Source organism: Leptospira yasudae (assembly GCF_003545925.1).
GTDB lineage: Bacteria > Spirochaetota > Leptospiria > Leptospirales > Leptospiraceae > Leptospira > Leptospira yasudae.
The window spans coordinates 647,843-705,513 of sequence record NZ_QHCU01000002.1; the positions used below are offsets into that span (position 1 = coordinate 647,843).

Genomic DNA, 57,671 nt, shown 5'->3' on the forward strand with positions numbered 1-57,671 from the left:
AATTGAAATCCCCCCGTTTTACGAACTTCAATTCCGCCGCTTTCGGATATTTTTTCTTGAAGATTGCCGCCGCGGAGGAATCGAGTAATGCGCCGATTTTTTCAGAGGGCTCGTAACGATCCGATCGTACTTTGTCGCCGATCTTGGAACCGAACATCGCATAAACGGAATTTTCATACGTATTCAGTTTTTTGAATGCAGCTAAGTTCCCGCGAACGACTCGGATTTCCTGACAACCGGTGGTTTCTTTTTTTTCGGGCGAGAATTCTCCCGCTATGCTTGCACGTTCGTATGCGTTCGCCTTTTCTTTTTCCTGTATCGCTTTCTTCTCCAAATAGTACGCTTCCGCGGAGAAGTCGCTCGCGGAAAACCATTGATTTTTAATGCGAATCGCTAACGATCGAAACCAAGATCCTTCCGTGCTTGTATAAACGGAACCGAAGAGCTTTGCACTGGAAAGATCTTCCGGAGATTTTTTACTTAAAAACTCGGATGAGGCATATCCTTTTGCTCCCGACTTTGTAGAGATCTCCTGCCATTCTTCATATTGGGAATCTTCTTTGACGAAAACGACTTCTCCTTTTTCCAGTTGAAACAACACTTTTCCGTCTTTCGGTTTTTCCCTTACGTTCAATTTTCCTTCCGAAGTCAAAACGTATCTCTGAAATTTTTTATCCTGAGCGTGGTTGGATTCTGCAAGAACGGCGATCCACAAAAGAGATATGATCGCGAAAAGTTTCGTTAAGGATTGGATGGAGATTTTTTTCATGTGCTACTTCTTCGGATTGGGGTTGGTGAGAGGGAATTGTTTACGATTTCTCTTTCCTTTCAATAAAAATTCAGAAAATAAAATTTTAGTATTTTATGGTAATCTTATAGTAGTGTTAAAATGAAAAACCCAAGCTTGATTAGCTTGGGTTTTCGAAACTTAAGTCTAAACTAACTTCTTAGTTCGTCAGCTGAAACGTAGATCCAGATGCGCTGTTGGAAGTTAAAATGATCGTATAAGCTCCAGCAACATTGAATCGAATCGATCCAGAAGCGGTAATGTTTGAAGTTCCTGTAAGTACTGTATAGTCAGTTCCGGCAACTGCCAATGTGGAAGAAGTTGAAAGTGGGCAATTCCCTTTGTATATAACGTAAGAGTAAGAGCCGGAAGAATTTCCAAAAGATCCAATTGAATTCGCAGGTGCGGACGCAATTTGGATCGCTCCTATGCCAATTGCGCCACTTGTAGTAAAGCTAATAGATTGAACTCCACCGTTTTGGGTTGCAGAGATGGAAGCGATGGGAAGTGTAATCCCCGCCGCAGTGTAAGTGCAAGTATTCGCTCCGCTCAATGCGAGAAGAAGAGCGAGGTTGGTTGTATCGTCGTCCTTTTCGTCTTTTTTACACGCAGAAAGAAGGCTGATCAGAACGAGACAGACTCCAATTTTTTTAACTAATTTCATTTTGAAAATCTCCAAGAATTTTGAAATATTACATCGATTTGGCGAAGGCCGGTCAAGTTTTTTTGATTTTGGATGTTTACCTTTTTATAAATCGAAAAACAGAATGTTTTAAATTCGGCGCTGAGTGAATCAAATAGCATGGAAGAGCTTTTAGTGTAAACGCAAGTATAGGAAATAAATTTCATTTAGAAATTTTTGTCGGCGTTTCAGATTATTTTTATTTAAAAAAATCAAATTTTTTGTCCGTGTAAAAAACGAAACGAATATAACTAGCTCTGAAAATTTTAACCTTTTCATTCCGCATTCTATATAAGAAAAGAAACGTTCACAATTTTCATCCGATCCTTGTGGTTATTTATTCAGGGCCAGCGTCATGTCGGATTACAGAGGAAAATCGAAATGTAGAATGGTTTTTGTGAGGATTTTGTTTTTACAGAATCAAACTCTACGATCAAAGCTTTCTTGCTGGAAAGTGCGAATACTGTATATTCTTATCTCTTTATAAGAACCGCTCAAAAGCAATCGAATCAACGGAGTTTGCCTAATTAGAATATTGCGGAAACTGAATCTGTTTTCATAAAAGTAAACAAAGGACTAAAGCCACATTAAAAAAACAGCATGCTCGCACAAGTTCCCTTATGCTTCTCGCTCTTAAGTAGCAATTCAGTCCCTGCCAGTTTCGCAAAATCTCTGCAAAGTTTGATTCCTAATCCCGCACCATTTTCGTTGAGAGTTCCGGGGCAAGTGTACGATTCTTTCGAGAAAACGCGTTCCAATTCTTCCGAAGTCATTCCGATCCCTTCGTCTTCGACGCAGATGAGTTGTTTTTGATCGGAGATTTTTTTGGCCTTCAGATAAATCTTTCCACCGGGTTTGGAGAATTTGAGAGCGTTAACGAATAAGTTTCGCACGATCACTTTGAAGATATCTTTGTCGCTGAAGAGTGCGATCTCTTGGTCGAATTGCATCTCGACTTGAATGCATTTCAGTTGAACGTAGTCGTTGTAAAGCGCCGAAAGTTCTTCCAAAATCGGAATCGGCGAGAACGAAGTCTTATTGACCACGATGCTTCTCGAGTTCGCCTTCACCCAGTTCAGAGTGTTGTCGATTAGATCGATCGTGAGATACGTTTGAATATTCAATTTCGAAAGATATGGATACAATTCCGAAGCGGAAATTCCTTCGTTTTTGAAAAGAGAAATCAGAGATATGATCTGAATCAAAGGCGTTCTCAAATCATGCGCGAGAATGGATAAGAGCTGCGTTTTCGTGGAGTTGTTGTGACTCAGTTCGAGGTTTAAGGTTTCGAGATCGTGTATGTCCTGAAACGCGACCGCGTTGAGTTCTCCGAACTCGGTGCTTCGAACGTGAAACCACCGTTCTCCGTTGTTCTTGGTTCGGATTTTTGCCTTCATCGAGGCGTTGTGTTTGCCGCTTTTTCTTCCGAAATCGACTTCGGACCACCATTCATCCTCGATTTGTTTTCGATAGATATCGTCCGGATAGGCCTGTTGAAACCAGTCTTGAAGCGTGGGGATTTCCTGGATTTTATAGCCGATATGTTCGCGAAAACTCTTGTTGAGGTAGAGCGTTTGGAATTGGTCCCCTTTGACATGCGAAAGAAGCACCGGGCATGGTACGAATTCCACAAAACGTATTTTATCCCCGATGTGATCTAAGGCTTCCTGAATCAATTCCATTTTATTCGGTTCCGCATCGTATTCGAAATATGCTTCGAATCTTTCTAATATAAAGAATGCCTAATAGTATACTCCACGAGCCTGATTCTCAAATAAAAAAATAATTTACCGCCGAAAAACGGAATTTTGTTTGTGTCAAAATTCTGTCTTAAATATTCAGAATCCATAATTTACCTTTCGATTTGAAGCATTTTGAATCTTCGGTAATCCGAGTAGAAGCTCGCATTTTTCGCGATTTTTTATAGAACATATTCGGAAAGTATAATATACGGAAAGCGACCGTCTCTGATCTTTCGTTTTTTCCGTTTTCCCTTCCAAAAAAGAATTCTTTGTAAGCGGAATATAAGTGGGTTTTGGAGCAATTCGGCTAATATGCTCGTTCAGTGAAAATTTCCCGTTCGGGAAAAGCAAAATATACAAAAGGTGAAACATATGAAGAGAATTCTATCGATTCTCGCCATTTCTCTCGTTTTGGGAGCGATGGGGAATCTTTACGCAAGCCGCGGAGCGGTGGTGGAAAATCCGATCGACGTTTTTGAAAAATCTTTCGAAAACAAGGTTCTTTCCATTCAGAGAAAAACCCAAGTCAACGCGAACCTTCCGGTTCATCGGGCTCTTTTTTACGGAACCCATAACTCTTATAACAGCAAATCGTATGCGGGACCGTTCTTCTCATACGCGTTTCCGAATCAAAAATATTCGATCGGCGAACAACTTCGATTAGGCGCACGCTTTATCGAATTGGACATTCATTGGACCTTGGGTCTGCGCGCGCGCAAAGAACTTCTTCTTTGTCACGGGCAAGATAGTCACGTCGGCTGCAACGTTTTCGATCGTCCTTTTTACAAAGGTCTCGAAGAAGTTCGTGCTTGGGTTTCCAATCCCGCGAACCGTAACGAAGTTCTTCTTCTTTATATCGAAGATAAATTCGACGGTCATTCTTCCGAAGCTCTTCAAACGCTGAAGGATTATCTCGATCCTTGGTTGTATCGTTATTCGGGAAGTTGTTCGGACGTTCCTGCCCCGGAGAATATGCCGAAACTCGGCGATATGGTTTCTTCCAATCGAAGAATTCTTCTGATGAGCAACGGCTGCTACGATTCTCAATGGAGCGTTTATTTCAAAAGAATCTTTTTCGGTTCCACAACGGGAAGTCCGAAAAATTTCCGCGGTTATCCGGACTGCAATTATTCCAGAGCGACTTACAATTCCACGATGGTGCGTTTCTTCAACGATACTACGAATTACTTCGGCTTTTACGACGGCGTGAAAGAAAGCGGTTCATTCACAAACGCTAATATTTCCTCCATGCTTTCCTGCGAAGTGAACGTTTTCGGAATCGATCAGTTCGATCCCGATTTTGCGAAACAAGCGATCTGGTCCTGGAATGCTTCCGAACCGAACAACTGGGCGGGCAACGAAAACTGCGCCGTTATGTGGAGCAACGGAAGATGGAACGATCTCAACTGTTCCGCTGCAAACCGTTTCTCTTGTAAGGATTCTACCGGTAACTGGTATGTGACCTCAGGCGGCGGTTCTTGGTCTTCCGGTAATTCCCAGTGTTCTGCGGAAACCGCTGGTCGTTTTAAATTCTCCGCTCCTTTGACTCCGTATGAAAACAAAAAACTTCTGGAAGCGAAGAGCGCGGCGGGCGCGGGCGATCTTTGGCTGAACCTTACAGATCAAGGCTCCGAAGGAAACTGGACTCCTGGCAACTAACGTTTTCAAGCCACTCTTTTAAAGAATCTTCGCGGGACGGATGCAGATCCGTCCCCTTTTTTTGTCCTAATTATTTGAAACGGAGGAACAAAAATAGATGGAAATTTCTTATTTTTGTGACAGTCTTATGACCTAAATTTCAGGATATTAAGCGAAACCGCTCTCATTCAATCAAGATGGCCCCCGAAACGATCGAAACCAAGGAGGAGACCCTCCGTCGCTTTAATAAGGAACTGATGTCCTTGGCGAAAAATCCGGTCATCGACAGCGGCGATTTGAACGCTGCGTTGCACGTTCTTACGGAATCGATCGCAAGAGCTTTGCATTGCGAACGCTGCAGCATTTGGTTCTATAAGGAACTGAAGGTTTCCATTCAGTGTTTGGATCTCTTTATTCTTTCAGAGAATTCCCACAACTCCGGAATGGAACTCTTTCAACAAGATTTTCCGAAATATTTCGAAGTTCTTCAACACCAAAGATTGATCATCGCGGACGACGCTGTGACCGACGAAAGCACGAAGGAATTCGCGCAGAACTATCTTATTCCTCTGAACATCGCTTCCATGCTCGACGCTCCGATCCTGATGGACGGAAAACTTCTCGGTATCATCTGCAACGAACAAGTCGGCAAACCCCGCGCTTGGACTTTGGAAGAGCAGACCTTTGTCGGCTCGCTGGCCGATATGATTCCCCGCATCTTTCAAGCCGTGGAAAGAAAGAAGGCTCAAGACGAATTAAAAAAAGCGAATGAACGTCTCGAACATACCGTCAAAGCGAGAACGAGAATCATCCTGAGTCAAAAGGAAGAATTGGAACATCAGATCAAGATGGCCAAAAAAATCCAAGGCGCGCTTCTTCCTTCCGTTTTGCCAAAATCGAAATATCTCGATCTTCAATATCTTTACACTCCGATGATGGATCTCGGCGGGGACTTCGTGGATTTTATCTACGACGAGGAGAACGACGTTCTCGGATTTTTCATCTGCGACGTTTCCGGCCACGGGGTTTCGGCGGCGCTTCTCGCTTCGATGGTCAAGATGTCCTATCCGAACTGGAGATCGTTCATTCAAGATCCTGAATATGGAATCACGCAGATCTACGAATCCCTTTGCGGAAAATTCGCCGGTCATTTTATCACCGCCGTTCTCGGCTCGCTGAACGTCAAAACCGGAGAAGGTAAAATGACGAACGCGGGTCATTGTCCTCCGGTCCTTCTTCAAAAAGGGAAGAAGCCTACCGTATTCAACCGGACCGGGGCGTTGTTGACCGATTTGATTCCGCTGAAGCTCGAAACGGTTTTGTTTCATCTTGACGCGGGAGACCGACTTGTTCTTTATACCGATGGAATCATAGAAGCTTTTAACGAGGATCGGGAAATGTTCTCCGAAGAAAGACTTCTCGCGGTTTTGGATTCTCATGAAAACGAAACCTTGGACGGTCTTTGTCAAAAAGTCTTTTCCGAGCTGAATCGTTTTATGGGAGTCGCACACGAGGGTTTTACGGACGACTTGACGATCCTTGCGCTTGAAAGAAGAATTCCTTAGGAGATTTCTGCTCTTATGAAGGTTGCCCCGACTTATTCCATCCTGTTGGCGGAAGACGATGAAAGCAACGCCGAACTTTTAATACGTCATCTCGAACGATACAACTTCGACGTGGATCACGTCGTGGACGGAATCGCCGCCGAAATCAAACTCAGGAAGACGCGTTATGACCTCATTCTAACGGACAATAGGATGCCGAAGATGAGCGGCTTGAGTCTTTTGGAAAGAATTCCGGAAACGAACCGTACGACTCCGATCATTTTTCTTACGGTGAGCAACGAAAAAGAAACGATCATGCAAGCGGCGCATAATAAAAAACTCGTGGCCTATCTTCTGAAGCCGATCGATACGCAGGTGTTGATCGATAAGATTTGCCAGGCTCTGGGAATCAAAGGCGATTCTCTTGTGGATAAGAAGGAATTTCCGTTCGAGATTCTTCCGTTCACGAATACGGATCAAGGCATCGGAGTCGGAATCGAACTTAAGGGATGTCCGTACGGAAAAGGGATCGAAAAACTCGTTCAAGAAGTTTCCTTCTTCTTAAAGGAGCTTCCGACGTTGAGAAGCATTTTGATCAAGGTCAATCCGGAATTCTTTTATTCTAAAAACGCGGGACAACTTCTTTCCGGCCTCAGAGACCGTCTCGCCATCAAATACGAAATCCAAAAAGAAGACATCGTAGTTCAAACGGAACATTGAAAAAAATGGAACCTGCCCTTCGGCTCTTGGTCAGAGCTTTAGAAAATGGGAGGAATCCAATGAAAGGATTTTTAAAAGTTTCCGGTCTGATTCTTGTGGCTGCGGCTTTGTTTGCGGGAGGATGTAGATATTACAAGTCTCCTGAAAAAAGGGCGGAGTTCGTCGTTAAGAAGATCACTTCGGAATTGGATCTGAACGATTCTCAAAAAGAGAAATTGTATAAAATCAAAGACGAAATTCTGTCTAAAAGAAAAGAACTGAAACTTCAAGGGCCTCGAATTCCTGCGGAAGCTCTGGCGGAGTTCCGTCAGCCGACTTTGGACGAGAAAAAAATCAACAAGTCCTTCGAACTCGAGATGAACAAAATGACGGAGATGAGAACTTTTATGACCAAGAAAGCGATCGAGTTTCATGCGGTCTTAACTCCGGAACAAAGAAATAAACTAGTGGATTTGATTACAGAGTTTCAACAGAAACACCGTCATCATGATGACTGAATCTGAATTTACAGAAATCGTTAGTTCCACTCGGGACATTGTCCTCTCTGCGATCGAAAAGAACCTCGCAGAGAGGTTTTCTTATGCCATCGACGACGTGGCTCAGGAAACCTATTTTCGCGCGTACAAAGCCCTTAAAAAGGATCAGTTTCGCAAAGAATCAAAGCTGAGTACTTGGTTGTACGCGATCGCCAGAAACGAATCCCTGAGAATGAACGATAAGTTAAGAAGGGAAGAAGAGCGGACCGAGAAGCTCGCCAAATCCAAAAAAGAAGAAGACTTCCTCACCGTTCATCCCAACGTGAACGGAAATTCGAGATATTCGGAACAGAATTCGCAGGAAGTCATCGGAATGCTTCAATCTCTGATGGCTAAAATTCCAGATAAGTACAGAAGGGTTCTCGAGTTTTATCTTGCGGGTTATTCCGAAAAACAGATCGCCGAAACGATGGGAGTAAAACCCGGTACCGTAAAGTCGAGAGCCGCCAGAGGAAAAGAAATGATGAAACGAGTCGGAGCTAAGGAGAAATTTTATGAAGAATAACAACGCTTCTCCGATGAAAGGAGAAATCCTAAAAAGAAAAAAAGATCAGGATTGGGTGAAGAATATTTCCTCGAACGTGATCCGCAGAGATAAACGGGAAACGAGAAACAAACGCATGGTAGGCGCTTCTCTCGTTCTGTTTTTAGGACTGAGCGTATATGCGGGTTTTTGGTTTCAGGATGCCGATCTGGATCCGAGAGATCACGATCTTTTGAGCATCGGAGTTTTTGAGGAGTTGGAAAACGCCCTCGATAAATAAGAACCGGCCTTAAAAGCGGAGGGCGTCTGAATCGGAAAATACGCATTCCGTTTTTTGAATGCGTATTTTAATGGAGGAGGTTCCCGTTTGTGTCGCTTAACAAAAAGCGGTCTTTTGTGGACCGCTTTTTTATTTATGGAACGACTTCGGCTTCTTATCGGATTTTGGAACCTTCCTGAATTCCTTCTCCCGGAAATAAAATCACCTCGTCTCCTTCTTTCAATCCTTCGACGATCAACGCGCTATCTCCGCTTCTCGCTTCCATCTTGACCTTGGTCTTCTTCGCTTTATTTTTTAAAACTTGGAATACGTACCAATCCTCACCTTCGCGGAATAAGGCGGCGGTCGGTGCGATGATTTGGTTCTCCTTTTTCCCGCTTACGATTTTACAGCGGACTTGAAAACCTTCTCCCATTTCCGGCGGAGGTGCGAAGTCTACGATCGCGCGGACTCTTTGTTCTTCCACTCCCAATGAAGAAACTTTTGTGAACGCCGCGGGCTCCACCAGTTTCAACTTGCCTTCGAGTTTTTCCCCGCCCCATCCCTCGATTTCCACGGGGTTGCCAGGATGAAGATGAACCGCTTCCTGAGTTAATACTTCGACCGCGATTTCAAGCTGATTGGTGTTGCCCACTTCCAAGATCGGAGTTCCCATTTCGATCGGGCCTTCGCTTTCCCGAAGAATATTCAGCACCTTACCGTTGATAGGCGATACGACCGAACGATCCATATCCCATTTCACGACCGCGAGAAGTTCCCCTTTTTTTACGGATTCCCCCGCGTGTTTGTGAATTCGTTTTAATACGCCGCTTACGGGAGAATAGATCGTGAATTTTTCCCGAACTCTCGTGATTCCTTCTTCCTCCACGATCTGTTGATAGGTTCCTTTGACGATTTTTGCGGTTTCAGAAACCACAGGTTTGGGTCGGAGTAAAAACCAAACGAACGCGAGTACGATCAACACGACTGCGCCGATCCGAAACTTTTTATCGGAGAGAATCTGTTTGAATATTTCTTTTCGATCCATTATCATTCCCGAATCTTCAATACGGAAAGAAGATCCATGTTTTTGATTTTTCTGTATAGAATAAAATAACTCAAGGTCGCGGTTCCAAGCGTCGTGAAAATCGATATTACGTATGTTCGATACGATATGATCAACGGAATCTTGAATCCTTCCGTTTCGACCGTGTTCATCAAAAGATACGCGCAGAAATAACCGAGCAGACATCCCACTGGAAGGGAAGCTATGATTTCGAAGCCCAATTCCCCCGCAAGGATTTGGAAAACTTCCTCTTTCGTAAATCCGAGAATGCGCAGACTTCCCAATTCAAAGACGCGTTCGGATAAGGAGATCATCGCGGTGTTGTAAACGACTCCGATCGAAATCACGGCCGCGAAGATGAATAAGATCGTGGTCGTCGCAAGAGTACTTCGGGACATCGTATCGGAAAAGACCTTGAGCGTTCCCTCCCTTGTGGAAACTCCCGAAATTTTCGGCATGTCTTTTAACTCCGCTAAAAATCTGGATTCTTCCTTTGTGTCCGTTCGGAGCGCGATGAGATTCACGTTATCCCCTTCGCCTAACAATCGATTGACGGAAACGAGTTCCATATAAGCTCCTTGTCCGAGGAGTTCCTCCACGAGTCCGTCCACTCGTACTGAGATTTTTTTGCGGTTCCCTTCCAGAACTTCCATTTCGATCTTAGAACCGGTTTTGATTCCTAATTTGTCGGCCACGTTCGAATTGAGAAATATTCCGGATGTGGGCGGGGTCAGTACGTTTCTTTTTTTACCGACTAATCTTCTGAGTTTTGCGTCGTTGGGAATTCCCTGCAAGGCGAGTTCTTTGGAAAGATGTCCGATGCGGATTCGAATCGGGATCATTCTATATCCTTCCGCAGTCAGCACGGCTTTGTCTTTTCTCAGATCGTCCACGGCGGTCTGCGACACCGGTCCTAAAAAGGAAACCGTGATCGATTCTCTTTGTAAAAGATCGAATTGGATTTCGATCATCGCGTTGACCGCGTCGCGGGCGAACATTCCCAAAACCATGATCATGACCGAGGTCGAAACTCCGAGAATGGCGACTAACGTTCGAGTCGGTCTTCTCGTAAGATTTCTGAGAATCATCCTGGATTGAGCCGAAAGGGAGCCGATATACGTTTCGATCCAATTCTTTTTAAAATTCATCGGCACAGGGGGACGCATCGCCTGAGCCGGATCCAAACGTAAAACCCGCAGGATCGAATACGAGGTTCCGGCGGCCCCCGCGAGAATGCCGATTAAAATTCCGATCAAACCGAGAGACGGGTTGAGACGAAAGTCCAAATGAGGAAATCGATAATACTCCGAATAAAGATCGGTCATCGCTCCTCCGAGCCAAACTCCGATGAGAACCCCGAGAACCGAGCCCATTCCGCTGATGACCGTGATGATCTTCAGATAGTGAAGCGCGATTTCTATATCAGAATATCCTAATGCTTTGAGAGTGGCGATTTGTTCTCTTTCCTTGGAAATGATTCTCGTGGAAACGATATGAAGAAGAAATGCGGCGACTCCCAAAAAGATCGCGGGAAGAAAATACGCCATCGTCTTGAGTTGTTTGAACTCGTCCCGCAAAAAGGAATGAGAAGGAAGTTTGTCCCTGTCATACGAGCCGTATCCCCCGTAGACTTCCAAGATTCGGTCGATTCTTTTTAATACGGAGGTTCGTTGCGCACCGGGTGCGAACGTAAAGATCGCATCGTTGAAAGCGCCGACCATTCCGAAGGCGTTCTCCATTCCTTTGCGATCCATCCAAAGAATTCCGAAATGTTTGTCATCGGGTAGGGGATTGGTGCCTCGAAAGATATAAACGTATTCCGGGGAGAGCGCGATTCCCACCACGGTCAGAATTCTTCGTTCTCCTTGGAGTATTCCAACGATCCGATTTCCGAGCGTAAGTTTGTTCGCGATCGAGAACGCTTCGCTTAACAAAACTTCGTTGTCCCCTTTCGGCAATCTACCCGATCGGAGATACGGAAGATTGATTCCTTCGGTGAGGGATACGAATCTTCCCGCGGTGGGAAGCGTTTCTCCGGGAATGTCGAGGACGGCGTCTTGAACGATCCGAGTCCGTACGACTCCGATTCCGGGAACGTTGGACAATTCTTCCAACGTCGATTCGGGTGCGCGTTTGAGAGAAACGAATCCCTGCGCAAAATACGAGGATACGTAAAATTTTGCGCGAGCTTCGTATAACGAATCGTAGGCGCTGCGGGAGGAGATGAAAATTCCCACGCCCGCCGCGACGACCAAGGCGATCGTGATTCCTTGCGCCTTCAGCGTTTTCATTTCCCGAAAGACTTTTCGATCGAGCATTTTCACCAGTGCAATTCTCCCGATGTTTTCTTCCGGGAATTTTTGCGGTTGGATGTTACGGAACCGTCCCTCATCTCGATGACTCGATCCGCCATTTCCGCGATGATCGCGTTATGCGTAATTACCACCGTCGTCGTCCCGAGTTCGGCGTTGACTTTCGAAATCGCGTCCAATACGATTCTTCCGGTTTTGAAATCGAGCGCACCCGTAGGTTCGTCGCAAAGGAGAACGTCCGGTCGTTTTGCGATCGCTCTTGCGATCGCCACTCTTTGTTGTTCCCCTCCCGATAACTGTGCCGGAAAGTGATCCTTGCGTTCGAGCAAGCCGACCAAGTCCAACGCTTCTTCCGAGCTCATCGGATCGGAACTGAGTTCGGTCACGAGAGAAACGTTTTCCAGAGCGGTTAAACTCGGAATTAGATTATAAAATTGGAATACGAATCCGATATGATTTCTGCGATAAAGTGTGAGACTTTCGTCGTCCGAAGAAAATAGGTCCTTGTTTCGAAAGCGGACCGAGCCGTAAGTCGGAGTATCCAATCCCCCGAGAATGTTGAGCAACGTGGATTTTCCGGAACCGGAAGGTCCGAGTAGAACGACGAATTCTCCGGATCTGAGTTCCAAGTCTACGGAGTGGAGCGCGGGGACTTCGACTTCTCCCATTTTGTAGATCTTTCCGATCCCCTGCGCTTCGAATACGATTTCGGATTTTTTCCCGGTTTTCCGCGTCATTTCAGGAAGCCATTCTGCGGATTTTTTGAAAGAGGGAAAACAAAAATTATCCGATTCAGACTTGATTTACGTCATTGGAATCGTATTCTTTACCGGACGTACCGCGAACTTCGCGTACTTTTTTTACGGAAGGAAATATCTTTTTACCATGCCTCCTCACGGTCCGCCCCATCCGCCGCCCGGTTTGCCGATTCCGGAAATTTCTTTCACGATCACGATTTTTTCCGTTCTCGTTCTTTGGTTTAAACGTCATCGTTTTTCGTTCGATCGATGGTTCGTGTTTTTTCTGATCGCTTTAAGCTGTCTTCACGTCGCTCATATTCTCAAGAGAAGTTTCGGGAGAATCTATTTCGATTTCTTTCATATACCGCAGCTTTTGTTCGGCCCGTTGTTCTTTTTGTATTTGAAGGATATCTTGGGGTTCGGAGTTCGTAAGAACGATCGGATTCATTTCGTTCCGTATTTGACGTTCGTCGTTCTATTCTGCGCTTTGAGAATCTTACCGGCTGCGGAACCGTTTTACGATTGGTTTTTCGGAAGGGAAGGATGGGCCCTTCGAATCGCGACCTTTCTTTCCCTGCTTTCGTATTGCGCATTCGGTTTTTATTATATTCTAAAAGCGGAAAGGGAGAAGGGTAATCCTTTGTTCGAATCCCTGCAATTCGGTTGGTTGAAGGTCATGATCGGCCTTGTAGTCGGGATCGTTTTGTATCACGGCGCGGGTTTTGTGCTGAATCAGGTTTCCCATTCTCCCGAACGTCCGCCGTTACTGCCTCCGATCCGAGGTTTCGACATTCTTGCGTTTACGATTCTTTTTTCCTTGTTCGGGGTTCGGCAGAGCATTCTTCATTCCGCTTGGCTTTTAGGTCAGGGGAGCGCGTTCGACGGAATTAAAAAAAGAAAGTATGAGCGTTCCGGTTTGGAAACGGATCGACTGCAGAATTACGTTCAAGCGGTCAAACAGCACATGGATTCCGAAAAGCCGTATTTGGACAGCGAATTCTCCCTGGACCAACTCGCGGGTCGTTTACAATTTCCGAGGGCTCATATCACGCAGGCACTCAACGAGGTATTGGAAACGAATTTCTATAATTTCGTGAACGAATATCGTGTGAAAGAATTCATTCGTTTAGTGGATTCCGCTCCGGAAGAAAAGATCGCGGTTCTGAGTTTGGCCTTTGATGCGGGTTTCAATTCCAAGTCCACGTTCAATCAATCCTTTAAAAGAATTACGGGAACGACTCCTTCTTTGTATCTTTCCGAAAAAAAACAAAAAAAAGAGTCTTAGCCGATTTGTTCGGTCGACGATTTTCGTCCACTTGCTTATACTTGAGTGCCATTGCAAAAGGGTGCCTGCCTCGACACGGGCGCTCGATTTAAAGGAGAAAATATGATTCAAAAATCGATTCTAATTTTACTAATCTTACTGTCTTTTGTAGTCTGTAAAAAAGATTCCAATAGTGACGACGATCTTACGATCGCAACCCTGGGTGTGATCGCGGCAACCGGTTTCTGTAACGGAAGTCTTGCAACTACCGGAACCACCGTCTCAAAAAGTACGGCTACTGTGGATTCTTCCTCCGGTTGTGTAACGGGGGTCGTCACTTGTATGGATACGGCCCTTCCTTCTTGGATAAAGGACAACTTTAAATGTTCTACGGCGTATGTTTCGGGTTCGAGCTACATTTTTAAATCGCAGAACGTCCCGAATACGAAAAGTTATTATTATGGAAGCACTTCTCCTTTATACGAAGCCCTTCCCGGTGGAAACAGCCCTGCGGGGAACAACTCGATTTCCAGCCAACGACTGGTTTATGCGATTCCTTCCACTCCTACGAAAGGAACGGGAACGGTGAGCACGCAAGGCGGACTCGTTTCCATCGGAATCACGGTGAACGGTCTTGCGATCTTCAACAATGCTGCGGCTCCTCCCGATACGCTCGCGGTCGAAGCGATGACGTTCGACAACTTCGGTGGTCACCCGCAGAACCAAGGGGTCTATCACCATCACGCGGCCGTTACGAAAGTCAGCAACAACGACGCGAATTTGATCGGAATTATCTTGGACGGTTACGCGGTCTACGGTGAAAAATGCGATAACGCAACCGCCGCAACGGGAGACGATTTTGTTCCTGGCGATTTAGATTCTTTACACGGCCACACTAGAGCAACGGTTCACTTTCCCACTGCTACCTATCATTATCACTACGTAATGGACGCAACCGCAACGATCAAGACTCTCATGGGATCGTATTTTTACGGTGTCATCGGAAGTGTTTCCAACTAAACCGATTTCGCTTATTCTCGTTTTCTTGACGGCCCTTCTGTCGATCGGCTGTCGAGGAGGCGATACGGTGGAACACACCGATCCGAATCTTGTCTTCTTTAAGGACAAACTCTATTACAAACGAATGCTCTTTACCGGAGTCCTGAAAACGGAAGTTTTCGCGTTAGGCGAAACACAAACTGCCCGTTATAGGGGCGGATTGGAGGACGGAGAATTTCTTTCCGTCAACAAGGAAGGCCGCGTGATGGAACGGAGATTCTTTCGGGAAGGATTGAAAGAAGGAGTTCACAGGGCCTGGTTTCCGAACGGAAACAACCGATTTTACTCGGAGTTTCGTTCCGGAAAATACGTAAACGACCGTTGGGAATGGCATGAGAACGGAAAACCTTCCCTTTACGAAAAATTCGACGAGAACGGAAAACTGATCGCGGTGAAAAAGTGGAATCGAAACGGACAGATTTATATGAATACCGTGATCGCCGTCGACGGAAGTTCCGTGGGTCTTCCGGGAAGCAAAATTTGCGAGCCCATTAAAAAAGCCGATTGAATATTCGGGTTCCCGAAAAGTTCAAAAACAAGAATCTTGAAATAAAAATCAAAAACGTTATGATAAAAGTATTATATTCCATTTTTATTATTTTTTTGTTTGTTTTCTGCGACGAGCAAAAGGAGAAGTTTAATCCCGAACTGACGTATTCTTCCTCGCCGAAAGCGGGAATTCTTCCGTATTTTAAAGGAGCCGTGATGGATCCTTTTTGGCCGGAAGCGGACGGGAAACTTCCGGAGGATCTTAAAAGAATACCTGAAATTTCTCTCGTTTCGCACGAGAACAAGGAATTCAACAACCGCGATTTGAGGGACAAATACACGTTGGTCGTTTTCTTTTACGCGAAGTGCAAGGGAATTTGTCCGATGATCACGCGCAACATGATGAACTTTGTTCCTAAGATCGCGGATCAAAAAGACGTTCAGATCGTTTCGATTTCGATCAATCCCGAGATCGATAACGTCGAGATTCTCAAGAAGTTTAGAAACCAATATAAGATCACTCAAAACAATTGGACCTTCTTGACGGGTTCTCAAAAAACGATCTACAATCTTGCGAGAAACGAATTCGGCGCGGACGTCAAAGTCATTCAGGGGAAGGACGATCTCAACGATTTCGTTCATACCGAGAACGTCTTTCTTCTCGACCGGAAACAATATTTAAGAGGAATTTACCGGGCGAAAGGATACGGGGATTTGGAACGGCTCAAGATCGAACTGGAAACCTTAAAACAAGAGGATCGAAAGAGCGCGGCGGTTTCCTTCCATCGAAATTTTCCTTAAAAAAATTCGAATTTCCGCGCTCGACTTTGCACGCGTGGAACCGCTTCGAGCGAGGGAGAATTCTTCCTCGCATACAGGAGTATCGTATGAAAAATTTAGCGCATATCATTCTGGACGGAAATCTCACGGCCGATCCGGAACTCAAAACCTTAAACAGCGGCAAGAACGTCGCGACGTTCACACTCGCGGTCAATCACGATTACAAGTCCACTCCCGAAGAGCCGGGCGAGGTCTCGTATGTGGAAATCGAGTTGTGGGAGAGACAAGCGGTCAATGCGAACGAATATCTCAAAAAGGGAAAGAAAGCTACCGTAATCGGAGAATTGCGTCAAGACCGTTGGAAGGCCCAAGACGGAAGCAATCGGAGCAAGTTGAAAGTGATCGGTCATACGGTTCGTTTTGACGGTTTGCCGGGAAGGAAAGAAAGGGAAGCGGCGTAAATCTACGTAAGGAGAATCATCGACGGGCGTCTCCAAGGCGCTCGTCGGAGTTTTGATTTCGGAAGAATCGAACGCTTCTGCTAAGATCTTTGCGATCCGAGGGCAAAATCGAATTGAATTCTTTATAAAATCAGAGCGTAACGTTTTTCCATCTTCTCCAGAAAAGAGAAGCGGGAAATGCGACCAAATACATTATAAATCCGTAAAGTAAAATCGTGATCAAAACCTTGGGATCGCCGGATTGTTCCTGCGCGAGCAGCAACGCGAGAGAAAGATTGCGGATTCCGCTTACGATTCCGATGCTTCTTCGATCGTCCGTTTTTTCTCGGAAAAGATAAATCCCGCTCGTAAACGAAACGCCGATCAAAAGAAACAGAACGACCCAGATCAAAATTCCGAATTCTAAAATTTCTTTTCCGTATTTGATTCCTAAATAAAGAATCGAGAATGCAAGCGAGACGTTGCTGATTCTTACCAAAATGGGAAGAATGCGCAACGACAAAGGCTCGTTGGTTCTTCGAGTCCATATCCCCAATCCCAAAGGAAGTCCGAAAAATACGAGTCCGATCGAAAGAAGTTTCGGAAGAACCGAAAAGGTTTGTCCGATTTCCGAAAGCGAATTTCCGCCATACAAGGTGATGAGAATCGGTGCGGAAAATAGGCTCGTGAAATTCAAAAGACTCAACAGAACCGCTCCGGTTGCGGGCGCACCCTTCGCTTTTAAGATAAAAAGTCCGGCCGAGGCTCCTCCGCCCGAACAAGCGCAGAGAAAAATTCCCAAGCTGATCGCGGGAGAAAGTTCGAACATTCTGCAAAGTAGAAACGCGAGAATCGGAAGGGTAATGAGATTCAACAAACAAACCCCGAGTCCGGTCAGAGCGGTTTTACGGATCGAATCGAGTTGGGCCGGAATCAATTCCAAACCGAGGGAACTCATCGAAGATAAGGCCAATACGATCAAAGCGGCTTCCAACATAATTCTTTGCAATTTTTCCCGATTTCCTAAAATTGCAATCAAAGATAAGGCTCCCGTTTTTGAACCGGAGAGTCCAAGAAAGTAGGAGATCCTACACGGGACGGAAATGGGATTTCACCGAAGGATTTGGAAAATGAAGGAGTTCCAACACAAGTTGTTCCGACAAATCATCGGTACTGCTTTCCAATGGACTCAATTCGAATTTCAAAAATCTTGGTTGTAAGAGTTCCCACACTTTCCAAAAAATTAGCTTCTTACCGAAACGAAGGAGTTCCCACAGTTCAAGTTACGTTATGAGTTCCCGCAAAATCACAATCCTGCAAGTCCAAGAACCGACCCGTTCCATTTCCTCTCTGACCCGAATCCCCGAGGAAGAATTACCGCATTATCGAAATTCCCTCCCGCAAGGATTTCGAGAAGAAGTCGATTGCGACGAGGACACGGTTTTATTTCTTCATACAAACTTCTCACCGTTGTCGTTTGAAACGGTGCGGGAACCTTTGCTTCTCCCTAAAAACGAAATGATTCCCGTGGTCGCGATCGATCCGCAAGGCAAGATTCTCATGCAGGCGTTCGGAAACGAAAAAAGTCAAACGCTTACGATCGAAACCGGTTACGCACATTACTTCAGCCGTTCCAGAAACCAACTCTGGAAAAAAGGCGATACTTCGGGACATACGCAGAAAATTCTTCGGATTCTAACGCCGTCCGACCGTTCCTTTTTGGTCTATCAAGTGGAGCAGGAAGTGGCGGCTTGCCACGAAGGATATTACAGTTGTTTTTTTCGGGAAAGAACGCCGAACGGAGAATGGAAACCGCTTCCGGTCCCTCGAAATTTTCTTCCAGAAAAGAGCTGAAATTGCATTCTGACCCTGAACCGATTCGAAAATTCGCCGAAGGATAAAGAGAAAGAAGGAGTTCCAACATTTTCAGGAAATACGTGCGCTTATGAATCTAAAGAAATTTTTGATATACTCCGGACTTACGATCGGAGTCTTTTTGCTGATCGCGATCACCGCCTTCTTCATCGTAGACGAACTCAAAGGAGGAGCGGTCGGCGCGGGTCAAACCAAGATCGATCTTTTGATCGAATCGGGCGACACCCCGAGCAAGATCGTGGAAACGTTGTCCACGCACGGGATGATCAAGTCTTCCAAATACTTTCTCTACTTGGTTCGTTTTACGAGAAGCGCGGGAAAGATCAAACAGGGACTTTACGAGATCAACGACGGAATGGATTCGAGAAAGATTCTTCAGGTCATCACGGAAGGAAAGGTCAAACTCGTTCACTTTACGATTCCGGAAGGTTACAACAACCGTCAAATCGGAGATCTTCTAACCTCCAAAAAGATCATTTCCAAACGTCAGGATTTTTTACTTGCGGCGAGCGAACCCGAACTGTTGCGGGAGTTCAAAATTCCGGCGACTTCCGCGGAAGGATATTTATTTCCCGAAACATACAGCATTCCGATCAATTATCCTGTGGATAAGATCGTGCGGATGATGTTGAAACGTTTTTACGTTCGGATCACGAAGATCGAAAAAGCGAAGGATCTTTCTCCGGCGGAACTTCATAAATTCGTAATATTAGCTTCGGTTGTCGAACGTGAAGCGAAACGAAACGAGGAACGTCCTTTGATGGCGGGCGTTTTCAACAACCGTCTCAAACGAGATATGCCTTTGGAATCCTGCGCGACGATTCAATATCTTTTTGATAAGCCGCACAGCCGGATTTTCGAAAAGGATCTGAAGATCGTTTCTCCGTATAACACGTATTTGAACAAGGGATTTCCGCCGGGACCGATTTCCAATCCTGGATATCCGGCTCTCGAAGCGGCCTTTTATCCGAAAGAATCGGAATATCTATTCTTCCTTTTGAAAGGGGACGGATATCACTACTTCGCAAAAACACTCAAGGAACACTTGGAAGCGAAGAAGAAATACATCGACGTTCTTTACGACTAAAAAGCGGACGCGAAGGTTTGTTAAACCGACATCGCTTTTAGAAAGCGGGCGGCGTTCGGATCGATTCGGGCGCTCCTGCTCGATCCGAACGATCAACGCGGATCGTATTAAAAAAATCGCAGGCCGAGCTTGTTCCGCGCTCCGGCTTCGCCTTCGGTCGGCTTCCGCCGACTGCGTTGCACGCTCCACATCTCTAGCGCAAAAAGGCCCGGTCCGTTTAAAAATTCTTCTGTACAGAAAAGGAAAGATATTGTCGAATTAAGAAAAGAAGGTCCAAGCCGATTCGGAAACGAAGTTCCTTGGGACCGTTCTTGGATCGGAAGCTATCGTATGAAAACTCGCGACCTGGAAATCAAAAACGTAACGCAAGAGCTGATCGAAGTTCAGAAAGCCCTGAACGTCTTTCGTGAAAAACAGAAAAACCGCGAATCCCTGGACGAAGCGGCGATCGAGTTCGTGACCAAAGCCGACCTGGTCATTCAAAGAGCGGAACGAAAAGAAATCTTCCTGACCGAGGATCAAAAAAGAAGGATCAAGAACAACCTCTTACGAATCCGCTCCTCTTTGGTCCGCAATCAAGCTTCCTAAGTAAAACTATTTTCCTGCAGCAGCGATTTTTACGATTCTCCCTTTAAACCGGACCTGATTTCGCGGAAGTCTTGTCTCCAAATCCTTTTTGACACCCCAGGGCGGTAAAAATAGCTTATCTCCAGTGGAAAAGATTGAAGTCGGTGTAATCGCTGCGGCGGGCAAGGGGACCCGAGCCTATCCTCGAACAACGTACATTCCTAAACCCTTGTTCGAGTTTCAGGGGAAAACCATCCTCGAACGAAACGTAGAGCTGATGCAGAACACGTTCAAGGTCAAAAAAATCTACGTCCTGGTCGGTCACCTGAAAGAGATGGTGATCGCCGAAATCCAAAAGATCCAAAACAAATACCGCAACATCGAAATCATTCCTTCTCCTTGGACTACGAAAGGGCTTGCGAGCGATATCGCAAGTTTGGAACCGCAGATCCATTCTCCGTTTATCACGATCCTCGGAGACGAGTTTTACTTTCATCCCGACCACAAGAAGTTTACGGATACGTTTCGGAAATATCCGAAACTCATCGCTTCCATCGGAGTTCAGAAAACTTCTCTTCTCTCTAGAATCCGGAAGAATTATTCCGTGGAACTCAAAGGGGATCGGATTCTTGAACTCGTGGAAAAACCTTCCGACCCTCCGAACGATCTTCTCGGTTTGGGAAGTTATCTTTTTACTCCCGCATTTTTCGAATATTTTAAAACGACCCCTCCTTCCGCAAAGAGCGGCGTGATCGAGATCACGGACGTAATCGATCGGATGGCAAAGGACAGCGGAAAAGTTTACGCTACGACCCTCGATGTGGAATACTTCAACATCAATTCGATGCAGGATTATCACCACGCGGTTTACGAAATCCGAAACGAGGAATTCGCCCGTTTTAAAACGACATTGATCGTTCCCACGAAAAACAACGAACGTTCCATCGCGGACGTGATTGTGGATTTTAAAGGCAAGGTCGACGAGATTCTCGTGGTCGACGCCGGCTCCACGGATAAAACATTAGAGATTTCTAAAAAAGAAAAAGCGAAAGTGATCGCGTGTCCTTCCGAAGGGGAAGAGGATATTTTCGGAAAGCAGGTTCAACAGGGAATCAACGCTGCAGCCGGGGACATCGCGATCGTAGTGACGCCGGACGGATCGTACAGGTCCAAGGATTATCCGAAACTTTTGGAATACCTCAAGGATTCGGATATGGTTATCGGAACAAGAACGACCCGCCAGATGATCGAACAAGGCTCCAATCTTCTTCCGGGCGTTCGCGTAATCAATCTGATTCTCGGCAAACTCATCGAGGTTTTCTGGTGGGGAATGGAACCGCGTTTTACGGACGCGATGTGTTCTTACTTCGCGATTTGGAAGGATTCGTACGCAAAGATCGAACCGGATCTCGAAATGAAGGATCAACGAATCATTCCCGAACTCATGATGGAAACGGTGCGTTCGTATATGCGCTGCATCGAAATTCCGATTTCGTATTATCGTCCGATCGAATCCGTGAAAAAGAACATGGCCCGGGAATTCTTTTCCATCGTTCGATTGATGTTGAAGAAGAAATGGTTCGGAAATTAAACGCGAATCGATTTAGAATTTCGTAATTTTAGAATATAGAAAAGGGATATTTATGGCAAAGAAAGTTTTAGTAACCGGCGGATGCGGATTTTTAGGATCTCACGTCTGCGAATTGTTCCGCAAACAAGGTTGGGACGTGATCAGCTACGATAGCATGACCAAATACGAACTGAAAAGAACCGGTTACGGCACCGAAGCCACGAGAGAATATAACTGGAATTATCTGCAGGGAATCGGAGTCACCATGGTTAAGGGCGATATCCGCAATCTCGAACACCTTTTGGACCGCACGACGGGCTGCGATTTTATCGTTCATACCGCCGCTCAACCCGCGATGACGATTTCTTGGGAAGATCCCGAGCTGGATATGACGACTAACGTTGTCGGGACTTTTAACGTTCTCGAAGTCGCCCGCAAAAGAAACATTCCCGTCGTAAACACGAGTTCCATTCACGTTTACGGAAACTCGATCAACGATACTCTCAAAGAAGGGGCGACTTCGTACGAAAGAACTCCGGTTGCGATCGGAGAGGATCAGCCCGTGATGGTGGGGGAAATCTCTCCGTTACACGCTTCTAAGATGAGCGCGGAACACTACGTGAGAACGTATGTCGACATGTATAAGATCAAGGCCGCTTCTTTCCGTTTTACCGGAATTTACGGCGAACGTCAGTTCGGCGGAGAAGATCACGGTTGGGTCGCGAACTTCGCGATTCGTTCGGTGTTCGGTTGGCCTCTTCGAATTTTCGGAACCGGAAAACAAGCCCGCGACATTCTTTACGCGGCGGACGGAGCGGAAAGTTATCTCCGTTGGTTCGAAAATCCTACTCCCGGAGTTTTCAACATCGGAGGCGGTCCGGATCACAAGATTTCTTTATTAGAATGTATTCATATGATCGGAGAAATTCTCGGCAAGAAGCAGGAGATTCAATTCGACGTGGAAAGACCGGGGGATATGCGTTATTTTATCTGCGACATTACCAAAGCGAAGAAGTTCGGATTCAATCCGAAGTTCAAGCCGAAGGAAGGCGTGGAAAGATTGATCCGCTGGATCGAAGCGGACAAATCCGTATTCGAAGTCAAGAAATGAAAAACTTAGTCGTAATCCCCGCTTACAACGAGGAAGAAACGATTCGGGAAGTCGTCGAACGGGCCTTGAAATATTCGGACGTGGTCGTCGTCGACGACGCGTCCAAGGACAAAACTCCCGATATATTAAAGGCTCTGATCAAAAAACATCCGAAGAAGTTGTTTACGATCCGTCACGAAAAGAACACTCACATCCCCGGCGGAATTCAGGACGGAATGAAGTTCGCCGTCGAAAAAAAATACGATTCCGTCGTGACGATGGATGCGGGACTTTCGCACGATCCGGATAAGCTTCCCGAGTTTATCAACACGGATGCGGATCTTGTGATCGGAAGTCGGGTGACTTCGGATGGGGTTCCGTTTTACAGAAAGGTAATATCCTTTCTCGCTGCGAAAGTGATGAATTACTGCATTTCTCCCGGCTTATTCGATATTTTCGGTTATCGATTGAAAGACTGCACTTCCGGTTATCGGAAGTATTCCAAACGTGCCTTCACTTGGATCGCACAGTCCAAGCTCGAATCGGTCGCGTTCGACTTTCACATGGAAGCCTTATCCATCGTCGCAAAGAATCAAGGCACGATTCGGGAAGTCGGAATTCATTACGTATTTTCCAATTCTTCCTTCAATCGCAGGGTCTTAAAACAGGCGATTTCGTTCGCGCTCAAACTTCTCCGCAGAAAACTAAATCCGATCGGTTAAGAATATGCAAAAACTTGAATCTTTGTTCCGCAAGCTCGATTCTCCCGTTAAGGGATTGATCGTACTCGTTTCGTTATACGGCTTTGTGACGCTGGCGCTTTGGTCCCGTTACGAATGGAATCCTTCCTCCATGGTCAACTTCGGAGAAGAATTCATCAAAAAGAACGAAGCGGAATCTCCGCGCGGAGTCATTGCGTTCAAGGGAAAGGAAGGGGATCTCGGCGCGGGTTACGACGGTCAGATCTTTTATTATTATTCCAGATCGATTTCCAATTTCAGCTTTCAGTGGCCGGAAGGTTTTGATCCGACTTACAGAGCGCCCCGCATCGGTTATCCTTTGCTCATTTCGGTTTGGGGAATTTTCGGGAAATGGGGAAACATCGCGGGGATGTATATTCTCAGCCTTTCCTTATTGTATCTTTCCTATCTCGCGCTACGAATTCTTCTGAAGGATAAATCGCATTGGGCGATCTTGTATCTGATTTCTCCGTTTACGCTGGCGAGTTATTCGGTTCTCGTGAGCGACACGATCATGGTTTCCTTGATCGTTCTCGCGATATACTTTTACGAAAAGGAAAACTACGTTCCGTTTTATCTTCTTTCCGGTTTGGCTTTGGTCACGAAAGAACCGGCGTTGTTTTATCTTTTCGCTTTGGGGCTCGCGGCCTTATCCAGAAAAGACGTAAAGAAGATGTTGATTGTGGGTTCTACGCTGCTGGTCCCGTTTCTGTGGCAGACCTATCTCAAATACACGTTGCCGAATTGGACGCCTACGAGGCTCGCGGTCTTCATGATTCCTTTCGAAGGAATTTATAAATATCTAATGGAGTTGGTCGCGAGTTTTTCAAGCGGAGAAGGAATTAAACCCATCATTCGTTCCTTTTCCAAGTTTCCTCTCGTCCTTCAGTTCTTGACGATGTTTTTGATTCCGTTTACAGGCAGTTGGAAGAAGGGAACGTTTTACAAGGTCGGTTTTTCTCTGGTGGTTTTGATGATCGCGATCGCGAATCACTACCATTTCTGGTCCGAGTATATCAATACGATCCGTCTTTTTACGTTCGCGATTCCTCTGTATCTTTTTATCAAAGCCGAAGACGACGACATCATCGATCGTCCGTTCGTCTTCCTGTTTCTGATCAATTTGGTTCTGATTCTGGCGAGACTTACCGTTTTGTATAAGGTTCAGGATTACGTCGTTCGTTAAGACCGATCCGAACACACGTTAAAATGTCCGATAAAGATTTGACATCGGGTGAGATCGGTTCATATTTTTGTTGTGAACCATCCATTGCTCAGTCGTATCACTTTGAATCCCGATGTTTGCCACGGTAAACCTACGATTCGAAATCAAAGATACACTGTAGAATTAATTTTGGATCTGCTTTCCTCAGGGATGAGCGAAGGCGAAATTAGAGAAGATTATCCGACTTTGGAAAGAGAAGACATTCTCGCCTGTCTGGAATATGCTTCCAACTTGGTGAAGATAAAATCGATTTATAAAGCTTCTGCATGAAGTTCTTCGTCGATGCTCAGCTTCCACCGAGTCTCGTTCAATATCTCAAGGACCGCGATATAGAAGCATGGCATACGGGAGATCTTCCGAAAAAGGAAAGAACCCAGGATTCCGAAATTTCCGCTTTTTGCAATGAACGAAATTTAATTCTGATAACGAAGGACTCCGATTTTTTAGATTCTTATCTTTTAAGAAACGAACCGAGAAAGCTTCTCTCCGTTACGACCGGAAACATTCGGAACAAGGACTTGATTCTCCTTTTCGACCAATTGATGAATACGATTCTAATCGAGTTTGAAAACAATCACTGGCTGGAACTTTCCAACGAAGGGTTGATCGTTCATTAACGGAATCGCTTCACCTTCTTTTATCGCGGATTTCCCGACATAATCCTCCGATTTCGCTTGCCCTGAGGCGGTCCCTTCTTCCCTCAGAATGCCGCTCAAAAAGCAAATGACAGGGGGAGAAGTCGTGATTTTGTAGTAACCAGATTCGAATTTTTTACATCAGGATTAAAAACCCATGAGCGCAACTAAGACCGCCGTTGATCAAGCAACCGCGAAAAAAGCACTTTCCGTTTCTGCGGGAGTGATTGAAGAAGTTACAAAAGCCCTTGCAAAACGCTGCAGCGTAAACGGAAAAGTTTCCGTGGACAAGATGGACGAAAACCAACTCGTTCAGTATCAAATCGCTTGGCTTACTTCCGAACAAAAAATCGCAGAGAAATTTATTGAATACGCATGGGACGCTTCCCGCGGAACCGGCGACCTAGAACAGGAAATGGCGGTCGTGTTTGCGGCTGAAACCGTGAACCACGTTCGTTCCGAAATCAGTTCCCGTCCTTCCGAATACGGAATCAAAGCTTCCGATCTCGTTTCCAAAATCTACAACGACGAAATCAATCAATTCTTAGAAAACGCGATGGCGATCCAAAACTACAACGAGATCGCCGATAAGATCGTAGCAAAAGGCCACTTCGGCGCTTACGGTCTGGACGACGATCACGAGATGTTCCGTGAGACTTTTAAAAAGTTTGCGGAAGACGTGGTTATGCCTCACGCGGAACACGTTCATAGACACGACGATATCATTCCCGAAGACATCATCGGCGGACTCAAAGACATGGGCTGTTTCGGTCTTTGTATTCCCGAGTCTTACGGTGGAATTCAACCGAACGACAAACCGGATAATCTTTCCATGCTCGTCGTTACCGAAGAACTTTCCAGAGGCGGTTTGGGAATCGCGGGTTCTTTGATTACAAGACCGGAGATCATGTCTAAGGCTCTTCTCAAAGGCGGAACGCAGGCACAGAAGGACAAGTGGCTTCCTCTTCTCGCATCCGGAGAAAGAATGGCGGGTATCATGGTGACCGAACCGAATTACGGTTCCGATGTTGCCGGAGTTTCCGTCACCGCAAAACCCGTGAACGGCGGTTGGGTCATCAACGGCGTAAAAACTTGGTGTACATTCGCCGGTTACGCGAACCTTCTTTTGATTCTTTGCAGAACGGAATCCGATCCTTCCTTAAAACACAAAGGACTTTCCATTCTTCTCGCCGAGAAACCTAGCTTTACCGGTCACGAGTTTACTTACACACAACCCGAAGGCGGAAAGATCGAAGGAAAAGCGATCGGAACCATCGGCTACCGCGGTATGCACTCTTTCGAAGTTTCCTTCGACAACTACTTCGTTCCCGCAGAGAACCTGTTAGGCGGAGAAGAAGGCAGAGGAAAAGGTTTCTACTTCCAGATGGAAGGGTTTGCGGGAGGAAGAATCCAGACCGCAGCGCGCGCTCACGGTGTGATGCAGGCGGCTCTCGAAGCGGCTCTTCGTTACGCTCAAGAAAGAGCGGTGTTCCAAAAACCGATCTACGAATACAACTTAACCAAGTATAAGATCGCGAGAATGGCGGTGATTCTCCAGGCATCTCGTCAGTTCGCGAACCACGTTGCGAATCTTTTGGACGACCATAAAGGACAGATGGAAGCGACTCTGATTAAGTTCTACGCTTCTAAAGTTGCAGAGTGGGTAACTCGCGAAGCGATGCAGATTCACGGTGGTATGGGATACGCGGAAGAATATGCGGTTTCCCGTTATTTCGTGGACGCTCGCGTATTCTCGATCTTTGAAGGAGCGGAAGAAGTAATGGCTCTGAGAGTGATTGCGAAATCCCTCATGGATCAATACGCGGCAGGCTGATCTTCAAGATCAAACTAAGAAGTGCGTTCGCGTTTCGGATCGCACTTCGTTGAATAAAAAAGGCGGGCTTGATACCGTCTTTTTTTATTGGAACCGATCTTTCGAGAAAAGACTTTCTAATATTATAATATACTCGGAGAGGGGAAAACCTTCCCCTCGCTGCAACCGCTTGGCGGCTTACGCTACTCCTACAAAGCGACCCATAGGGAGCTTGCGCTGAGTTTTCCGGGAAAACAGAACGTAAAAAAGGCCCGGACCCGACCGGAAGAGATTGAATGGAAGAAAAGATATCGGATAAACTCACCGTAAAACAAAAGAAAGGAAGAATCATATGTTCTTACGATCGATTTCGATTTTCTTCCCTTTTGGGAATCATTCTATCTCTTTTAATGATAGGATCGCTTTCGATCGATTTTCTGAAATACGATCTATCCGTTTTCACGCTTATCAAAATGTTATCCTTGTTCATTCCGGGTTATATATTGTATTATCTGACTTTAGATTCGTTCAATTCTACGAACATTCGGATCGACGTCTGGCACATTGCGGTTTACGATCTTCCGATTCCGATCTACGGACGAAAGTTGATTCGGAAAGGCGACGTCAAATTCATAAAAACGGAAACGGAAGATGATTCCTACGGACGCGACTCCAAAGAGTTACATTCCGTTATCGTGATATTGAACGACAATAAGCGGATTAAGGTGATCCAGCACGTCGACGCTTTCTCGGATGCGAAAATGGTGGAAAGAATTATCCGAGACTCTTTAAAAACTCCGGAGACTTCGGTTTAAATTCCATTCTTGATTTAGAGCGGGAATCAATTCATGAAGAGGTTGTCGGAACTCCGACGTCTTCCGTAAAACGAGCGCCCCACCCTAATTTTGGGTGGAGGGGAGAGGCGGTGGGAGAACTCGGACGATTTTTCTCTATCGGAAAATTCTGTTTTTGTAAAGTAAAATCCCGATTATAGATTCTGTGGGAACTCCGACACTTTTGCGATTTCATTCTTCTTTTTAAAATTCTTCCGTCCTTTCAGTTCCGAGGAGAATAGATATTCCGTTCTCCGGTGATACCTTTTAAGTTTCTCGCGCCGACAAACTCGAAATTTTCCTTACCCGCTTTGTTTGCGAATTCTTCCGTAGTAAGAATGCTCTTTCCGAAATCCTTGCAAAGAGATTCAACCCGAAACGCTTGATTGACCGCGTTTCCGATTACGGTAAAGTCGAGTCTGTCCTTAGCGCCTACGTTTCCGTAAACGACGTCGCCTACGTTCAGGGCCATTCCCAGATGAATCTGAGTTTCGGGGTGTTCCGCGTTCCACTGTGTTACAGAGTTCTGGATTTTTCGAGCCGCGTTCAAGGCCGCCAAACACGCCTTATGCGGATCATTCTCTTCGGCGGGAAAAACGGCGAGAATCGCGTCTCCGATAAATTTTAGAATTTCACCTTTCTCTTCCTGGATCGGTTGCGCGGTAAGTTCGAAATAATGATCGAGGACTTCCACGATTCGTTTCGGAGAATTGTTTTCACTCAAGGAGGAAAAGTCTCTCAGGTCGGCGCAAAGAATCGCCGCGTAAATCGTTTCTCCCGTTCCTCTCATGAATTCTCCCGAAAGGACGCGTTTGGATGCGTTCGGTCCGAGATAGACTTCGAGCAATTCGTTGACCGCAAACTTTCTGGATTCCAAATCTAAGCGCAGTGAAAGAACGCTTCGAATCGAATTCAGCGATTCGATCTGTTCGTCCGTAAATCCTCCGGGCGCATCCGTCGTCCAAGAAATGGCGCTTCGAATATTGGTGCCGAATACGGAAACGAAGATGCAGTAATCGGTTCCGCCTTTTTCCCGTAAGTCGACGCAGATCGGATAGGAAAGGTCGGCGTCCGGCCCGACCAACTTGCAGCGGATAAAATCACGCGCGCCTTCACGAATCAGAAAGATCGGGCTATCTTTGTATTGTTGCTGTTGAAGACCGTCGTGAGGGATCAACACGACTTGTGTTTCTTCCCCTCTGGTCCAGATCAAAGAACGAACCATTACTTCCGGATGCATCGTGGGAATGCTCGTGAAAAATCTCCAGACCGGAATTCCAGCTTCTATAATTTTTTGATTTAAAGTCTCTATAAGTTCTTTGGATTCCAATTCCCTCGACGACGGACTGGACAACCAATTCAGAATATCTTTCATTCCAATCTCTTCTTGTATTTCCATGCGCAATATAGACCGATGTTTCGATTTGATGGTTCGAAAATCATTCGAACATGGAATGAAAAACGACTTCAATCTCAAGCACAATTTTAGGGAATCTTAGTGAGGTTTCGGTTCGAAGAGAAAGGGCTTTAGGGGGAATTTCGCTTTGATCGTATCTTTTGAATTTCGACTTACAAAAAAGATTTCTTGTAAATCGAATTTCAGTTTTCCAAACGATCGGTTTAATTTTCTCCCGGAAAGCTTGTCACGTATTGGATTTTAATATCCGGAAAGCTGGTTACGAACTGAACCTTCGTATCGGGAAAGGAATTTACGATCTCCCATTTACCGCAAGAGTCGGGAAAGGACGTTACCTTCTGCACCTTTAGGTCCGGAAAGGAAGTCACTTCCTGCACTTTTACGTCCGGGAAACTCGTTACGATCTGAATCTTTCCGTACAGTTTCTTGCCGTTGAACGTACAACCGGATTGAACGTTGCCGGCATACGCAGTTCCCGCCGCTATCACCAGGCAGATTGAAAAAATCATTAACAACACTTTTCTTGTCATTCGATTCTCCTCTTGCTACGAATATAAGCCCGGAAATTTATTTTTGGAAACTAATTTTTAACCAACGGCGATAAAATGGTAATGAACGACCTGTTATCGGGATTGTTCGTATTAACGGAAAAAGGATCTATTTTAGCCCCGGAAAAGAAGTCACATATTTGATCTTTATATCCGGGAAACTTTCTACGAATTGTATCTTCGTGTCAGGAAACGATTCGACCATTTTCCATTCTCCGCAGGAATCGGGAAAAGAATCCACGATCTTAACTTTTAAATCCGGAAAGGATTCAACGACTTTAACTTTGATATCGGGGAAGCTCGTTACGATTTTTATTCTTCCGTATAACTTCTTTCCTTTAAACAGACAAGCGCTGTCGCCGTTCTTAGCGTAGGTCGCATTTCCGCTTAAAAAAAGAAATAAGCAAAGGATGAGAATTTTCGTTTTCATAAGCGATCGGCTCCCGCGTATATTTTCAAAACGTCCATTGGAACGATTCGATTCTTTAAGGTTCCAAAAGAAGCGATTTTGTAAGGGAAATTGAGTTGCTCAATCGACTCTTTTTTTCGGTATAGTGGAATGAAGGGAAGAAACGCTTTCGCGATTCTTCCTAATGATGCGGGCAACGGTCCATGAACGATTCCAAACAAAACGGCAAAGACAAACCATCCATCGATGAGATACAGGAATGCATTCGCTTTCTCGAATCATTGACCGAAAAACCGGAATTGTTGACGTCGATTCCCGAAAAAGAACGCATCGCGTTGATGATCGTCGCCGGTAAAATTTCCCGTCCGGATCGGAACGAAATCCGAATTCGCAATAAAACGATCAAACACAGCAGAAGAAAAGAAGTCGTCGCTTCTGAAAAGAAAGCGCGTGCATTGACCGGAATCCGTTTGGCGCGGACCGCGACCGTATTCAAAGCACCTCTGCAAATCGCGGATCAAACCGATATCTGGAAAAGCGAAAACGCGCCCGAGTTAGCTTCACCACGAAATTGTTATATTTGTAAAAAGGAATATACGCGTCTTCATTTCTTTTACGATGCGATGTGCGTCGAATGCGGGGATTTGAACTATAAAAAAAGATATCAGACCGCTTCCTTATACGGACAAGTCGCCTTGATTACGGGCGCAAGATTAAAAATCGGCTATCAAGCGACGTTGATGCTGCTTCGCGCGGGGGCGACCGTGATCGCTACGACTCGTTTCCCCGTGGATGCGGCACTGCGTTTTTCCAAAGAGGAGGATTTTTCCCATTGGTCCGATCGTCTTCAAATTTTCGGATTGGATCTGAGGCATACTCCGAGCGTGGAATTGTTCGCAAGTTACATCGAACAAACCGTGGATCGTCTGGATATTTTAATCAATAACGCAGCGCAGACGGTTCGCAGACCTCCCGGCTTTTATTCCCACATGATTCAATCCGAATTATTAGAATATAAGGATATACCGAAAGAAGCCGCTCAGCTTTTGAAGTTGCATCGGGATTGCAAGGAACGTTTGACTTCTTTCGGCGGAGGGAATCTCGCAAACGAAGCGGCTCTTCCCGTCAGCTGGAACGGAAAAATTCCCGGGGTCGGCATTCGTTCTTCGGCGCAGCTTTCTCAGATTCCGTACTCTCACGATAATTCTTTCGAATTGGAGACGGTTTTTCCGGAAGGACAACTCGACGCCGATTTACAGCAGGTCGATCTGAGAAAAACGAACAGTTGGAGACTGAAACTCGGAGAAATTCAAACCTCCGAGATGCTCGAAGTTCAACTCGTCAACGCGGTCGCTCCCTTCGTTCTTTGCAATCGCCTCGTTGGCATTATGCGAAGAGAAAACACGGGACAAAAACATATCGTGAACGTCTCCGCGATGGAAGGAAAGTTTCATCGGTTTAAAAAAGAAGACAGACATCCTCATACCAACATGGCAAAGGCCGCGTTGAATATGCTCACGCACACGTCTGCGAGCGATTTTGCAAAAGACGGAATTTATATGAATGCCGTGGATACGGGTTGGGTGACCGACGAGGACCCGATCGAATTGTCCCAAAGAAAACAGGATCTGCACGATTTTCAACCGCCTCTGGATATCGTAGACGGGGCGGCGCGTGTTTGTGATCCGTTCTTTGACGGAATCTTAACCGGCAAACATTGGTGCGGTAAGTTCTTAAAGGATTACTTTCCGATCGATTGGTGATCGGTCCGTGCATTGACCGAAGCTTTTAAAAGCCGTCGCCGTCGAAAACCGATCTAATTTCTATTGGATCATCCGTCTCGTTATCGATCCAATCACAAATCCTCCGGCTCGATCGTTTTCAGTTTCTTAAAGGTTTCGAAGAATTCGCTTTCGATCGTTTCCCTTCTCGTTTTTTTCGCGGGACCCAAAATCAACAGACGATTCTTCGCTCGCGATAAACCGACATACAAAATTCTTCTTTCCTCTTCGAGCAGCTCCAAAGGAGAATCCGGTTTTGCGTTCCATCCGTCGGCCACGTCCACAAAAACGGTGTGGAATTCCAAACCCTTGCTCGCGTGTATCGTCATCAGGAAATCTTCGGGAACACCGGCTCGAACATATTCAGCAATTCTAAAGTTCGAACGACATAGAATTTTAACGTCGTTCTCGGCCGGTTCGAGCGATCGAATCAAAAAGGGAATCAAGTCCGAAACTTCTTCGATCGGAATTCTTCCCGCGAGTCCCTTTCCTGCGCGCGCCGGAAGAACTTCCTTTTCGATTTTTTCACGGTTTTTTCCGATGGGGATCGCGGAAGCACGAATGATTTCGGGAAGAGATCGATAGTTTACGTTCAAGAAATGAATCCTACAAGGTTGAAATAACTTTTGAAAATTCAAAAAAGCGAATGGAGAACAACCTCGAAATCCGTATATACTTTGAGAATCGTCTCCGACGACCGTAATCGAAGCGCTTTGAGAAAGGAGTTTTAAGAACTCGAGTTGTTCCGAGTCCGTATCTTGAAACTCGTCCACGATGATTTTTCGAAGCGTTCGTTTCGGTTCGAACGTCCACGCTTCTTCGTTTTCCAGACCTTCCAAAAACATTCTCACCAAATCCTCAAAGTCCAAAAAACCGTTTTCCTTTTTGTAATTTTGATAAGCGAACTCGAGATTCTTTTTCAATTCCGGAAAATATTCCCGAATATAAGGAACATTCTCCGCCCAAAAAAGCTCGTAAGGAATTCCGCCGACTTCGTCCCGTTTCGATTTCAGATATTCCCGATAAAATAGAATCTTATCCTCCGGCGGAAGGATCTTCGGTTTTTGAACTTTAAACTTCGGATGCCAACGGCTGAGCGCATACAAACAATAGGCGTGAAACGTCTGAACTCGGATCGAATCCTTTCCGGTGGCTCGTAAGATTCGTTCCGAAATTTCTCCTGCGGCTTTTCTGGAAAACGTCAAGACCAGAACGGATTCTTCCGGAAATAAGTTTTCGACTAAAATTCGTTCGATGATTCCGACCATCGTGCTCGTTTTACCCGAACCGGCCGCGGCTACGACTTGAACGAATCTCGTATTTTCTTCGATGACCGCTTTTTGGGCCTCGCTGTATAAAACCTTCTTTTCCACTCGTTTGCTCCGTTGTTGAACCCGGTTCTTGAAAGCGGAAAAAAGGAGAGAATATTCGGATTTTTTGATATGTTCCGGGAAAAAGGCTGTACTTTTTCGAAAAGAAACCGGAGGATTGAATAGGTCCTTCCGATTTCGATCGGGATGGGATTTCTCTCAGGTGTGAAGATCGAATGATGACGCAAAGCCCCGTTCACGTTTTACCGCGAAAAAGAACCCGATTCCGCGCTACGGTCGGGTCGGTGCTTCCTCATAAAAATCCGGAACTGTCGAGAATTCTTCTGCAGGACATTTGTCTGTTGATTTCCGGAAAGCCGGTGATTCAGGCTCAACTCTTTTATCTTTCCCGAAAATTCCGATCCATGGATCTGAAACCGGGAAACGAAGTCGAGTTCGACGCAAGGATCAAACCCGATCGAAAAGGTCTTTCTTCCGATTCGATCCGATTGAATTATCCCACGAAAATTTTCCGTTATAATCCGGGAAAAGAGCGCTTCCTTTTTTAGCGTTTTACGCGTTTGACTTACCCGATCCTCGGTAAATTCTATCCTAAATTGAATTTACGATAGAACCTCGCTCTTTCGAGCAGGGGAGGTACCTTGGAAACCCTTAAGTTTTTTCTCGATTTCTTTTTAAACCTGGAAGCGCACTTGGATACGATCATTCAAACGTATCAAAACGGCACTTACGTCATTCTATTCTTGATTATCTTTGCGGAAACCGGTTTGGTCGTTACGCCTTTCCTTCCCGGAGATTCCCTTCTTTTTGCGGTCGGCGCGTTTATCGCGAGAGGCTCCCTCGATTTGGGGAGTACGCTCGTCCTTCTCATCATCGCCGCGATTTTGGGCGATACGGTCAATTATTCTGTGGGGAACTTTACCGGAGAAAAGATATTAGAAAAAGAGAAAATACCTTTGATCAAAAAGGAACATCTCCAAAAAGCCCATCGATTTTACGAAATTTACGGCGGTAAAACGATCATCATCGCTCGATTTATTCCGATAATCCGCACGTTCGCCCCTTTCGTCGCGGGAATCGGAACCATGACATATGTTAAGTTTATCGCATATAATGTGATCGGCGCAATCGTTTGGATCTCGATTTTTATCCTCGGCGGGTATTATTTTGGGAACTTAGAATTCATAAAAAGAAATTTTAAAATTGTAATATTCGCAATTATTATTATTTCTGTCATGCCTGCGGTAATCGAATACTGGAAGGAAAGAAGAAAGGGTAGGGTTTAATCTTTTTCAAACAAAAAAGCTCGCCCGGGTTGTTGCTAAACGATGAACTTAAGAGAAAGTTTTATTTCGAAATTTTCGGCGAGCTTTGTAAAACCCAGATTCGAGATCTGGTTCGCGGCCATTTTGATTCCCGAGACTCATCAGGCGTTTTGGGTCCGATATTCCACTCTCAATCCCAGAAGCAATCGGGACTTATTCCCATCCGGGGCCCTTTGGGCCTCTTTGTTCGATCGAAAAAATCCTAAAAATCATCGAACCACGGTCCAATCCTTTCCGTATGAAACCGTAACGATTTCCGACGATTCGATCGATTTTCCGGACGCGTCGGTCGGTCCCGATCACATGCGCGGTAAAATTCAAACGCAGCAAGGGGAGAATTTATCCTGGGATCTGGAGTTTCGTCATAAACAAGAACCCGCTTGTCATCTTCCACCTTGGCTCGAAAAAACCCCGATTCCGAAAACGAGAAGCATCGTATCTTCTCCGTTTACCGAAGTCGCGGGGTGGATTCAGCTCGCGAATCAAAAATTCACATTCCAAAATGCGAATGGACATTTCAATCATATCTGGGGAACCAATCGGGTCGCTCAGTTGTATTGGACTTTTGTTCCGAAATTCGACAATGATCCGGACAATTGGTCCTTGGAAATCGTAACGGTCCGCCCGCAACCCTTCGCGCCGACCTTGACCTTCGTTACGCTCTTAAAAGCGGGAGTTCCGATCCATCAACATTCCATTTTCCGTTCTTTAAGAAGCGCCACAAAAGTGGAATATCCTAAAGTGACTTTCAAAACCCGTCTCGACGACTATGAGATTTTTGTGGAAGGGGAAATGGACCGCGAACAAATCGCGGGCTACATCTACCGCGATCCGGACGGAAGTCCGAGATACATCGAACAAAGCGATATCGGAACCGTAAAGTGCGTTATCCGCCATCGCGGGAAAGAAATCACTTTAAAGGCGGAACAAGCCGCGGGTGTTGAGTTTCACGGAATGCGCCCTTGGAGAAACGATCACGCTTACTTGGATCCATATCAGGTTCGGTTTTAGGATCTGATTTATGAAGCCGACTTCTTCGTAAGAGGTTCGGATTCGATTCTCATTTATTTTTCTTTTGTTTCGGAGCGTTCGGAAAGCGAAGGAAAAAGATGTTTCGTTGAATTTCCGCCTTCGATTTCAAGGGCGTTTTACGCAAGAAACGAAAGCGGAAGAAGGATCGGAAGATTCCTCCGAGTTTCAAATCCGCAGGGAAAAGCCGGCTGCACTTAATGAATCAGCATTTAAAATTGCGGGCCGACTACGCGATTTGGAAGGAGAAGTTGCCTCCAAAAACGGAAGCCATCAATTGCGTGTGCAAATGCAGATTTATCTTTGATCGGATATGCCCGATTCTTAAAATCGCAGTTAGATTTGACTCTTGCTCAAAAGATTGATATTGGATTCGTAACGAGCGCGTTCTCCGGGAAGATCTGATTTTCCGCTTAATTCGATTCCGAGAATGAGATGATTGTTTGCATCCTTGGTAAACCAACGGATCAAACCCTGAACGGTAAACGGAGCCTGCATCTTAAAGAAGATATCGAACACGAAGGCGTCTTGTTTCGGGAGAGTTTCGATCAGATGCGGATGATCGATTTTTACTTTGATCCCGTCTTTGGAAGCCTCTAAAATCTGAAACCGTTCCGTGGTTTTCATCGTGTTGGATTCTTTGATTCGTTCCACCATATCCTTGGCTTGGACTTGAATTTCCTTTGCATAAGCTTCGGTAAGATTCCGATCCTTGCTCTGAATGAGAAAGTATCCGATGGGAATCTGTTCGTCCTGATGATTCGTATAGATGATCGGCACGATCAGTTCGGAAATAATTTTCTGATCCTTGTATTTTTTGAAACAAGACGTTAAATCGTCGTCTACTTCCCGTTCGTAGTTGATTCTTCCCTGCGTATCGCTTTTGTACGAGTTCGCGTCCTGCGTGTTTTCGATCAGAAGATATTTGAATGTCTTTTTAACGATTTCGAATTTTCGATCGAGACCCGGTCGAAACGTATCGATGTTCACGACATCCTTCGTTCTTTGTTTGAGACGATTTTTATAATCCTCAAAGCTCACTTTCACCAGGGTCGGAATGTTGAACATGTTCGCTTCGATCACGGTTTTGGAAGAGACTACGTTCGTGATATAGACGGAACCGGGTTTAACCGGAAATCTCTGCGCGTTTCGATTCTTTCTTGCGATCGCGAGTTTATCCACCTTCAAAGCGAAAATCGATTTTTCCAATTTTTGAAGAAGGATACATTCGATTTGAATGTATTTCGCGAGAATCATATAAAGAATGAAGTAGTTGTCTTCGGGAGAATCCTCTACGTTCGATAACTGTACGAGAATCTTTTCTCCGCCTTCCAGAATTTTTTTAATTACCGCTTTGCGGTCAAAGGGATCGATTTTGAACGTGAGTTCTTTTTCTAAAAGATACTTTGTGATGACGTGATTCTTTTGCTCGATGGACGTTATGATATCCATTTCTCGTTTGGTTTTCTGTAAATATTCCATAACGCGCCGTGCTGTTTTTTAAGAATTGTAATGTGAGAATTTGCCCGCGATGAAGATTCGTAAACGAAAAATTGACCGGTCTAATTATAAAAAGATAATGCTTATTATAATGCTAAAAGAGGCTAAAGAATGTCATAGAATAATTTATTGAACGATTGGCCTTGCTGAACTGCGGGAATCGGTTTTCAAAAAGGGGAATTCTTGCTCAAAAAAAGGGCAGATTTGTCCTGAAAAACCGTCTAAGAAAAAAGATTAAAAATAATTTTAGCGAGAATTGGTTTGCGCCCTGAGAGGAAAATCATTTCACTTCCAATCGGATGATTCGAGTTCGGCAATTCTTTTTACGAACTCTTCGATTCGGCGTTCTAAATGAAAAATCATGAACCTTCTACTCAACCTGAATCATAGAATTCTCGCGCTCCTGAGCTCCGTTTTGATTCTTTATACCGTAATTGCGTTGATTCGACCGATGGATTCCGGTAGAAACGCCTCACCGGCTGCGGCCGCGACTGAATCCTCGGAAGCCTCCGAAGCGGAGGCGGAAAAGGAAAAAGCGGCCGAACTGAAACTGGAGGATCTCGCTTCGCAAGAGAATTCTTTCGCGCTTCATTATGATTTGGAATCGGCTCGTTACAACGATCCGGCAAATCTCATCCCGGTTCAACACTTCACCGAAATAGAAAACCCACCCCCGGAAAAACTCCTACTTTCGATCTGATCATTTTCGAAATTTTCGGGCCTTTGCCCGAGCAGGAGTTTTTATGAATATTCTACAATCACTACCCCGTGTTTCCTGGGACGACTTGAAACACGATATATCTTCGGGCTTGGTCGTCTTTTTAATCGCGCTTCCTCTTTGTATCGGAATCGCCTTCGCATCGGGCGCTCCGATCATCTCCGGTTTGATCGGAGGTATCGTCGGAGGTATCGTCGTTTCCATGATCAGCAAGTCGCCTTTATCGGTCAGCGGTCCGGCGGCCGGATTGACGGTAGTCGTTTACGATTCGATCCAGACGCTCGGAAATTTTAACGATTTTCTTTTAGCGCTCTGCATCGCGGGAGTCTTTCAAATCATATTAGGTTTTTTGAAAGCTGGAATTCTCAGTAATTTTTTCCCCTCTTCGGTCGTGAAAGGGATGTTGGCGGCGATCGGTGCTGTTCTGATACTGAAGCAGATTCCCCACGCGGTCGGTTACGATATGGACTACGAAGGGGATATGGACTTTTTTCAGAGGGATCGGGAAAATACGTTTTCCGAAATCTGGACCGCTTTTGCACGGTTTACTCCCGGCGCTGTTTTATTGTTCACGGTTTCGATTTCTGTAATCCTGTTTTGGGAAAAGCTGAAGCTTCATAAGAAATTTCTAATTCACGGTTCTTTGGTCGCGATTTTAGCGGGCGTTTTGTTAAACGAAGTCTTACGTTCGTTCGGTTTTGCGATTGCGGTAGGTCCGGACCATTTGATTCAACCGATTCGTTTGGAAAGCGTCGCCGATCTTGTCCGGGACGATTATTTTCCGAATCTTTCTCAATGGAAGAATCAGGCGATTTACATAGTCGCGGTCAAGATCTGCGTCGTGGCGAGCTTGGAAACCCTGCTGAATTTGGATGCGATCGAAAAGAGCGATCCTCAAAGGAGAATTGTTTCCAAAAACCGGGAGTTGGTCGCGCAGGGAACCGGAAACCTATTCTCCGCGATCCTTGGAGGACTTCCGATCACATCCGTGGTTATTCGAAGTTCGGCGAATTTACAAGCGGGTGCAAGAACGAGATTTTCCTCGTTTCTGCACGGTTTATTGATTCTCGTTTCTCTCATTCTGATTCCGACTTGGATCGCAAAAATTCCGTTGGCTTCTTTGGCAGCGGTTTTGTTGGTCGTCGGTTATAAACTTACGGATTACAAAACTCTCAAGGCCCAGTATAAAAAAGGAACGGATCAATTTCTTCCTTTTATGGCGACTTTGATCGGAATCGTTTTTTCGGACATTCTAATCGGTATCGGAATCGGGGCTCTGTTTTCCATCTTCTTTATTATGAGAAGAAACATTCTCAATCCGTACGAGTTCAACAAAAAGGATATGGCTTTCGGAGTCGAAGTGAAGATCGACCTTTCCGAGGACGTTTCCTTTCTGAACAAGTCGAGCATGTTGTATAAACTCGAAAAAGTTCCGAATAACGCGCATTTGATTATCGACGGTTCCAAGTCCAAATACATCGACCCGGACGTTTTGGAGATCATCGAAGACTTCAAGATCGTCGCCGAGTCGCGCAACATCAAACTGGAAATCATCGACGTGACTTCTTCGTATGAGAAGATCAAAAACAAACCGCTGGACGTCGTCGCTCAACAGGATTATCAAAGGCTCTTTGATAACAATCGGATCTGGGTCGAAGAAAAGCTTGCGAAAGATCCCGATTACTTTAAGAATCTTGCGTTGGGCCAAGCGCCTCAATATCTTTTGATTTCCTGTTCGGATAGTAGAATTTCCGTTAACGAAATGACCGGCACGAGCGCGGGAGAACTTTTCGTTCACAGAAACATCGCCAATCTCGTGATCGATACGGATATGAACTTGATGTCCGTTCTTCAATACTCTGTCGAAGTTCTTAAAGTGAAACATATCGTCGTTTGCGGACATTACGGATGCGGCGGAGTGAAGGCCGCTATCGACGGAAAGTATCACGGTCTGATCGACGCTTGGCTCCGAAACATCAAACAAGTGTATCGCATCAATCGGAAGGAGCTTTCGGCGATTTTAGACGAGAACGAAAAACACGAACGCCTCGTAGAACTCAACGTGCGGGAGCAAGTTTACAATCTTTGTATGACAACGATCGTCCAAAACGCATGGGCGCAAGGAAACGATCTGCAGCTTCACGGTTGGGTCTATGATATCAAGGAAGGGAAGATTCTCGATCTGCACATAAACATCGATAAGGATTTTCGGGATTACGATATTTTCCGTTATCAATTCGAAACGAAATAACAACGATTCGAAGATGGATTTCCGAATCGATATGGATTTGGGAATCGTAAATTGTCGATTTCAGGAACCGGAGAGTAGCTCCGGCTTCCTGATTCGAAGCCGTAATTCCTGCGTCATTCTTCCCAGACCTATTTCCATCAGTTCGTTTAACGTTTTTAAGACCGGACCTCGAATGTCTTAAGGGATGAGAATATTCAAAAATATGAATGTTTTTTCGAATAATACCTCTCGTTTGAAAGCGATCCTGCGAAACGTTCTCAGTTTAGGCTGGGTTTTTGAAAATCGAAATCCGTTCCTGATTGGAATTCTCTTTTTCCGTTGACAAGCCAATCCTAGCTTTAAGCTGGAGGTATGAGAGGCGGGATCTACAAAGCGGGAATTTTGCTTACGATGTTGTCCGTTGTTGTCCTGCTTCTGGATTGCGGACCGACTTGCGGATTTTACGGTTTAGAAGATGCATCCGTTTATTCCGAATCCGTTTCTCCTTGTCATCAGGATAAGAATTCGGATTCCGAAGAGGAAAGAAACTGCGAATGGGATATCGGTTCCGTCGCGGTTTCGGAATCGGATTCTCAATTCTCCAAACTCATCCGATTTTATTTACCGATTCACTTGTATTCCGCGAACGTTTTCTTTTCGTTCGTATATTCTTCTTTGCAGCTCGAGATCGTTCCAAGCGAAATTCTTTCGGCTGGTCTGCAGCCGATTCGTTTGATTCGATCCGTTCGCATTCTAATTTGATTCAATCCTCCTAACTTATTTTCGGGCCTGTGATAGAGGGCGGCGCGCTGCGTTTCTTTATTCACGGTCCGAGACCGTTCCGATTTTTTAGGAGGTGTTTATGCGATACGATTCAAGTTCCGTTTTCGGGAGAATTCCTTTCTCTTCCGCGGATCAAATTCGATCAAAACAAAATATTCGAAAAATAATATATTCTGTATTTCTAATTTTATTTTTGCCGTTCGTGTCCGCGTATGCGGAATCGAACGAAACCCTGGACGTTCCCAGGATCGTCGGCTTGGCGGAAAAAAATTCTCCGTTGCTTTTGTCTTTGAACGCGGATTTGGAATCCCTGTTTTATCAGCGCAAACAACAGGGAAAAACGCAGAATCCGGCCGTGACGGTCGACTACGGACAAAGAAGCGCGGCCAACGAAAGCGGGGCGGAATATGCGCTTCAATTCGAACAGCCGATCTATTTTCCGGGAAGAAAAGAATTGCGTCAGCTTTTGGTGGATAACGATTCTCGAATCAAGGAAATCCAACTCGCGGAAGCTTCCAATTCCATCCGTTTTAACGCGGTAAAATTCGCGTATCGATATTTGGTTTCGGCGGGAAAACGGAATCACGTCAAGGAACGACTGAGAAGACTTTCGATTCTTGAAAGTTATATTCGCGCGAGACCGTTCATCACTCCTCAAGCCAAGACGGATCTGTTCATCATTCAAAGAAGAATTCTGGCGTTGAGAAAACATTTCAACGATCTCGAGCTGGATGCGAACAAACAATACGAGGCGATGAACTTGTATCTGATGTTGGAATCTTCTCCTTCGTTGCGGATTCCGTTTTTTTCCGAAGGTGTAAAGTTCGATTTCAACCGGCTGCAGACCAAAGCCGTTTCGCAAAATCTCAGTTTGATGGCCGCCAAGGGAGAAATCGAAAAGGCAAAGACCGAACTCAATCTTGCGACTTTGGAAAAATATCCCGATTACTCGATCATCAGTCAGGTGGGCGAGGACCGATCGGGAGTCGCGAACCGCTTTTACGATTTCGGTTTAAAATTTCGAATTCCGGTTTGGGATCAGTTTCAAAATAAGATTTCCGCAGCGGAAACGAACGTAAAGTCGAAACAAGGAATTCTTCAACATCAGGAGAATCTCGTAAAGACGTCTTTCAAGCAGGCGTTTCTCGATTACGAACAATCCAAGATCAATCTGAGGCTTTACGATCTTTCCAAGTTAGACGAAATTGAGCGCGATCTGAATTACGCGGACGTCGAGTTTAAAAAAGGAAGAATTTTGATGATGAGTTATTTGGAATTGGAAAATCAGCTTCATGAAACCCATCACGCGATTTTAGACGCGCAGATTTCCCATCTCGAAGCCTTGCTCAATCTTCTCCATATCACGAATGAAAAAGATATTATAGGAACCTTTAAACATGCTGTCCAGACTTTTGAATATCAGCTTAAGTAATCCGATCCTTTCGGTCGGAATCGTATTTTTCTTATTCGTTTATTCCTTTTTCACTCTGAAAGAGGTTCCGATCGACGCGGTTCCGGACATCACGAACGTACAGGTAATCGTCACCGTAAAAACGGGTTCTCTCGATCCGGAACAAGTCGAAAAGGTCGTCACGTTTCCTCTCGAAACGGAACTGATGGGAATGCCGAATCTGATCGACGTCCGTTCCGTATCTAAATTCGGACTTTCTAATATATCTCTGATCTTTAAAGAAGGAACGGATATTTATCAGGCTCGCAGCATGGTTCTGGAGCGATTGGCGAGCGCCAAGGAGAAACTTCCCAACGGAATTTCTCCCACGATCGTTCCGAACACGACGGGTCTCGGAGAAATTTTCTTTTATACGGTCGAGGCAAAACCGGGAAGCAAACTCGCGTTTCTTCCGGAAAAGGATCTTCTGCTTTATTTAAGAACGGTTCAGGATTATACGGTTCGTCCTCAGTTGAAGGCGCTCGTTCCGGGGATCGTCGAAGTCGATTCCAACGGAGGATACGAAAAGGAAATTCATATCGATTTGAATCCTTTCAAGATGAAATCCTGGGGAATTACGATCGATCAGTTGATCGGAGAATTATCCACGATCGGTGAAAGTTTCGGAGGCGGTTTTATCGAAAACGACGGAAAGGTTTCGATCGTGCGCGCTTACGGGATCAAAAAGAATTTGGCTTCTTTGTCCGAGGTGACGGTTAAGAGAACTCTGACAGGATCTTCGATTTGTGTAGGCGACATCGCGGAGGTGAAGGAGCACGGTAAACAGCGATTAGGCGGAGCGAGCTCCGAAGGAAAGGAAATCGTTCTCGGAACTGCGATGATGCTCCGCGGTGAGAATAGCTATCGGGTGAACGCGGATTTGAATCAGGCGGTTTCGCGTCTGAATCTTCCCGAAGACGTTCAGGTTCGGGTTCTTTTGGAAAGATCCTTTTTGATCCACTCGACGATCAGAACCGTGATCAAGAATCTCGCCGAAGGAGCGATTCTTGTCGTTCTGACTTTGTTCTTTATTCTGTTCAACATCAAAGCCTCCGTAATCGTCGCGATGATCATCCCCGGTTCCATGTTGTTAACCGCCATCTTTATGAAGGTTTTCGGAATTTCCGCGAACCTCATGAGTTTGGGTGCGATCGATTTCGGTCTTCTCGTGGACGCTTCGATCGTGATCACCGAAAACGTTTTGACCCGTTTCGAAAAGACTTCGTTTATCAATCGGGAGGAAAAGATCAAAACGATTCTGAACGCTTCTCTGGAGGTTTTAAAACCGGTTTCGTTCGGAGTCGTCGTGATTATGCTTGTGTACGTTCCGATTTTAACGTTAGACGGAATACCGGGAAAGATGTTTCGTCCTATGGCCGAGACGGTCCTTCTCGCCTTGGGTTTCAGTTTGATTTTGGCGGTTTTCTTTTTGCCTCCGATGCTTTTCTTTTTCATTTCTCCGTCCGCTCAAGGGCAGGGCGCGCATCGAGAGAAGAAAAAAAGCAGGATCGTCACGCTATATGAAACCTATCTTCCGATTCTTTTGAACAAGCCGAAACCCATCGTGATCGGCTCGGTAGTATTCTTTCTTCTAACCTTACTGATCTACTTCAGGATGGGAACGGTCTTTCTTCCGAAGTTGATGGAGGGAGATTTGATGCTCGTCGTCGTTCGGGAAGGGGATATAAGCATCGAAGAAAGTCTGAAAGAACAAAAGGAAGTCGAAAAACTTCTCATGGAAATGCCCGAGGTGCAAAGCGTGTTTTCTAGAATCGGAACGAGTTCCGTTGCGAACGATCCGATGGGAACCTTCAACGCGGATACGTTCATCCTTCTTAAAAAGAAATCCTTGGACGATCTGCTTCAGGCAAAGAATTGGGAACCCTTTTTGGATCGGATTCATAAAAAGGTTCAGGATCGTTTTCCGAGTTCTGAATTGACGCTCAGTCAACCTTTGGAAGCGAGATTCAACGAACTTCTGGAAGGGAGCCGGGCCGACATCAGCGTTCGAATTTTAGGAAAGGATTTAAACGTTCTTTTAGGGCTGCAGGAAACCTTGAAGGAAACGCTTCATAAGATTCCCGGAGCTGCGGAGGTGGAACTCGATCCGATCATGGCCCTTCGGAAATCAAGAGTGATCGACATCACTCCGGACCCTTCTAAATTAAAATATTATAATATATCTCTTCCCTCGTTCAACAACGTGGTCGAATCTTCGATGAGCGGATTCGAGCTCGGAGGTTATTACGAGGAGGAAGTTCGGTTTCCGATTAAAATCTGGCTTTCGGAAGAATTCAGAAACAGGGAATCGGAAATCTCCGATATCGGAGTCGGCACGTTGGACGGAGGGATGATTCCGATTAAGCTTCTCGCTTCCATCGATAAAAAGGAAAAGGTCATGACGATTTCCAGGAACCGATCCAGAAGATTCGTCGCCGTATCGGTGAATCTTCGCGGAAGGGACTTGGAAGGATTTTATTCCGAAGCAAAGGATAAGATTTCCGCAATGAACATACCGCAGGGGTATTCGGTTTTTTGGGGAGGTCAGATCGAGAATCTTGCGAAAGCGAAGGAAAAGTTATCGGTCATTCTTCCTTCCACATTGTTGATGATCTTTGTAGTGTTGTATCTCGGATTGAGATCGGTTCGACAGGCGCTTCTTGTTTTCTTTTGTGTTCCGTTCGCTCTTACGGGAGGAATTTGGTTTTTATTTTTGCGAGGAATGGATCTAAGCGTTTCCGCTTTCGTGGGATGTATCGCGTTGTCCGGAATCGCCGTGTTAAACGGACTCGTTAAGTTGGATACGATTCATCGAATCCGAGAGGAAAAAAATCTTTCCGTGCGGGATGCGGTTTTGGAAGGTGCGACGAGCAGAATCCGTCCCGTAATCATGACGGCTCTTGTCGCTTCGTTCGGGTTTATTCCGATGGCGTTCGGCGGCGGCTTGGGTTCAGAGGTTCAGAAACCGTTGGCAACGGTCGTGATCGGAGGAATCGTTTCTTCCACTCTGCTTACGCTTGTCATTCTTCCCGTGTTCTATTATTGGATGGAAAAGAATTCAGAAAATTAGAATATTCAAAAAATAGAAATTATTCTCCGGAGTTTTCGGGACCGCATTTTTACGATCCCGAAAACTTCGAAACGGTTACTGATTGGATTTGGCGTTGTTAGCCATTTTCAAGAAGTAAGCGTTCGTGTCATACCAGAGTTGTCCCAAGTAGAGAGCGTTGGTCGCTTCCAGGTGATCGATTCCGGTCGTTAAAAGTGGGATAGAAGGTCCTCCCTTCCAAGTTCCCCATCTTTGAGAGGAATCGGGAACGACGCCGTCGTTTGCGATGCTCATCCCGTAAAAAGGAGCGCCGATCGCACAGATTGGATGGAGCAATCCCATAGCAGGATGTTGAATCAGATCCGCCACGCTGATCGTCGAACCGTAAGAAAAATACTTCACTCCGGAAGCGTTCGGCGCGGAGGCGTTGAACGTTTTCGCTCCGTCCGTTGTGAGCAATTTTAACGCAGCGGTCGCGTTTTGGCTGGAATCTCCGTAAACCACACCCGCAAGTGTTTCGATAATCGTGGAAACGTAAGGAAGAGCCCAGCTCGGGATCACCGCCAAAACGATGTTTGCGATCGGACTTCCTTGGTGAGGAGTATTCAGAGTTGTTACGCTTGCAACCTTGCTGCTCATGGAAAGATTCGAAACCATGTAACGCGCATCCAATCCGCCTTGCGAGTGGCCGATGATATGCACTTTACCGGTGTAATTGTTTGCGGCCATTGCCGCGAGGATTGCCGTCTTCAATTGAGAAGCTCTGCTTGCGCTGGAATTCAACGCAGTAACGGAAGGAGTTAGAACGGTTGCTCCTTGATTGCGAAGATACGCCGCGTTTCCTCCCCAATAGTCGACTACCGTAGAACCGTTTCCCCAACCGAACAAACCGTGAGCTAAAACGATCGGATAACTTCCGGAGAGCGGTTTTCCCGTTCCTCCACCGGAGGCTGACAACACGCTCGTCATAAAGAAGACAAGCACAACACTTAATATTCTCATCACACTTTTCATTTGTATTTACCTCGTGCGATCCATCCGGAATCGCAGAACGAAGGGTAGCAGAGAACGAACGTCGTTCAAGAAAAAAACGTTAAGCGACATTCAAAATGCGTAATTTTATCGCATAACGTACGTCCGTAATTTAAAACGCTAATTGAATATTCTTAAAATAGTATATTCTTTAAATATAATTCTTTTTAGGAAGGCGCGGGTGCCGGTTGGGGCGGAAACGTTGGTTTTGGCGCGGGGAAGAGGAACTAAGGCCGGTTTTTTTAGACGCAAAAGAGTCGCCCCGCAGTTATAAAAACCGCGGGAGCGGGGAAAAGTCAGAGGAATTGATCTACGGTTCTCAAAAAGAACGTAAATTCTTCTTACCCGAAAGAATCCAACGCTCTCTTTGAATGCGGATGTTTACTGATTACTTTTTGCGTTAGACGCCATCTTCAAGAAGTAAGCGTTGGAATTGTACCAGAGTTGACCGAGATACAAAGTATTCGGAGCTTGCAGGTGATCGATCCCGGTTGTTAAAAGAGGAATCGAAGGTCCGCCTTTCCAAGTTCCCCATCTTTGAGAAGAATCGGGAACGACTCCGTCGTTTGCGATGCTGAGTCCGTAGAAAGGTCCGCCGATCGCACAGATAGGTTGTAACAATCCCATCAGAGGGTGTTGAATCAGATCGGGAATCGTAATTGTCGAACCGTAAGAGAAGTATTTCACTGCGGAACTGTTTGGAGTATTCGCATTGAAAGTCGTCAGATTTGCGGTTGTGAACATCTTCAAAGCATTCGAAGCGTTTTGGTTGGATTGGCCTAAAACGACCTGAACTACGGTTCCCACGATTGTGGAAACGTAAGGTAACGCCCAGCTTGGAATTACGGAATACATGATATTCGCGATCGGACTTCCGCGGTGAGGAGTATTCAACGTAGTAAGCGAAGCGATTTTGCTCGCCATTCCGAGGTTTGCGATCATGTAACGGGAATCCAATCCGCCTTGAGAATGGCCGATGATATGAATTTTGCCGGTGTAATTGTTGGCCGCGAGTCCTGCTAAGATCTGCGTTTTCAGTTGAGTCGCGCGAGCGGAACTGGATTCAAGAGAGGTTACGGTAGGAGTAAAAACGGTCGCGCCTTGATTTCTCAAATAAGCGGCATTTCCGCCCCAATAGTCAGTGATGGTTGATCCGTTTCCCCAGCCCAGGGTTCCGTGAGCAAGGACGATTGGGTAAGTTCCGGAAAGAGGCTTGCTCGAAGATCCGCCGCCGGATGCATATATAACGTTCGTTATTAAAAACGCTAACGTTAACAAAATTCTAAGTTTCACTTTTCTCATTTTCTTCACCTTATTTATTTTCAAATCGAAACGCAGTGGAACGTAGCGCGGGTAGTAAATGAATCAAGTAAAAAACGGAAATATAAGCAGGATCTAAGTAAATTATTTTAGAAAAACATTATATATTCCGAACGTTCGTAATTTTAAAAATGAGCCGGGCGCATCCTTGGAAGAATTTATTTCGTGCTGCAGTCACGAATTTGATTCGTGTTTCGGATTTTTGGAGAATCCGAAAAGGAAGAAGCTTCGTTTTTCTCCACGGATGTCGCGTTCTCCGAAGAAGGGCTGACTCCTACGGGACCGAACGATGTGGGAGGGGCAAAGCAAATCGGGAATTCCACTGCCTTTTGGAGATTCTTCTTCCCCGAATGCACCGTAAAAACAGATTCAGAAATTTGAATGTAGATTTTATCGGATCTTTCGGACCAGCGAATTCTATGGCCGGGCGTTTCTCTCCATTCGGGAAGATCGATTCTTGCATTCGCGCTCAGGGAAGAATCCTCGTTTCGATCCAGCCAGATCAATTCGGGCTTTAAGAATTCCAAATCGTTGTCCAAAACCGCGACGATCAACGCCAAAGAATTTCCGTTCGGAGAAGGGACGAGTTGGATCGGGATTTGTCCAGGCTGTAAATATAAGGAAAATGGAATGTTCTGTTTATCGGCTAAACGGATTCCCGCGGGAATTCTGGAAAAGCTTCCGTATTCGTCGTCCTTGCCGCCGATCCAGTAAACCGACTTCGATCCCGAATGATAGTAAACGCTTCCCGGAAGAATCCAGGACGAAAACGGAATTTGTTCCAAGGGTTGCGACGCAACGTTCGGATCGAAGATGCGGATTAGGGAACGGTAATTTCTTTTGAGAGTGGTCCCCATCAACGGATTCCAAGAATCCTTTTCTTCATAGAGGGTTTCCATCTGCACGATTTCTTTCCCCGAGGAAGACCATCCTCGTTCCAGAGACAGGGAAGAATTCTTCCAAACCAAAAAGGAACACGAACAGGAAAGTAATGCGGAAGATAAAACGAGACTTTGTAAAGCGAAAGCGATTGAGGATTTCATCGTATAGAGTTTGGAATTTTTAATCCGAAGTGGGTGTTGGAAAGTAAGACTCCAACGAGGACGTTTTCGTTTCGATCGGGCAACCCCGCTCCCAACGAGCGGAATTGCGCATTCGATCGAGAGTTGTTTATCTCCAGCCCTCGTTTTTTAACTCACTGTGGTTGAGATACAATCCTGAAGTCCCAACGGAAGGGGCTCTTGTATGTCCCTGAAACTGAGTGTAAGTTACATTCGAGTTAAAGGGCCAGATACCTTCGCTCTGTGTCAGGGAAGATTGGCATTTGCTCACGCCGCCCGCCTTGTTGTAAGCGCAGGAAGAATGAAACGCAACCGCGTAGTCGTCCTCTCCAGGAAGAATCGCAGAAGCACCGATCATTCCCTTATAACCGGGAACTTGATATACGGTAACGCCCGCAGTGTTGTTGTGGTTGTATGCTCCTCTCGCGGTGGAAACGATGAGGGATTTATCCATCGCGTTTCCGCCGAACCCGAAAGTGATTCCGTTCAGAGCCGAAGCAAGTTCGGATCCGCCGGAAGCCGCAGCCAGAGCGGTAACTTTTGTAATGTTATATCCGCGGCTGGAAGCGCTCGCTCCCAAGTTTGCAAGCCAATACTCTGTTACGTAGCAACCCGCACTGTGGCAAACGATTTTGCAGGAATTGCTTCCTTTGCAATAAGTGTTTACCACGGTGGTGAAGTTGGTTTGAGCACGAGCCGTTCCGTATGTTCTCGGATCGGAAGTACCGTCGTAACCCACAAACACCTTCGCACCTGAAACAGAATTTACGCTGCTTCCCCAGTAATTATTCACATCCACAGTTCCGGTTCCGTTGTGGTTCTTATCCGACTTTCCGTGAACGAACACGGTGTAAGTCTGAGCGGAAAGAGCTCCCGCAAAAAGAAACACACAGAGTGCCAGTCCCATCATTCGCTTTGTTTTCCAATTTCTCATCATTTTTCACTATTCTCCATTTCTTAGGGGAGAAGAAATTCCTCTCCCGCTCTAAAGGTTTGACTCTTTCCAATTTAAGTCAAGTGATAGTATGCTGATTTATAAATAACGAGGAAAATAAATTAAAAATCTAAAAAGAACGCTAATTATAAATAAAAACAAATGTGATTGCTCTACTTAAGAGAGAATTTACACTGTTCTCCGAAAAAAACGACCTGGACCGCGTTAGGCGCTCTTTTCTGAAGATAAAATAAAGAGGAATTCATGAAATCCGGCAATAAATATGTGATCTATGGATCGATTGTGGCAGCGATCTTGATTTTAACGGTGTTAGCTTTCTGGCCCGATGAAAGAGGGGAATCCTGGTTCGAATCGGAAGCCGAAAAGAAGGAAAGAGCGGAAAGAATGGCGAAAACTTCTCCTCCCGGCGGCGGAGGGTCCACTTTTGAATCCGATTCGAGCGGCACCTTACAGGACATAGACGATTCCGTTCCGATCGAAAGAATATTAGAAGATTATAAAGAATGGTCCCAATATCCGCCGAACTCAAGACCTCTTACGAAATACAACGAGGATCTGATCAAACCGTTTTTTATACAGACGACGGCGATTCCGATGGCGGATTCTTCCGAATCGAAGGAACCGAACGGTTATAGTTGTCAGCTCCAGCCTTTGAGTTGGGCCGTGGTTGGGCCGCAGGACCAAATGCGCATAACGTTCGAATGTAGAAGTCCCGAAGGAAAACGGATTCCGATCGATATTAAAGGCGTTCGCATGTGGAGGGAATTCGACGGGGAAAAATTCGGAACGCTCAGTCCCGATTACGGCGACAACGGAGTAAACGGGGACGATCTGGCAAAGGATTTGCTTTATACGTTTCAATGGAAACCGACTCAAAAAGATTGGGGGGATATGATCATGGAAGTCGACTTTCGTTATTCTCCCGGATTTAAAAAGACGGGAAAACTCAACACTTCGTTTTATTCTTCTCCTGGTAAACCAGCCGAGTTGAGCGGGGCTTCTTCCGATACGACGAGCGACGGTTCACTTGTGGTTCGCGTCGGCGTGAACGTTTACAAGGCCGGGAACTATCATCTTGAGGGAAATCTCAAACACGCGGAAACGGGAGAATACATCGCCTGGGCCACGTTCGATTCCAAACTTCTTTCCGGTTACGGAGAAGCCGAATTCTTATTTTATGGAAAGCTAATACGGGATTCCGGTCTGGACGGTCCGTACGTTTTGACGGACGTGCGGGGACATCGGGTTAATCTCGCGGTTGATCCGGAATGGTTCAGTCAAGGAGAAGCGGGTCTTAAAAAAATCCAGGCGGCTAAAACGGTGGAACCGGATCGAGAACTCGTTCTTCCGTATAAAGAATTCTTTAAGACGAAATACTATGACGCGAAACAATTCACTTCCAAACTTTGGGACAGCAACGAGAAACAGAGAAGGATCAAGGAATTGGAAAGTATGGAGCGATAAAAAACCTGTTTCCGTTTCAGAAAATAATATTCTAAATTCTGAATATTTTGTCGAAATGCCCGTGACTTAGATTCCACGGGCATTTTTTTGTACAACGCCGATTTAAGATCGATGGAAATGATTCCGACAAAAGTCCTTCAAACAGGAGCGCGGCTTGGATGGAACGAATTGCGTATGCGCGTGCGACGCACGGAACGCGCTACGAAACTGGAAAAAAGGTTTCGACTTCTTCTTGAAGTCGGACGCGGATTTTCTAAAATGTTTTTGGGTTTGTTGAACGGGAAGAAATTCTTTCAGGAAGTTTGAAAGTCGTTTCAGCAAATCCCGCTTTTAGAAAGCGGGATTTTTTTTACGTCAAAACGAATCGAGGATTATCTCCAGCCTTCGTTTTTCAATTCGCTGTGATTCAGGTAAAGACCTGCGCTCCCGACGGAAGGCGCTCTTGTGTGACCTTGGAATTGTGTGTAAGTCACATTCGAGTTGAAAGGCCAAATGCCTTCGCTTTGAGTCAAAGAAGACTGACATTGACTGACTCCGCCCGCTTTGTTATAAGCGCAAGAAGAGTGGTAGGCCACTGCGTAATCGTCTTCACCCGGAAGAATTGCGGAAGCTCCCGCCATTCCTTTGTAACCAGGAACCTGATAAATCGTAACACCGGCGGTGTTGTTGTGATTGTATGCTCCTCTCGCTGTGGAAACGATGAGAGCTTTATCCATCGCGTTTCCTGCAAATCCGAAAGTCGCTCCGTTCAACGCGGATGCTAGCTCGGATCCGCCGGAAGCGGCTGCAAGAGCGGTTACTTTTGTGATATTGTAGCCTTTGCTGGAAGCGCTTGCTCCAAGGTTCGCCAACCAATATTCGGTTACGTAACAACCCGCACTATGACATACGATTTTGCAGGAATTGGATCCTTTGCAATACGTGTTCAGCACGGTGGTAAAGTTGGTTTGCGCACGAGCGGTTCCGTAAGTTCTTGGATCGGTAGTTCCATCGTATCCGACGAATACCTTTGCTCCGGAAACCGAGTTCACACTTGTTCCCCAATAGTTATTTACGTCGGTCGTTCCTGTACCGTTGTGATTCTTATCGGACTTTCCGTGAACGAACACGGTGTAAGTCTGAGCAGAAAGCGATCCTGCAAAAAACAACAGGGCACACAAAATCAACCCAACGCTCTTCGTACTTTTCTTTTTCATTCTCTTCACTATTCTCCTGATATATAATTTAGGAAGGAGTTCCGCAGCATTGTTCAAAACTTCCGTAAGTTTAGTCAAGCTCAAGTGGAATCTTTTTTAAATAACGGATAGAATAAAAAATATTTCCCTCTGACGCATCTGTCCTACGTCAGACGATCTTGCTCTTAATAAAACGATGTTAGTTATCTTCGTTTTAGCAAAAAAAATGTTAAACGAAGTGGATTTGGAAGGAATTCTCCGCTACTCAAAGCCGGGAAAGAGGACTTCTCCTTTTGTTAAGCGAATTCGATAGATGTCGGGGATTTTAAAGAGGGTTTTGTTTAAGGACATATTGTCCTGAAGATCGAGGCGTTTTCGTGCGGCAAAAAATCGTTTCCAAAGCATTTCCGCATAATTTCCCTCTCCTGTCATGCGGACGGAATAATCGGAATCGTAGAGTTTTCCTCCTCTTGCTTGTCGAATTAAATGTTCCACCTTGTCCTTTTTGAGAGGATAATTTTTTTCCAGCCAATCCAGAAACAAAGGCGCGACTTCGTATGGGAGACGAAGAAATACCATTCCCGCCGATTTTGCCCCCGCTTGTTTTGCGTTTTCTAAAATCCGTTCGAGTTCGATATCGTTGAGCCCCGGAATCATGGGCGCCGCCATCACTCCCGTTGGAATCCCCGCATCTGCAAGTTTCCGAATTGCTTCCAATCTTCTCTCCGGATTTGCGGTGCGCGGTTCCATCCGTTTCCAAAGTTCTTGATCGAGCGTCGTTACGCTGATATATACTTTCGTTAAATTGTAGGAAGCGAGTTGTTCCAACAGATCGATGTCTCGCGTTACGAGAAACGATTTGGTGATCAGCGCCACAGGTTGTCTGAATTCCAAGAACACTTTGAGCAGTTCGCGGGTGATTTCCAGTTTTCGTTCCGCAGGTTGATAGATGTCGGTGACACCGGCCAGTTGAATCGTATGTATGTTTTCCTTTTGTTTGGAAAGATACTTTCTCAAAAGTTCGGGTGCATTCTTTTTTGCGAAGATCTGCGTTTCGAAATCGATTCCCGGTGAAAGATCCACGTATGCATGATTGGGCCTCGCATAACAATAGATGCAGCCGTGTTCACAGCCGCGGTAGGGATTGATCGATCGGGTAAATCCTAAATCCGGGCAGTCGTTTTCGGAAACGATCGTTTTGGCTCGTTCTTCCAAAAGAATCGTGCGCGGAGACATTTCTTCGTTTTGAAATTCGGGCTCTATCTCGCGTTTTGTGGGTTCGAAACGTCCCGGGATTTTAGAAACGGTTCCTCGATTGATTTTCGGTTGTTCCATCGCACATAATATTCCTCGATTCAGAGGATATACTATTTATATAAATAGTAAACAAAAAATAAGTATAAATTTTCATAAAGGAAGAATTTTTTGAAGGATTTCGTTTATTAAAACGTCTATAGTATAGGGGGGTAGGGTATGAAACCAAAACACAAGCTGCATTCCGATCCGAAAGTTACGGAGAATCTGCTTCTCCGTTTAAAAAAAATAGAAGGTCAGATCCGGGGAATTCAAGGAATGATTGAAAGGGAAGAATACTGCGACGACGTTCTCAATCAATTATCATCCACGAAATCCGCTCTGGATGGAGTGGCAAAAACCCTTCTGAAAAGCCACATTCAAACCTGCGTCGTGGAAAGATTCAAAGAGAACGATTCCAAGATTCTCGACGAGTTTATGACCACCGTGGACCGCATTCTTAAATAAAGTTAGAGGAGATATAAAGTCATGAAAGAAATCAAACTTACCGTAGAAGGAATGACCTGCGCGCACTGTTTAAAAACCGTCGAGGCCGCCCTCAAGGATGTCGGATTAACGGGAAAGGCAAACTTGGAAAACAAGGAAGTCGTTTATCTGGGAGAGGGGACGGAAGAGGAATTGGCGAAAGTCAAGGCCGCGATTTTGGAAGAAGGATATACTCCGGGTGAAATCAAATGAACGCTCCGCAAAGAACTGTAGAGGAAGGTATTACGTTAGATCTGATCGGTATGACCTGCGCAAACTGTGCGCTTCGGATCGAAAAGGGACTGAAAAAAGTTCCGGGGGTTAAGGACGCACGGGTCAACTTTGCGATGGAAACCGCCAAGGTGGAGTTCGATTCTTCGGTTACGGAAGAGGTTCTCCTTGATAAGGTCGATTCGCTCGGATACAGGGCGCTGGTTCATAAGGATCTCGAAATTCATGGAGAATCTGAAAAGGCGCATGAAAAAGAATTCAAAAAGTTAAAGCTGCGCCTCGTTCTTTCGACGCTTTTATCCCTTCCGCTGCTTGCGAGCATGATCGGTCACTTCGGGAACAATTCGGTTTCTGAATATTTATCTTTCCTAATGAACCCCTGGCTTCAGTTTGCGCTCGCTACTCCGGTACAATTTTGGATCGGAGCCGCTTTTTATCGCGGAAGTTTCCGCTCTTTGAAAAACGGAGGAGCGAACATGGACGTTCTCGTGGCTTTGGGAACTTCGGCCGCGTATTTTTACAGCGTTTATCAAACCTTTGTTTCCTTAGGCGCGCATCATCACGGAGATGTTCCTCTTTATTACGAAACGTCCGCCGTATTGATCACTCTGATTCTTTTCGGAAAATTTCTGGAGCATATCGCGAGAGGAAAATCTTCCAGAGCGATTCAATCTTTGGTGGGCTTACAACCGAAGACTGCGAACATCATTCGAGAAGATGAGATTCAGGAAATTCCCTTACTCGCCGTCCGCCCGGGAGATCTTCTCTTGGTGAAGGCGGGAGAAACGATTCCCGTAGACGGAACCGTGGAGGAAGGGAGTTCTTCCGTCGACGAATCGATGTTAACTGGAGAAAGTATTCCCGTCGAAAAGACGATCGGAAGCTCTTTGTTCGGCGGTTCTTTGAACCGAAACGGAATTTTGAAATTAAGGGCTTCGAAAGTGGGAAAGGATACTTTGCTTTCCGGAATCATTCGGGTCGTTCAAGAAGCACAGGGTTCTCGGGCGCCGATTCAAAGAATTGCGGATCGGATTTCTGGAATTTTCGTTCCGATCGTCATCCTTCTTTCGGCGATCACTTTGCTTCTCTGGTATTTCTGGCTACAACCCGGAAATTTCTCCGGGGCTTTGGAGAAGGCGATCGCGGTTCTCGTCATCGCATGTCCTTGCGCGTTGGGTTTGGCGACTCCGGTTTCGATTCTTGCGGGATCCGGAAAGGCGGCCACTCTCGGAATTCTTTTTAGGACCGCAGAAGCATTAGAAATCGCTCATAAAGTAGATACGATCGTTTTCGACAAAACCGGAACCTTGACCAACGGAAAACCCGTTTTAAAGAGTTTAGAAAGTTTGAATGTAGCCGAAGCCGATTCTCTGCTCGTCCTTGCGGCTTCAGCGGAACAGAATTCGGAACATCCTCTTTCCAAAGCGATTGTTGACTTTGCCAAATCGAAAGGTTTGGGCCTTTCAATTCCGGAGAGTTTCGAAACCGTTCCGGGCGGCGGAGTTTCCGCCGTCGTCGACGGGAAAAAAATTCTGATCGGAACCGATCGTCTTTTCAAGGAAAGAGGCGTCGCGCTCAACGAGATTCTTCTGAATTTGAAACGACTTCGGGAAGAAGAGGGAAACACCGTCGTTCACTTGAGCGTGAACGGAATACATTCCGCGGTTCTTTCTTTGGCGGATACGATCAAGGAAACCACTCCGATCGCGATCGAAAGGCTGAAATCGCTCGGAATGGATTTGTATATGATTACGGGAGACAACGAAAGAACGGCGCATGCGGTCGCGAGGGCCTGCGGCATTGAACACGTGTTAGCCGAAATTCTCCCGGAAGGAAAATCGAACGAAGTAAAAAAACTCATGAACTCCGGAAAAATTACCGCGATGGTCGGAGACGGGATCAACGACGCTCCCGCGTTGGCGGTTGCCGATCTCGGAATCGCGATGGGAACCGGAACGGACGTCGCAATGGAATCTTCGGATGTAGTGATTATGAACGGGGATCTGATCTCGATCGCGAACGCGTTCGCGATGAGTAAAAAAACGGTGTATAACATCCGTCAAAATCTTTTCTGGGCTTTGGTTTACAACGCGCTCGGAATTCCCGTTGCAGCCGCCGGCTTTCTCGCTCCTTGGATTGCGGGAGGCGCGATGGCTCTCAGTTCGGTTTCGGTGGTTTTGAACGCCTTGCGTTTGCAACGAAAGTGAGTTCTCGATCTGCGGAGGAACGGCGTTTTCGTTCTTCCGCAGATTAGAATATTCAAGAGTTTTAAAATTTGAATGTGCTTTCCGAATAAGGTTCCGTTTAAGCTTTCTTGAGCGCCCCGTCCAACCATTCTTTGTAAGAATACAAATTGCTGATCTTGGAGATGTAAGCGGTCGCTTCCGGACCGAGTTCGATTCCGTAGGTCAGAAATCTTCCCACAACGGGAGCGTAAAAAGCGTCCGCAATGGTGAATTCTTTTCCGAAAAGGAAAGGTCCTTTGGAGTCGTTCAGACATTCTTTCCAGATGAATTCGATTCTTCGAATATCTTTCCACGCTTCTTCGGGGAACGTTCTTCCGTGAAGTTTTTCAACGAGATTCATCGATAGATTTTTTCTAAGATCGGTAAAACCGGAATGCATTTCCGCGACGACGGAACGTGCGACGGCTCTTGCGGCTTTGTCTTTGGGCCAAAGATTTTTTTCGGGAAAGGTCTCGGCCAGATATTCGACGATGCTGAACGTGTCCCATACTTTGATGTCGCCGTCGATTAGAACGGGGACCTTGCCGGCTTCCGAATAGAATTTGATCTTTTCGTAAAACTCGGGCGTATTCAGAGTCAGTGAAATTTCAGTAAAAGGAATATTCTTTTCTTTTAATAGAATCCAAGGACGCAGGGACCAGGATGAGAATTTTTTATCGCCGATAACTAGTTGAAGATCCGCCATACAGCCAGATTCGATGGGCGACCCGATCTTGAAAATTGAAATTCTCGGCGGATCGGATCGAATTCATTCTTCCTTAGAAGTTTGTCCGTGAATAGCGGTTTTTGCTCAGCCCTTTTGTTTGTCCGAAAGGTAAAGACGAATCTGTGTTTCGGGAGTTTCCGCGAAGTTGATCGGAT

Annotated in this window: 55 protein-coding genes (2 of these 55 running past the window's edge); 35 read left to right on the forward strand and 20 right to left on the reverse strand. The window is 45.7% G+C overall.

The window, feature by feature from the left end; all coding sequences use genetic code 11:
* From DLM76_RS08290 to DLM76_RS08305, 3 genes are all read right to left on the reverse strand, one after another.
* Positions 1-769, reverse strand: the 5' portion of a protein-coding gene (locus DLM76_RS08290; RefSeq protein ID WP_118964891.1) for an SH3 domain-containing protein. Its footprint begins 326 nt before the window's first position; 769 of the gene's 1,095 nt are visible here — the first part of the coding sequence; the start codon lies at positions 767-769; its stop codon lies beyond the left edge, outside the window.
* 178 nt (positions 770-947) lie between these two features.
* The gene (locus tag DLM76_RS08295) at positions 948-1,451 is read right to left on the reverse strand and encodes a hypothetical protein (protein WP_118964892.1); all 504 of its coding nucleotides are present in this window, start codon (positions 1,449-1,451) and stop codon (positions 948-950) included.
* A gap of 605 nt (positions 1,452-2,056) precedes the next feature.
* Complete coding sequence (locus tag DLM76_RS08305) at positions 2,057-3,151, reverse strand: PAS domain-containing sensor histidine kinase (RefSeq protein WP_118957919.1); 1,095 nt, start codon at positions 3,149-3,151, stop codon at positions 2,057-2,059.
* A gap of 432 nt (positions 3,152-3,583) precedes the next feature.
* Between DLM76_RS08305 and DLM76_RS08315 the strand changes: the two genes are divergently transcribed.
* The 6 genes from DLM76_RS08315 (at position 3,584) to DLM76_RS08340 (ending at position 8,413) form a co-directional block, all read left to right on the forward strand.
* Entirely contained in the window at positions 3,584-4,870 is a 1,287-nt protein-coding gene (locus DLM76_RS08315) for a phosphoinositide-specific phospholipase C-related protein (protein WP_118964894.1), read from the forward strand.
* Between the two features lie 236 nt (positions 4,871-5,106).
* Complete coding sequence (locus DLM76_RS08320) at positions 5,107-6,414, forward strand: GAF domain-containing SpoIIE family protein phosphatase (protein ID WP_158586377.1); 1,308 nt, start codon at positions 5,107-5,109, stop codon at positions 6,412-6,414.
* A 15-nt stretch (positions 6,415-6,429) separates the two neighbouring features.
* Positions 6,430-7,113: a response regulator gene (locus DLM76_RS08325; RefSeq protein WP_118964896.1), complete on the forward strand. Its 684-nt coding sequence runs from the start codon at positions 6,430-6,432 to the stop codon at positions 7,111-7,113.
* A gap of 59 nt (positions 7,114-7,172) precedes the next feature.
* Positions 7,173-7,610, forward strand: a complete 438-nt coding sequence (locus DLM76_RS08330) for a Spy/CpxP family protein refolding chaperone (protein ID WP_118957914.1) — start codon at positions 7,173-7,175, stop codon at positions 7,608-7,610.
* Complete coding sequence (locus tag DLM76_RS08335; RefSeq protein WP_118957913.1) at positions 7,600-8,154, forward strand: RNA polymerase sigma factor; 555 nt, start codon at positions 7,600-7,602, stop codon at positions 8,152-8,154. The genes DLM76_RS08330 and DLM76_RS08335 overlap by 11 nt, the downstream gene beginning before the upstream one ends.
* The gene (locus tag DLM76_RS08340; protein ID WP_118964897.1) at positions 8,144-8,413 is read left to right on the forward strand and encodes a hypothetical protein; all 270 of its coding nucleotides are present in this window, start codon (positions 8,144-8,146) and stop codon (positions 8,411-8,413) included. The genes DLM76_RS08335 and DLM76_RS08340 overlap by 11 nt, the downstream gene beginning before the upstream one ends.
* Before the next feature lie 154 nt (positions 8,414-8,567).
* On the opposite strand, the gene DLM76_RS08345 is transcribed toward DLM76_RS08340, so the two are convergent.
* From DLM76_RS08345 to DLM76_RS08355, 3 genes are read right to left on the reverse strand one after another with little or no spacing between them, the layout of a single operon-like run.
* Positions 8,568-9,440, reverse strand: a complete 873-nt coding sequence (locus DLM76_RS08345; protein WP_118957911.1) for an efflux RND transporter periplasmic adaptor subunit — start codon at positions 9,438-9,440, stop codon at positions 8,568-8,570.
* Positions 9,441-9,442: 2 nt separating this feature from the next.
* The gene (locus DLM76_RS08350; RefSeq protein WP_241548200.1) at positions 9,443-11,749 is read right to left on the reverse strand and encodes an ABC transporter permease; all 2,307 of its coding nucleotides are present in this window, start codon (positions 11,747-11,749) and stop codon (positions 9,443-9,445) included.
* A gap of 29 nt (positions 11,750-11,778) precedes the next feature.
* Positions 11,779-12,507, reverse strand: coding sequence for an ABC transporter ATP-binding protein (locus DLM76_RS08355; RefSeq protein ID WP_118957909.1), 729 nt, complete (start codon positions 12,505-12,507; stop codon positions 11,779-11,781).
* Between the two features lie 61 nt (positions 12,508-12,568).
* On the opposite strand from DLM76_RS08355, the gene DLM76_RS08360 reads away from it, so the two are divergent.
* The 5 genes from DLM76_RS08360 (at position 12,569) to DLM76_RS08380 (ending at position 16,563) form a co-directional block, all read left to right on the forward strand.
* Entirely contained in the window at positions 12,569-13,795 is a 1,227-nt protein-coding gene (locus DLM76_RS08360) for a helix-turn-helix domain-containing protein (protein WP_147455784.1), read from the forward strand.
* 102 nt (positions 13,796-13,897) lie between these two features.
* Complete coding sequence (locus tag DLM76_RS08365; RefSeq protein ID WP_118964900.1) at positions 13,898-14,794, forward strand: YHYH protein; 897 nt, start codon at positions 13,898-13,900, stop codon at positions 14,792-14,794.
* A complete protein-coding gene (locus tag DLM76_RS08370) occupies positions 14,781-15,341 on the forward strand; it encodes a toxin-antitoxin system YwqK family antitoxin (RefSeq protein ID WP_118964901.1) in 561 nt (186 codons plus the stop codon). Before DLM76_RS08365 ends, DLM76_RS08370 begins: the two co-directional genes overlap by 14 nt.
* A gap of 59 nt (positions 15,342-15,400) precedes the next feature.
* On the forward strand, positions 15,401-16,123 hold the full coding sequence (locus DLM76_RS08375; RefSeq protein WP_118957927.1) for an SCO family protein: 723 nt from the start codon (positions 15,401-15,403) through the stop codon (positions 16,121-16,123).
* 86 nt (positions 16,124-16,209) lie between these two features.
* The gene (locus DLM76_RS08380; RefSeq protein WP_118957905.1) at positions 16,210-16,563 is read left to right on the forward strand and encodes a single-stranded DNA-binding protein; all 354 of its coding nucleotides are present in this window, start codon (positions 16,210-16,212) and stop codon (positions 16,561-16,563) included.
* A 130-nt stretch (positions 16,564-16,693) separates the two neighbouring features.
* Here DLM76_RS08380 and DLM76_RS08385 read toward each other — a convergent pair whose 3' ends face one another.
* Complete coding sequence (locus tag DLM76_RS08385; protein ID WP_241548201.1) at positions 16,694-17,581, reverse strand: bile acid:sodium symporter family protein; 888 nt, start codon at positions 17,579-17,581, stop codon at positions 16,694-16,696.
* A 251-nt stretch (positions 17,582-17,832) separates the two neighbouring features.
* On the opposite strand from DLM76_RS08385, the gene DLM76_RS08390 reads away from it, so the two are divergent.
* The 11 genes from DLM76_RS08390 to DLM76_RS08440 all read left to right on the forward strand — a co-directional run bounded on the left by DLM76_RS08390 (position 17,833) and on the right by DLM76_RS08440 (position 27,959).
* Positions 17,833-18,396: a phosphoribosyl-AMP cyclohydrolase gene (locus DLM76_RS08390; protein ID WP_118964902.1), complete on the forward strand. Its 564-nt coding sequence runs from the start codon at positions 17,833-17,835 to the stop codon at positions 18,394-18,396.
* A 91-nt stretch (positions 18,397-18,487) separates the two neighbouring features.
* Complete coding sequence (gene mltG, locus DLM76_RS08395; protein WP_118957903.1) at positions 18,488-19,504, forward strand: endolytic transglycosylase MltG; 1,017 nt, start codon at positions 18,488-18,490, stop codon at positions 19,502-19,504.
* Positions 19,505-19,834: 330 nt separating this feature from the next.
* Positions 19,835-20,092, forward strand: a complete 258-nt coding sequence (locus DLM76_RS08400; protein ID WP_118957925.1) for a hypothetical protein — start codon at positions 19,835-19,837, stop codon at positions 20,090-20,092.
* A gap of 124 nt (positions 20,093-20,216) precedes the next feature.
* Entirely contained in the window at positions 20,217-21,662 is a 1,446-nt protein-coding gene (locus tag DLM76_RS08405) for a sugar phosphate nucleotidyltransferase (protein WP_118964903.1), read from the forward strand.
* Positions 21,663-21,714: 52 nt separating this feature from the next.
* Positions 21,715-22,752: an NAD-dependent epimerase/dehydratase family protein gene (locus DLM76_RS08410; RefSeq protein ID WP_118957901.1), complete on the forward strand. Its 1,038-nt coding sequence runs from the start codon at positions 21,715-21,717 to the stop codon at positions 22,750-22,752.
* A complete protein-coding gene (locus DLM76_RS08415) occupies positions 22,749-23,453 on the forward strand; it encodes a glycosyltransferase (RefSeq protein ID WP_118964904.1) in 705 nt (234 codons plus the stop codon). The genes DLM76_RS08410 and DLM76_RS08415 overlap by 4 nt, the downstream gene beginning before the upstream one ends.
* A gap of 4 nt (positions 23,454-23,457) precedes the next feature.
* Positions 23,458-24,657, forward strand: a complete 1,200-nt coding sequence (locus tag DLM76_RS08420) for an AZOBR_p60025 family cell surface glycopolymer formation protein (protein WP_118964905.1) — start codon at positions 23,458-23,460, stop codon at positions 24,655-24,657.
* A 72-nt stretch (positions 24,658-24,729) separates the two neighbouring features.
* Positions 24,730-24,966 carry a DUF433 domain-containing protein gene (locus DLM76_RS08425; protein WP_167450742.1) on the forward strand — a complete coding sequence of 79 codons (237 nt, stop codon included), beginning with the start codon at positions 24,730-24,732 and terminating at the stop codon, positions 24,964-24,966.
* Positions 24,963-25,313, forward strand: a complete 351-nt coding sequence (locus DLM76_RS08430; protein ID WP_118957897.1) for a DUF5615 family PIN-like protein — start codon at positions 24,963-24,965, stop codon at positions 25,311-25,313. Before DLM76_RS08425 ends, DLM76_RS08430 begins: the two co-directional genes overlap by 4 nt.
* 175 nt (positions 25,314-25,488) lie before the next feature.
* Positions 25,489-27,165, forward strand: a complete 1,677-nt coding sequence (locus DLM76_RS08435; RefSeq protein WP_118964906.1) for an acyl-CoA dehydrogenase family protein — start codon at positions 25,489-25,491, stop codon at positions 27,163-27,165.
* Positions 27,166-27,440: 275 nt separating this feature from the next.
* Positions 27,441-27,959, forward strand: coding sequence for a hypothetical protein (locus DLM76_RS08440; protein ID WP_118957895.1), 519 nt, complete (start codon positions 27,441-27,443; stop codon positions 27,957-27,959).
* Between the two features lie 241 nt (positions 27,960-28,200).
* On the opposite strand, the gene DLM76_RS08445 is transcribed toward DLM76_RS08440, so the two are convergent.
* From DLM76_RS08445 to DLM76_RS08455, 3 genes are all read right to left on the reverse strand, one after another.
* Positions 28,201-29,352 (reverse strand): adenylate/guanylate cyclase domain-containing protein, encoded by a 1,152-nt coding sequence (locus DLM76_RS08445; protein WP_118957924.1) that lies wholly within the window; start codon positions 29,350-29,352, stop codon positions 28,201-28,203.
* A 245-nt stretch (positions 29,353-29,597) separates the two neighbouring features.
* Positions 29,598-29,903 carry a 7(1) septoil knot domain-containing protein gene (locus DLM76_RS08450; protein WP_118957923.1) on the reverse strand — a complete coding sequence of 102 codons (306 nt, stop codon included), beginning with the start codon at positions 29,901-29,903 and terminating at the stop codon, positions 29,598-29,600.
* A 148-nt stretch (positions 29,904-30,051) separates the two neighbouring features.
* On the reverse strand, positions 30,052-30,372 hold the full coding sequence (locus DLM76_RS08455; protein WP_118964907.1) for a 7(1) septoil knot domain-containing protein: 321 nt from the start codon (positions 30,370-30,372) through the stop codon (positions 30,052-30,054).
* Between the two features lie 182 nt (positions 30,373-30,554).
* Here DLM76_RS08455 and DLM76_RS08465 point away from each other — a divergent pair, with 182 nt between their 5' ends.
* Positions 30,555-32,114, forward strand: coding sequence for an SDR family NAD(P)-dependent oxidoreductase (locus DLM76_RS08465; RefSeq protein ID WP_118964909.1), 1,560 nt, complete (start codon positions 30,555-30,557; stop codon positions 32,112-32,114).
* A 92-nt stretch (positions 32,115-32,206) separates the two neighbouring features.
* Here DLM76_RS08465 and DLM76_RS08470 read toward each other — a convergent pair whose 3' ends face one another.
* Positions 32,207-33,505, reverse strand: coding sequence for a UvrD-helicase domain-containing protein (locus tag DLM76_RS08470; RefSeq protein ID WP_118964910.1), 1,299 nt, complete (start codon positions 33,503-33,505; stop codon positions 32,207-32,209).
* Positions 33,506-33,678: 173 nt separating this feature from the next.
* Between DLM76_RS08470 and DLM76_RS08475 the strand changes: the two genes are divergently transcribed.
* The 3 genes from DLM76_RS08475 to DLM76_RS08485 all read left to right on the forward strand — a co-directional run bounded on the left by DLM76_RS08475 (position 33,679) and on the right by DLM76_RS08485 (position 35,799).
* Positions 33,679-34,011: a hypothetical protein gene (locus DLM76_RS08475; protein WP_118957891.1), complete on the forward strand. Its 333-nt coding sequence runs from the start codon at positions 33,679-33,681 to the stop codon at positions 34,009-34,011.
* Between the two features lie 93 nt (positions 34,012-34,104).
* On the forward strand, positions 34,105-34,749 hold the full coding sequence (locus DLM76_RS08480) for a DedA family protein (protein WP_118964911.1): 645 nt from the start codon (positions 34,105-34,107) through the stop codon (positions 34,747-34,749).
* Positions 34,750-34,791: 42 nt separating this feature from the next.
* Entirely contained in the window at positions 34,792-35,799 is a 1,008-nt protein-coding gene (locus DLM76_RS08485) for a hypothetical protein (protein ID WP_118964912.1), read from the forward strand.
* 354 nt (positions 35,800-36,153) lie between these two features.
* Here the strand turns inward: DLM76_RS08485 and DLM76_RS08495 are convergent, their stop codons facing one another.
* Positions 36,154-37,299, reverse strand: coding sequence for a DUF1577 domain-containing protein (locus DLM76_RS08495; RefSeq protein ID WP_118964914.1), 1,146 nt, complete (start codon positions 37,297-37,299; stop codon positions 36,154-36,156).
* 379 nt (positions 37,300-37,678) lie between these two features.
* Between DLM76_RS08495 and DLM76_RS08500 the strand changes: the two genes are divergently transcribed.
* The 5 genes from DLM76_RS08500 (at position 37,679) to DLM76_RS08520 (ending at position 45,568) form a co-directional block, all read left to right on the forward strand.
* Positions 37,679-38,017 carry a hypothetical protein gene (locus DLM76_RS08500; protein ID WP_118957886.1) on the forward strand — a complete coding sequence of 113 codons (339 nt, stop codon included), beginning with the start codon at positions 37,679-37,681 and terminating at the stop codon, positions 38,015-38,017.
* A 43-nt stretch (positions 38,018-38,060) separates the two neighbouring features.
* Positions 38,061-40,286 (forward strand): SulP family inorganic anion transporter, encoded by a 2,226-nt coding sequence (locus DLM76_RS08505; protein WP_118964915.1) that lies wholly within the window; start codon positions 38,061-38,063, stop codon positions 40,284-40,286.
* A 351-nt stretch (positions 40,287-40,637) separates the two neighbouring features.
* A complete protein-coding gene (locus DLM76_RS08510; protein ID WP_118964916.1) occupies positions 40,638-41,027 on the forward strand; it encodes a hypothetical protein in 390 nt (129 codons plus the stop codon).
* 100 nt (positions 41,028-41,127) lie between these two features.
* Entirely contained in the window at positions 41,128-42,480 is a 1,353-nt protein-coding gene (locus DLM76_RS08515; protein WP_118957883.1) for a TolC family protein, read from the forward strand.
* Positions 42,446-45,568 carry an efflux RND transporter permease subunit gene (locus DLM76_RS08520; protein WP_118964917.1) on the forward strand — a complete coding sequence of 1,041 codons (3,123 nt, stop codon included), beginning with the start codon at positions 42,446-42,448 and terminating at the stop codon, positions 45,566-45,568. Before DLM76_RS08515 ends, DLM76_RS08520 begins: the two co-directional genes overlap by 35 nt.
* A gap of 75 nt (positions 45,569-45,643) precedes the next feature.
* On the opposite strand, the gene DLM76_RS08525 is transcribed toward DLM76_RS08520, so the two are convergent.
* The 4 genes from DLM76_RS08525 to DLM76_RS08545 all read right to left on the reverse strand — a co-directional run bounded on the left by DLM76_RS08525 (position 45,644) and on the right by DLM76_RS08545 (position 49,894).
* On the reverse strand, positions 45,644-46,561 hold the full coding sequence (locus tag DLM76_RS08525) for a lipase family alpha/beta hydrolase (RefSeq protein ID WP_118957881.1): 918 nt from the start codon (positions 46,559-46,561) through the stop codon (positions 45,644-45,646).
* A 399-nt stretch (positions 46,562-46,960) separates the two neighbouring features.
* Positions 46,961-47,881, reverse strand: a complete 921-nt coding sequence (locus DLM76_RS08535) for a lipase family alpha/beta hydrolase (RefSeq protein ID WP_118957879.1) — start codon at positions 47,879-47,881, stop codon at positions 46,961-46,963.
* Between the two features lie 176 nt (positions 47,882-48,057).
* Positions 48,058-48,942 (reverse strand): hypothetical protein, encoded by an 885-nt coding sequence (locus DLM76_RS08540; protein WP_118964919.1) that lies wholly within the window; start codon positions 48,940-48,942, stop codon positions 48,058-48,060.
* A 127-nt stretch (positions 48,943-49,069) separates the two neighbouring features.
* Positions 49,070-49,894: a hypothetical protein gene (locus DLM76_RS08545; RefSeq protein ID WP_118957922.1), complete on the reverse strand. Its 825-nt coding sequence runs from the start codon at positions 49,892-49,894 to the stop codon at positions 49,070-49,072.
* A gap of 264 nt (positions 49,895-50,158) precedes the next feature.
* Here DLM76_RS08545 and DLM76_RS08550 point away from each other — a divergent pair, with 264 nt between their 5' ends.
* Positions 50,159-51,379 (forward strand): hypothetical protein, encoded by a 1,221-nt coding sequence (locus tag DLM76_RS08550; RefSeq protein ID WP_118964920.1) that lies wholly within the window; start codon positions 50,159-50,161, stop codon positions 51,377-51,379.
* 371 nt (positions 51,380-51,750) lie between these two features.
* Here the strand turns inward: DLM76_RS08550 and DLM76_RS08560 are convergent, their stop codons facing one another.
* Entirely contained in the window at positions 51,751-52,575 is an 825-nt protein-coding gene (locus tag DLM76_RS08560) for a hypothetical protein (protein ID WP_118957875.1), read from the reverse strand.
* Between the two features lie 240 nt (positions 52,576-52,815).
* A complete protein-coding gene (locus DLM76_RS08565; protein ID WP_118964922.1) occupies positions 52,816-53,889 on the reverse strand; it encodes a PA0069 family radical SAM protein in 1,074 nt (357 codons plus the stop codon).
* Positions 53,890-54,027: 138 nt separating this feature from the next.
* On the opposite strand from DLM76_RS08565, the gene DLM76_RS08570 reads away from it, so the two are divergent.
* From DLM76_RS08570 to DLM76_RS08580, 3 genes are read left to right on the forward strand one after another with little or no spacing between them, the layout of a single operon-like run.
* Positions 54,028-54,315, forward strand: coding sequence for a metal-sensitive transcriptional regulator (locus DLM76_RS08570; RefSeq protein ID WP_118957873.1), 288 nt, complete (start codon positions 54,028-54,030; stop codon positions 54,313-54,315).
* A gap of 21 nt (positions 54,316-54,336) precedes the next feature.
* Positions 54,337-54,546 carry a heavy-metal-associated domain-containing protein gene (locus DLM76_RS08575; RefSeq protein ID WP_118964923.1) on the forward strand — a complete coding sequence of 70 codons (210 nt, stop codon included), beginning with the start codon at positions 54,337-54,339 and terminating at the stop codon, positions 54,544-54,546.
* Entirely contained in the window at positions 54,543-56,771 is a 2,229-nt protein-coding gene (locus DLM76_RS08580) for a heavy metal translocating P-type ATPase (protein ID WP_118957871.1), read from the forward strand. Before DLM76_RS08575 ends, DLM76_RS08580 begins: the two co-directional genes overlap by 4 nt.
* 97 nt (positions 56,772-56,868) lie before the next feature.
* On the opposite strand, the gene DLM76_RS08585 is transcribed toward DLM76_RS08580, so the two are convergent.
* Both DLM76_RS08585 and DLM76_RS08590 read right to left on the reverse strand, forming a co-directional pair.
* Positions 56,869-57,495 (reverse strand): glutathione S-transferase family protein, encoded by a 627-nt coding sequence (locus DLM76_RS08585; RefSeq protein ID WP_118964924.1) that lies wholly within the window; start codon positions 57,493-57,495, stop codon positions 56,869-56,871.
* Positions 57,496-57,600: 105 nt separating this feature from the next.
* Positions 57,601-57,671 carry the 3' portion of a GyrI-like domain-containing protein gene (locus DLM76_RS08590; RefSeq protein ID WP_118964925.1) on the reverse strand. 397 nt of this gene lie beyond the right edge of the window, so only the last 71 of its 468 coding nucleotides appear in the window; its start codon lies beyond the right edge, outside the window; its stop codon occupies positions 57,601-57,603.

Excerpts from the sequence above, each read along its gene's own strand:
- DLM76_RS08295 (WP_118964892.1), bottom strand. The coding sequence starts at position 1,451 with ATGAAATTAGTTAAAAAAATTGGAGTCTGTCTCGTTCTGATCAGCCTT.
- DLM76_RS08305 (WP_118957919.1), bottom strand. The coding sequence starts at position 3,151 with ATGGAATTGATTCAGGAAGCCTTAGATCACATCGGGGATAAAATACGT.
- DLM76_RS08315 (WP_118964894.1), top strand. The coding sequence starts at position 3,584 with ATGAAGAGAATTCTATCGATTCTCGCCATTTCTCTCGTTTTGGGAGCG.
- DLM76_RS08320 (WP_158586377.1), top strand. The coding sequence starts at position 5,107 with ATGTCCTTGGCGAAAAATCCGGTCATCGACAGCGGCGATTTGAACGCT.
- DLM76_RS08325 (WP_118964896.1), top strand. The coding sequence starts at position 6,430 with ATGAAGGTTGCCCCGACTTATTCCATCCTGTTGGCGGAAGACGATGAA.
- DLM76_RS08330 (WP_118957914.1), top strand. The coding sequence starts at position 7,173 with ATGAAAGGATTTTTAAAAGTTTCCGGTCTGATTCTTGTGGCTGCGGCT.
- DLM76_RS08335 (WP_118957913.1), top strand. The coding sequence starts at position 7,600 with ATGATGACTGAATCTGAATTTACAGAAATCGTTAGTTCCACTCGGGAC.
- DLM76_RS08340 (WP_118964897.1), top strand. The coding sequence starts at position 8,144 with ATGAAGAATAACAACGCTTCTCCGATGAAAGGAGAAATCCTAAAAAGA.
- DLM76_RS08345 (WP_118957911.1), bottom strand. The coding sequence starts at position 9,440 with ATGGATCGAAAAGAAATATTCAAACAGATTCTCTCCGATAAAAAGTTT.
- DLM76_RS08350 (WP_241548200.1), bottom strand. The coding sequence starts at position 11,749 with ATGAAAACGCTGAAGGCGCAAGGAATCACGATCGCCTTGGTCGTCGCG.
- DLM76_RS08355 (WP_118957909.1), bottom strand. The coding sequence starts at position 12,507 with ATGACGCGGAAAACCGGGAAAAAATCCGAAATCGTATTCGAAGCGCAG.
- DLM76_RS08365 (WP_118964900.1), top strand. The coding sequence starts at position 13,898 with ATGATTCAAAAATCGATTCTAATTTTACTAATCTTACTGTCTTTTGTA.
- DLM76_RS08375 (WP_118957927.1), top strand. The coding sequence starts at position 15,401 with ATGATAAAAGTATTATATTCCATTTTTATTATTTTTTTGTTTGTTTTC.
- DLM76_RS08380 (WP_118957905.1), top strand. The coding sequence starts at position 16,210 with ATGAAAAATTTAGCGCATATCATTCTGGACGGAAATCTCACGGCCGAT.
- DLM76_RS08390 (WP_118964902.1), top strand. The coding sequence starts at position 17,833 with ATGAGTTCCCGCAAAATCACAATCCTGCAAGTCCAAGAACCGACCCGT.
- mltG (WP_118957903.1), top strand. The coding sequence starts at position 18,488 with ATGAATCTAAAGAAATTTTTGATATACTCCGGACTTACGATCGGAGTC.
- DLM76_RS08400 (WP_118957925.1), top strand. The coding sequence starts at position 19,835 with ATGAAAACTCGCGACCTGGAAATCAAAAACGTAACGCAAGAGCTGATC.
- DLM76_RS08410 (WP_118957901.1), top strand. The coding sequence starts at position 21,715 with ATGGCAAAGAAAGTTTTAGTAACCGGCGGATGCGGATTTTTAGGATCT.
- DLM76_RS08415 (WP_118964904.1), top strand. The coding sequence starts at position 22,749 with ATGAAAAACTTAGTCGTAATCCCCGCTTACAACGAGGAAGAAACGATT.
- DLM76_RS08420 (WP_118964905.1), top strand. The coding sequence starts at position 23,458 with ATGCAAAAACTTGAATCTTTGTTCCGCAAGCTCGATTCTCCCGTTAAG.
- DLM76_RS08430 (WP_118957897.1), top strand. The coding sequence starts at position 24,963 with ATGAAGTTCTTCGTCGATGCTCAGCTTCCACCGAGTCTCGTTCAATAT.
- DLM76_RS08435 (WP_118964906.1), top strand. The coding sequence starts at position 25,489 with ATGAGCGCAACTAAGACCGCCGTTGATCAAGCAACCGCGAAAAAAGCA.
- DLM76_RS08440 (WP_118957895.1), top strand. The coding sequence starts at position 27,441 with ATGGAAGAAAAGATATCGGATAAACTCACCGTAAAACAAAAGAAAGGA.
- DLM76_RS08445 (WP_118957924.1), bottom strand. The coding sequence starts at position 29,352 with ATGAAAGATATTCTGAATTGGTTGTCCAGTCCGTCGTCGAGGGAATTG.
- DLM76_RS08450 (WP_118957923.1), bottom strand. The coding sequence starts at position 29,903 with ATGATTTTTTCAATCTGCCTGGTGATAGCGGCGGGAACTGCGTATGCC.
- DLM76_RS08455 (WP_118964907.1), bottom strand. The coding sequence starts at position 30,372 with ATGAAAACGAAAATTCTCATCCTTTGCTTATTTCTTTTTTTAAGCGGA.
- DLM76_RS08465 (WP_118964909.1), top strand. The coding sequence starts at position 30,555 with ATGAACGATTCCAAACAAAACGGCAAAGACAAACCATCCATCGATGAG.
- DLM76_RS08475 (WP_118957891.1), top strand. The coding sequence starts at position 33,679 with ATGATGACGCAAAGCCCCGTTCACGTTTTACCGCGAAAAAGAACCCGA.
- DLM76_RS08485 (WP_118964912.1), top strand. The coding sequence starts at position 34,792 with ATGAACTTAAGAGAAAGTTTTATTTCGAAATTTTCGGCGAGCTTTGTA.
- DLM76_RS08495 (WP_118964914.1), bottom strand. The coding sequence starts at position 37,299 with ATGGAATATTTACAGAAAACCAAACGAGAAATGGATATCATAACGTCC.
- DLM76_RS08500 (WP_118957886.1), top strand. The coding sequence starts at position 37,679 with ATGAACCTTCTACTCAACCTGAATCATAGAATTCTCGCGCTCCTGAGC.
- DLM76_RS08505 (WP_118964915.1), top strand. The coding sequence starts at position 38,061 with ATGAATATTCTACAATCACTACCCCGTGTTTCCTGGGACGACTTGAAA.
- DLM76_RS08510 (WP_118964916.1), top strand. The coding sequence starts at position 40,638 with ATGAGAGGCGGGATCTACAAAGCGGGAATTTTGCTTACGATGTTGTCC.
- DLM76_RS08515 (WP_118957883.1), top strand. The coding sequence starts at position 41,128 with ATGCGATACGATTCAAGTTCCGTTTTCGGGAGAATTCCTTTCTCTTCC.
- DLM76_RS08520 (WP_118964917.1), top strand. The coding sequence starts at position 42,446 with ATGCTGTCCAGACTTTTGAATATCAGCTTAAGTAATCCGATCCTTTCG.
- DLM76_RS08525 (WP_118957881.1), bottom strand. The coding sequence starts at position 46,561 with ATGAAAAGTGTGATGAGAATATTAAGTGTTGTGCTTGTCTTCTTTATG.
- DLM76_RS08535 (WP_118957879.1), bottom strand. The coding sequence starts at position 47,881 with ATGAGAAAAGTGAAACTTAGAATTTTGTTAACGTTAGCGTTTTTAATA.
- DLM76_RS08540 (WP_118964919.1), bottom strand. The coding sequence starts at position 48,942 with ATGAAATCCTCAATCGCTTTCGCTTTACAAAGTCTCGTTTTATCTTCC.
- DLM76_RS08545 (WP_118957922.1), bottom strand. The coding sequence starts at position 49,894 with ATGAGAAATTGGAAAACAAAGCGAATGATGGGACTGGCACTCTGTGTG.
- DLM76_RS08550 (WP_118964920.1), top strand. The coding sequence starts at position 50,159 with ATGAAATCCGGCAATAAATATGTGATCTATGGATCGATTGTGGCAGCG.
- DLM76_RS08560 (WP_118957875.1), bottom strand. The coding sequence starts at position 52,575 with ATGAAAAAGAAAAGTACGAAGAGCGTTGGGTTGATTTTGTGTGCCCTG.
- DLM76_RS08565 (WP_118964922.1), bottom strand. The coding sequence starts at position 53,889 with ATGGAACAACCGAAAATCAATCGAGGAACCGTTTCTAAAATCCCGGGA.
- DLM76_RS08570 (WP_118957873.1), top strand. The coding sequence starts at position 54,028 with ATGAAACCAAAACACAAGCTGCATTCCGATCCGAAAGTTACGGAGAAT.
- DLM76_RS08575 (WP_118964923.1), top strand. The coding sequence starts at position 54,337 with ATGAAAGAAATCAAACTTACCGTAGAAGGAATGACCTGCGCGCACTGT.
- DLM76_RS08580 (WP_118957871.1), top strand. The coding sequence starts at position 54,543 with ATGAACGCTCCGCAAAGAACTGTAGAGGAAGGTATTACGTTAGATCTG.
- DLM76_RS08585 (WP_118964924.1), bottom strand. The coding sequence starts at position 57,495 with ATGGCGGATCTTCAACTAGTTATCGGCGATAAAAAATTCTCATCCTGG.